The 54124-nt window shown below is 63.6% G+C and carries 60 protein-coding genes and 1 pseudogene (1 of these 61 cut by a window edge); 29 read left to right on the top strand and 32 right to left on the bottom strand.

What is annotated here, in order from left to right; genetic code table 11:
- Positions 1 to 112: 112 nt before the first annotated feature.
- From CAG33_RS06940 to CAG33_RS06960, 5 genes are all read right to left on the bottom strand, one after another.
- Positions 113 to 1477, bottom strand: a complete 1365-nt coding sequence (locus tag CAG33_RS06940) for an MFS transporter (protein ID WP_085586434.1) — start codon at positions 1475 to 1477, stop codon at positions 113 to 115.
- A gap of 230 nt (positions 1478 to 1707) precedes the next feature.
- The gene (locus CAG33_RS06945; protein ID WP_085637457.1) at positions 1708 to 3141 is read right to left on the bottom strand and encodes an NAD-dependent succinate-semialdehyde dehydrogenase; all 1434 of its coding nucleotides are present in this window, start codon (positions 3139 to 3141) and stop codon (positions 1708 to 1710) included.
- On the bottom strand, positions 3138 to 4172 hold the full coding sequence (locus tag CAG33_RS06950; protein ID WP_085637460.1) for an aldo/keto reductase: 1035 nt from the start codon (positions 4170 to 4172) through the stop codon (positions 3138 to 3140). The genes CAG33_RS06945 and CAG33_RS06950 overlap by 4 nt, the downstream gene beginning before the upstream one ends.
- 10 nt (positions 4173 to 4182) lie before the next feature.
- A complete protein-coding gene (fae, locus tag CAG33_RS06955) occupies positions 4183 to 4695 on the bottom strand; it encodes a formaldehyde-activating enzyme (RefSeq protein ID WP_085586428.1) in 513 nt (170 codons plus the stop codon).
- Positions 4696 to 4953: 258 nt separating this feature from the next.
- The gene (locus tag CAG33_RS06960) at positions 4954 to 6159 is read right to left on the bottom strand and encodes an NAD(P)/FAD-dependent oxidoreductase (protein WP_085633252.1); all 1206 of its coding nucleotides are present in this window, start codon (positions 6157 to 6159) and stop codon (positions 4954 to 4956) included.
- Between the two features lie 337 nt (positions 6160 to 6496).
- On the opposite strand from CAG33_RS06960, the gene CAG33_RS06965 reads away from it, so the two are divergent.
- Positions 6497 to 7045, top strand: coding sequence for an Rrf2 family transcriptional regulator (locus CAG33_RS06965; protein WP_085586424.1), 549 nt, complete (start codon positions 6497 to 6499; stop codon positions 7043 to 7045).
- A 75-nt stretch (positions 7046 to 7120) separates the two neighbouring features.
- Here the strand turns inward: CAG33_RS06965 and CAG33_RS06970 are convergent, their stop codons facing one another.
- Complete coding sequence (locus tag CAG33_RS06970; RefSeq protein WP_085586422.1) at positions 7121 to 7456, bottom strand: hypothetical protein; 336 nt, start codon at positions 7454 to 7456, stop codon at positions 7121 to 7123.
- Between the two features lie 199 nt (positions 7457 to 7655).
- Between CAG33_RS06970 and CAG33_RS06975 the strand changes: the two genes are divergently transcribed.
- The gene (locus CAG33_RS06975; protein WP_085586420.1) at positions 7656 to 7895 is read left to right on the top strand and encodes a hypothetical protein; all 240 of its coding nucleotides are present in this window, start codon (positions 7656 to 7658) and stop codon (positions 7893 to 7895) included.
- 94 nt (positions 7896 to 7989) lie between these two features.
- Here the strand turns inward: CAG33_RS06975 and CAG33_RS06980 are convergent, their stop codons facing one another.
- Positions 7990 to 8178 (bottom strand): DUF2188 domain-containing protein, encoded by a 189-nt coding sequence (locus CAG33_RS06980; RefSeq protein ID WP_085633250.1) that lies wholly within the window; start codon positions 8176 to 8178, stop codon positions 7990 to 7992.
- Between the two features lie 209 nt (positions 8179 to 8387).
- Here CAG33_RS06980 and CAG33_RS06985 point away from each other — a divergent pair, with 209 nt between their 5' ends.
- Positions 8388 to 8750 (top strand): NUDIX hydrolase, encoded by a 363-nt coding sequence (locus CAG33_RS06985; RefSeq protein WP_085633248.1) that lies wholly within the window; start codon positions 8388 to 8390, stop codon positions 8748 to 8750.
- A gap of 4 nt (positions 8751 to 8754) precedes the next feature.
- Here the strand turns inward: CAG33_RS06985 and CAG33_RS06990 are convergent, their stop codons facing one another.
- Positions 8755 to 8997 carry a DUF1652 domain-containing protein gene (locus tag CAG33_RS06990; RefSeq protein WP_085586414.1) on the bottom strand — a complete coding sequence of 81 codons (243 nt, stop codon included), beginning with the start codon at positions 8995 to 8997 and terminating at the stop codon, positions 8755 to 8757.
- A gap of 111 nt (positions 8998 to 9108) precedes the next feature.
- Positions 9109 to 10008, bottom strand: a complete 900-nt coding sequence (locus CAG33_RS06995; RefSeq protein WP_085637464.1) for a polysaccharide deacetylase family protein — start codon at positions 10006 to 10008, stop codon at positions 9109 to 9111.
- 223 nt (positions 10009 to 10231) lie between these two features.
- Between CAG33_RS06995 and CAG33_RS07000 the strand changes: the two genes are divergently transcribed.
- Complete coding sequence (locus CAG33_RS07000) at positions 10232 to 10912, top strand: SOS response-associated peptidase (protein ID WP_085586410.1); 681 nt, start codon at positions 10232 to 10234, stop codon at positions 10910 to 10912.
- Positions 10913 to 11178: 266 nt separating this feature from the next.
- Positions 11179 to 11451 carry a hypothetical protein gene (locus CAG33_RS07005; RefSeq protein ID WP_085586504.1) on the top strand — a complete coding sequence of 91 codons (273 nt, stop codon included), beginning with the start codon at positions 11179 to 11181 and terminating at the stop codon, positions 11449 to 11451.
- Between the two features lie 47 nt (positions 11452 to 11498).
- Here CAG33_RS07005 and CAG33_RS28480 read toward each other — a convergent pair whose 3' ends face one another.
- Genes CAG33_RS28480 through CAG33_RS07015 form a run of 3 tightly spaced genes read right to left on the bottom strand, consistent with a single transcriptional unit; the run spans position 11499 to position 12718 of the window.
- On the bottom strand, positions 11499 to 11651 hold the full coding sequence (locus tag CAG33_RS28480) for a hypothetical protein (RefSeq protein ID WP_170930063.1): 153 nt from the start codon (positions 11649 to 11651) through the stop codon (positions 11499 to 11501).
- Between the two features lie 57 nt (positions 11652 to 11708).
- Complete coding sequence (locus tag CAG33_RS07010; RefSeq protein ID WP_170930064.1) at positions 11709 to 12020, bottom strand: AzlD domain-containing protein; 312 nt, start codon at positions 12018 to 12020, stop codon at positions 11709 to 11711.
- On the bottom strand, positions 12020 to 12718 hold the full coding sequence (locus tag CAG33_RS07015) for an AzlC family ABC transporter permease (RefSeq protein WP_085637470.1): 699 nt from the start codon (positions 12716 to 12718) through the stop codon (positions 12020 to 12022). The genes CAG33_RS07010 and CAG33_RS07015 overlap by 1 nt, the downstream gene beginning before the upstream one ends.
- Before the next feature lie 293 nt (positions 12719 to 13011).
- Here CAG33_RS07015 and CAG33_RS07020 point away from each other — a divergent pair, with 293 nt between their 5' ends.
- Positions 13012 to 13398: a DUF2784 domain-containing protein gene (locus CAG33_RS07020; protein ID WP_085633244.1), complete on the top strand. Its 387-nt coding sequence runs from the start codon at positions 13012 to 13014 to the stop codon at positions 13396 to 13398.
- Here the strand turns inward: CAG33_RS07020 and CAG33_RS07025 are convergent.
- Positions 13395 to 13922 (bottom strand): DUF3087 domain-containing protein, encoded by a 528-nt coding sequence (locus tag CAG33_RS07025; RefSeq protein ID WP_085633242.1) that lies wholly within the window; start codon positions 13920 to 13922, stop codon positions 13395 to 13397. The two genes, CAG33_RS07020 and CAG33_RS07025, sit on opposite strands and share 4 nt — an antisense overlap.
- A 214-nt stretch (positions 13923 to 14136) precedes the next feature.
- Here CAG33_RS07025 and ppnN point away from each other — a divergent pair, with 214 nt between their 5' ends.
- From ppnN to CAG33_RS07040, 3 genes are all read left to right on the top strand, one after another.
- On the top strand, positions 14137 to 15510 hold the full coding sequence (gene ppnN, locus CAG33_RS07030; protein ID WP_085637473.1) for a nucleotide 5'-monophosphate nucleosidase PpnN: 1374 nt from the start codon (positions 14137 to 14139) through the stop codon (positions 15508 to 15510).
- A 223-nt stretch (positions 15511 to 15733) separates the two neighbouring features.
- Complete coding sequence (locus tag CAG33_RS07035) at positions 15734 to 16471, top strand: response regulator (RefSeq protein ID WP_085586398.1); 738 nt, start codon at positions 15734 to 15736, stop codon at positions 16469 to 16471.
- Positions 16472 to 16621: 150 nt separating this feature from the next.
- Complete coding sequence (locus CAG33_RS07040) at positions 16622 to 17356, top strand: ABC transporter substrate-binding protein (protein ID WP_085586396.1); 735 nt, start codon at positions 16622 to 16624, stop codon at positions 17354 to 17356.
- A 162-nt stretch (positions 17357 to 17518) separates the two neighbouring features.
- Here the strand turns inward: CAG33_RS07040 and CAG33_RS07045 are convergent, their stop codons facing one another.
- Together CAG33_RS07045 and CAG33_RS07050 are read right to left on the bottom strand one after the other, a co-directional pair.
- Entirely contained in the window at positions 17519 to 18949 is a 1431-nt protein-coding gene (locus CAG33_RS07045) for an FAD/NAD(P)-binding protein (RefSeq protein ID WP_085637476.1), read from the bottom strand.
- Between the two features lie 66 nt (positions 18950 to 19015).
- On the bottom strand, positions 19016 to 19579 hold the full coding sequence (locus CAG33_RS07050; RefSeq protein WP_085586392.1) for a helix-turn-helix domain-containing protein: 564 nt from the start codon (positions 19577 to 19579) through the stop codon (positions 19016 to 19018).
- Between the two features lie 85 nt (positions 19580 to 19664).
- On the opposite strand from CAG33_RS07050, the gene CAG33_RS07055 reads away from it, so the two are divergent.
- The 7 genes from CAG33_RS07055 (at position 19665) to CAG33_RS07085 (ending at position 26983) form a co-directional block, all read left to right on the top strand.
- Positions 19665 to 20600, top strand: a complete 936-nt coding sequence (locus CAG33_RS07055; protein WP_085586390.1) for a DMT family transporter — start codon at positions 19665 to 19667, stop codon at positions 20598 to 20600.
- 343 nt (positions 20601 to 20943) lie between these two features.
- Positions 20944 to 23844, top strand: a complete 2901-nt coding sequence (locus CAG33_RS07060; RefSeq protein ID WP_085637479.1) for a monovalent cation/H+ antiporter subunit A — start codon at positions 20944 to 20946, stop codon at positions 23842 to 23844.
- The gene (locus tag CAG33_RS07065) at positions 23844 to 24188 is read left to right on the top strand and encodes a Na+/H+ antiporter subunit C (RefSeq protein ID WP_007986256.1); all 345 of its coding nucleotides are present in this window, start codon (positions 23844 to 23846) and stop codon (positions 24186 to 24188) included. The genes CAG33_RS07060 and CAG33_RS07065 overlap by 1 nt, the downstream gene beginning before the upstream one ends.
- The gene (locus CAG33_RS07070) at positions 24185 to 25864 is read left to right on the top strand and encodes a monovalent cation/H+ antiporter subunit D (RefSeq protein ID WP_085633236.1); all 1680 of its coding nucleotides are present in this window, start codon (positions 24185 to 24187) and stop codon (positions 25862 to 25864) included. The genes CAG33_RS07065 and CAG33_RS07070 overlap by 4 nt, the downstream gene beginning before the upstream one ends.
- Positions 25861 to 26349, top strand: coding sequence for a Na+/H+ antiporter subunit E (locus CAG33_RS07075; RefSeq protein ID WP_085586384.1), 489 nt, complete (start codon positions 25861 to 25863; stop codon positions 26347 to 26349). Before CAG33_RS07070 ends, CAG33_RS07075 begins: the two co-directional genes overlap by 4 nt.
- Positions 26346 to 26624 (top strand): K+/H+ antiporter subunit F, encoded by a 279-nt coding sequence (locus tag CAG33_RS07080; protein ID WP_085586382.1) that lies wholly within the window; start codon positions 26346 to 26348, stop codon positions 26622 to 26624. The genes CAG33_RS07075 and CAG33_RS07080 overlap by 4 nt, the downstream gene beginning before the upstream one ends.
- Positions 26621 to 26983 carry a Na+/H+ antiporter subunit G gene (locus CAG33_RS07085; RefSeq protein WP_085586380.1) on the top strand — a complete coding sequence of 121 codons (363 nt, stop codon included), beginning with the start codon at positions 26621 to 26623 and terminating at the stop codon, positions 26981 to 26983. Before CAG33_RS07080 ends, CAG33_RS07085 begins: the two co-directional genes overlap by 4 nt.
- A 30-nt stretch (positions 26984 to 27013) precedes the next feature.
- Here CAG33_RS07085 and CAG33_RS07090 read toward each other — a convergent pair.
- A pseudogene (locus CAG33_RS07090) lies at positions 27014 to 27442 on the bottom strand (DUF3995 domain-containing protein); the annotation flags it as partial.
- A 93-nt stretch (positions 27443 to 27535) separates the two neighbouring features.
- Between CAG33_RS07090 and CAG33_RS07095 the strand changes: the two are divergent.
- Both CAG33_RS07095 and CAG33_RS07100 read left to right on the top strand, forming a co-directional pair.
- Positions 27536 to 27922 (top strand): DUF2946 domain-containing protein, encoded by a 387-nt coding sequence (locus tag CAG33_RS07095; RefSeq protein WP_085586377.1) that lies wholly within the window; start codon positions 27536 to 27538, stop codon positions 27920 to 27922.
- A 92-nt stretch (positions 27923 to 28014) separates the two neighbouring features.
- Complete coding sequence (locus tag CAG33_RS07100) at positions 28015 to 30147, top strand: TonB-dependent siderophore receptor (protein ID WP_085637482.1); 2133 nt, start codon at positions 28015 to 28017, stop codon at positions 30145 to 30147.
- A 43-nt stretch (positions 30148 to 30190) separates the two neighbouring features.
- On the opposite strand, the gene CAG33_RS07105 is transcribed toward CAG33_RS07100, so the two are convergent.
- The 3 genes from CAG33_RS07105 to CAG33_RS07115 form a co-directional block, all read right to left on the bottom strand.
- Positions 30191 to 31201 carry an ABC transporter substrate-binding protein gene (locus CAG33_RS07105; RefSeq protein WP_085586373.1) on the bottom strand — a complete coding sequence of 337 codons (1011 nt, stop codon included), beginning with the start codon at positions 31199 to 31201 and terminating at the stop codon, positions 30191 to 30193.
- A 127-nt stretch (positions 31202 to 31328) separates the two neighbouring features.
- The gene (locus CAG33_RS07110; protein ID WP_085586371.1) at positions 31329 to 31526 is read right to left on the bottom strand and encodes a hypothetical protein; all 198 of its coding nucleotides are present in this window, start codon (positions 31524 to 31526) and stop codon (positions 31329 to 31331) included.
- A complete protein-coding gene (locus tag CAG33_RS07115; protein WP_170930065.1) occupies positions 31523 to 31972 on the bottom strand; it encodes a hypothetical protein in 450 nt (149 codons plus the stop codon). Before CAG33_RS07115 ends, CAG33_RS07110 begins: the two co-directional genes overlap by 4 nt.
- A 432-nt stretch (positions 31973 to 32404) precedes the next feature.
- Between CAG33_RS07115 and CAG33_RS07120 the strand changes: the two genes are divergently transcribed.
- Positions 32405 to 32659, top strand: coding sequence for a hypothetical protein (locus CAG33_RS07120; protein ID WP_085637485.1), 255 nt, complete (start codon positions 32405 to 32407; stop codon positions 32657 to 32659).
- A gap of 5 nt (positions 32660 to 32664) precedes the next feature.
- On the opposite strand, the gene CAG33_RS07125 is transcribed toward CAG33_RS07120, so the two are convergent.
- From CAG33_RS07125 to CAG33_RS07135, 3 genes are all read right to left on the bottom strand, one after another.
- Positions 32665 to 32868 (bottom strand): hypothetical protein, encoded by a 204-nt coding sequence (locus CAG33_RS07125; RefSeq protein WP_085637488.1) that lies wholly within the window; start codon positions 32866 to 32868, stop codon positions 32665 to 32667.
- 112 nt (positions 32869 to 32980) lie between these two features.
- A complete protein-coding gene (locus CAG33_RS07130) occupies positions 32981 to 34585 on the bottom strand; it encodes a methyl-accepting chemotaxis protein (RefSeq protein WP_085586363.1) in 1605 nt (534 codons plus the stop codon).
- A gap of 223 nt (positions 34586 to 34808) precedes the next feature.
- Positions 34809 to 35213: a TraR/DksA family transcriptional regulator gene (locus CAG33_RS07135; RefSeq protein WP_065260998.1), complete on the bottom strand. Its 405-nt coding sequence runs from the start codon at positions 35211 to 35213 to the stop codon at positions 34809 to 34811.
- A gap of 464 nt (positions 35214 to 35677) precedes the next feature.
- Here CAG33_RS07135 and CAG33_RS07140 point away from each other — a divergent pair, with 464 nt between their 5' ends.
- Complete coding sequence (locus CAG33_RS07140; RefSeq protein ID WP_085633222.1) at positions 35678 to 36553, top strand: MurR/RpiR family transcriptional regulator; 876 nt, start codon at positions 35678 to 35680, stop codon at positions 36551 to 36553.
- A gap of 53 nt (positions 36554 to 36606) precedes the next feature.
- Here the strand turns inward: CAG33_RS07140 and CAG33_RS07145 are convergent, their stop codons facing one another.
- On the bottom strand, positions 36607 to 37899 hold the full coding sequence (locus CAG33_RS07145; protein ID WP_139833038.1) for a hypothetical protein: 1293 nt from the start codon (positions 37897 to 37899) through the stop codon (positions 36607 to 36609).
- A gap of 313 nt (positions 37900 to 38212) precedes the next feature.
- Here CAG33_RS07145 and CAG33_RS07150 point away from each other — a divergent pair, with 313 nt between their 5' ends.
- The 3 genes from CAG33_RS07150 (at position 38213) to CAG33_RS07160 (ending at position 42222) form a co-directional block, all read left to right on the top strand.
- The gene (locus tag CAG33_RS07150) at positions 38213 to 38818 is read left to right on the top strand and encodes a glutathione S-transferase (RefSeq protein WP_085637494.1); all 606 of its coding nucleotides are present in this window, start codon (positions 38213 to 38215) and stop codon (positions 38816 to 38818) included.
- A gap of 2 nt (positions 38819 to 38820) precedes the next feature.
- The gene (locus tag CAG33_RS07155; protein ID WP_085637498.1) at positions 38821 to 39924 is read left to right on the top strand and encodes a DNA alkylation repair protein; all 1104 of its coding nucleotides are present in this window, start codon (positions 38821 to 38823) and stop codon (positions 39922 to 39924) included.
- A gap of 144 nt (positions 39925 to 40068) precedes the next feature.
- Complete coding sequence (locus tag CAG33_RS07160; protein ID WP_085637501.1) at positions 40069 to 42222, top strand: KAP family NTPase; 2154 nt, start codon at positions 40069 to 40071, stop codon at positions 42220 to 42222.
- 147 nt (positions 42223 to 42369) lie between these two features.
- Here the strand turns inward: CAG33_RS07160 and CAG33_RS28185 are convergent, their stop codons facing one another.
- Positions 42370 to 42984, bottom strand: coding sequence for a hypothetical protein (locus tag CAG33_RS28185; RefSeq protein WP_139833039.1), 615 nt, complete (start codon positions 42982 to 42984; stop codon positions 42370 to 42372).
- A 3-nt stretch (positions 42985 to 42987) separates the two neighbouring features.
- Positions 42988 to 43329: a hypothetical protein gene (locus tag CAG33_RS07165; protein ID WP_256576719.1), complete on the bottom strand. Its 342-nt coding sequence runs from the start codon at positions 43327 to 43329 to the stop codon at positions 42988 to 42990.
- Between the two features lie 168 nt (positions 43330 to 43497).
- Here CAG33_RS07165 and CAG33_RS07170 point away from each other — a divergent pair, with 168 nt between their 5' ends.
- Both CAG33_RS07170 and CAG33_RS07175 read left to right on the top strand, forming a co-directional pair.
- A complete protein-coding gene (locus CAG33_RS07170; protein ID WP_139833040.1) occupies positions 43498 to 44856 on the top strand; it encodes a hypothetical protein in 1359 nt (452 codons plus the stop codon).
- Positions 44857 to 44892: 36 nt separating this feature from the next.
- Entirely contained in the window at positions 44893 to 45261 is a 369-nt protein-coding gene (locus CAG33_RS07175; RefSeq protein WP_085580069.1) for a hypothetical protein, read from the top strand.
- A 28-nt stretch (positions 45262 to 45289) separates the two neighbouring features.
- Here the strand turns inward: CAG33_RS07175 and CAG33_RS07180 are convergent, their stop codons facing one another.
- The 6 genes from CAG33_RS07180 to CAG33_RS07205 form a co-directional block, all read right to left on the bottom strand.
- Complete coding sequence (locus tag CAG33_RS07180) at positions 45290 to 46363, bottom strand: NAD(P)/FAD-dependent oxidoreductase (RefSeq protein ID WP_371857691.1); 1074 nt, start codon at positions 46361 to 46363, stop codon at positions 45290 to 45292.
- Between the two features lie 79 nt (positions 46364 to 46442).
- Entirely contained in the window at positions 46443 to 46805 is a 363-nt protein-coding gene (locus CAG33_RS07185; RefSeq protein WP_085637513.1) for a DUF6124 family protein, read from the bottom strand.
- 454 nt (positions 46806 to 47259) lie between these two features.
- Positions 47260 to 47676, bottom strand: a complete 417-nt coding sequence (locus CAG33_RS07190) for a hypothetical protein (RefSeq protein WP_085637516.1) — start codon at positions 47674 to 47676, stop codon at positions 47260 to 47262.
- Between the two features lie 360 nt (positions 47677 to 48036).
- On the bottom strand, positions 48037 to 48465 hold the full coding sequence (locus tag CAG33_RS07195) for a hypothetical protein (protein ID WP_139831332.1): 429 nt from the start codon (positions 48463 to 48465) through the stop codon (positions 48037 to 48039).
- A gap of 94 nt (positions 48466 to 48559) precedes the next feature.
- Positions 48560 to 48868: a cupredoxin family copper-binding protein gene (locus CAG33_RS07200; protein ID WP_085633924.1), complete on the bottom strand. Its 309-nt coding sequence runs from the start codon at positions 48866 to 48868 to the stop codon at positions 48560 to 48562.
- A gap of 14 nt (positions 48869 to 48882) precedes the next feature.
- A complete protein-coding gene (locus CAG33_RS07205) occupies positions 48883 to 49851 on the bottom strand; it encodes a metallophosphoesterase (RefSeq protein WP_085637520.1) in 969 nt (322 codons plus the stop codon).
- A gap of 153 nt (positions 49852 to 50004) precedes the next feature.
- Between CAG33_RS07205 and CAG33_RS07210 the strand changes: the two genes are divergently transcribed.
- The 3 genes from CAG33_RS07210 to gcvH all read left to right on the top strand — a co-directional run bounded on the left by CAG33_RS07210 (position 50005) and on the right by gcvH (position 52003).
- Positions 50005 to 50517, top strand: coding sequence for a sigma-70 family RNA polymerase sigma factor (locus tag CAG33_RS07210; RefSeq protein ID WP_085580054.1), 513 nt, complete (start codon positions 50005 to 50007; stop codon positions 50515 to 50517).
- Positions 50510 to 51253: an anti-sigma factor gene (locus tag CAG33_RS07215; protein WP_085637524.1), complete on the top strand. Its 744-nt coding sequence runs from the start codon at positions 50510 to 50512 to the stop codon at positions 51251 to 51253. Before CAG33_RS07210 ends, CAG33_RS07215 begins: the two co-directional genes overlap by 8 nt.
- Before the next feature lie 381 nt (positions 51254 to 51634).
- Positions 51635 to 52003 (top strand): glycine cleavage system protein GcvH, encoded by a 369-nt coding sequence (gene gcvH / locus CAG33_RS07220; protein ID WP_085633932.1) that lies wholly within the window; start codon positions 51635 to 51637, stop codon positions 52001 to 52003.
- Positions 52004 to 52125: 122 nt separating this feature from the next.
- Here the strand turns inward: gcvH and CAG33_RS07225 are convergent, their stop codons facing one another.
- Positions 52126 to 53010 (bottom strand): LysR family transcriptional regulator, encoded by an 885-nt coding sequence (locus CAG33_RS07225; protein ID WP_085637527.1) that lies wholly within the window; start codon positions 53008 to 53010, stop codon positions 52126 to 52128.
- A 133-nt stretch (positions 53011 to 53143) separates the two neighbouring features.
- On the opposite strand from CAG33_RS07225, the gene CAG33_RS07230 reads away from it, so the two are divergent.
- Positions 53144 to 54124, top strand: the 5' portion of a protein-coding gene (locus CAG33_RS07230) for a GMC family oxidoreductase (protein WP_085633937.1). Its footprint extends 666 nt past the window's final position; the window shows 981 of its 1647 coding nt (coding positions 1-981); it begins with the start codon at positions 53144 to 53146; the stop codon falls past the right edge of the window.

The following is a 54124-nucleotide window of genomic DNA, read 5'->3' on the forward strand; positions in this document are numbered from 1 at the left end:
GCAAACTGGCCCGGATCGTATTCGCCCTGCTCAAAGGGCAAAGCGAATATGAACCAAAAGCAGGCTGAGGGCTTTGCCTCAACCATAGAATCTCCCACAAGGGGCAAGCAGCCTAGACCGGGGCAACCGCCTTGGCGCCGGCCGGCAGCGTGCCTTCCACCGGGCTCTGGGCCTTGCACGCCTGGCTCAGTGTCAGCGACTTGGTCTCTGGCGCCCAGGCCCAGGACAGCAGCGCGCCGATGGCCAGGATCGCCGCCAGGATGCCCATGGTCGGGCTCAGGCCGATGCCCGCCACGCTCACCGGCAGCAGGAAGGTGCTGACAGCCGAGCCGAGTCGGCTGACCGCCGTCGCCAGGCCGATGCCGCTGGCGCGCACCTCCGTCGGGAAGCTCTCCGCCGGGAACACACCGACCAGGTTGCTCACCGCCGACAGCACCAGGGTGAACAGCCCGAACACCAGCACCATCAGCCACGCCGCGCTGCCCGGCAGCACCGCCAGCAGGAACAGCGCCACCGCCAGGATGACGAACGAGTTGATCAGGAACCCGCGCCGGGTGAACTTGATGGTGCACCAGATGCCGATCAGCGCGCCGAGGATCAGCAGCAAGTTGAGCATCAGCTCCGTGCCGAAACCTTCGGCCAGGCCCATCTTCTGCAGGATCGACGGCAGGAAGGTGTAAATGGCGAAGTACGGCATGACGATGCAGACGAAGAACAGGCAGTTGAACGCCGTGCGCTTGCGGTACTCGCGGCTGAACAGCACCGCGTAGCCCGAACGCTGTTCCGTGGAACGGGTTTCGTCCAGCTCGACGTTGTCGCCCAGGTAGCGTTTCACAATGGCCCGGGCTTCGGCCACACGGCCCTGGTTGACCAGCCAGCGCGGCGACTCCGGCGTGCCGATCCGCGCAATCAGGATCAACGCCGCCGGGATCGCCGACGAGGCCAGCATCCAGCGCCAGGCGTCGTCGCCCAGACTGAGCATGGCGGTGCCGACGAAGGTCGCGGCCACGTAGCCGAAGGTCCAGATCACGCTGAACGAACCGAGCAGCACGCCCCGGTGCCGCTTCGGCGCGAACTCGGCGAGCATCGCGTGGCCGACGCTGAAGTCGCCGCCCAAACCGATGCCGATCAGCACCCGGCACAGGAACAGGCCCATGGCGGTCTCGACATAGAACTGCATCACCGACGCCAGGGTGATCAGCACGAAGCTGACCAGGAAGATCTTCTGCCGGCCGACCTTGTCCGAGATCCAGCCGAAGAACAGGCTGCCGAGAAACAGCCCGATCAGCGCCGAGGAACCGATCAGCCCCTGCCAGAACGCATCCAGGTGCATCTGCGGGCTGAGCAAGGTGAAGGCGATACCGATCAGGCCGAGGATGTAGCCGTCGGTGAAGTGCGCGCCGAAGGTCAGGCCGGCGATCTTGAGGTGAAAGCGCCCGATGGGCAGGTCATCGATCTTTACGGGTTGAGCGGACATGTTCGTCTCCAATTGTTGTTATTGACGGAGAAACCGATTGCGCTTGCTTCATGATTCGCGGTGGAGGCGGTGTGTCAGCGAACTGGGCGTTGCCCGACACACCGTCTTCGCGGGCGAGCCTGCTCCCCCATGGTTTGGCAGCGACCACAGACCCTGTGGGAGCGGGCTGGCCTGCGAAGGCGTCAGCCCAGGCACCGCAGGCATTCGCCCCCGCAGACGGACCGAGCGGGCTAGAGCCCGCCCATCAGCAGGTACTTGATCTCCAGGTAGTCCTCCAGACCGTACTTCGAGCCCTCGCGCCCCAGGCCCGATTCCTTGATGCCGCCGAACGGCGCGACCTCCGTGGAGATGATCCCTTCGTTGATCCCGACCATCCCCGCCTCCAGGCCTTCGGCCATGCGCCAGACCCGGCCGATGTCGCGGCTGTAGAAGTACGCCGACAGACCGAACGGCGTGTCGTTGGCCGCCGCCAGCACCTGGGCCTCATCCTTGAAGCGGAAGCAGGCAGCCACCGGGCCGAAGGTTTCGTCCTGGGCGATGAGCATGTCGCCCGTGGCGTCGGTGAGGATGGTCGGCTCGTAGAACGTGCCGCCGAGGGCATGCCGGCGACCGCCGCACAACAGCGTGGCGCCCTTGTCCAGCGCATCGCTGACGTGGGCCTCGACCTTGGCCAGGGCAGCGGCGTTGATCAGCGGGCCCTGTTCGGTGTCGCCCTCCAGCGCAGGGCCGACCCGCATGGCGGCGACCGACTCGGCGAGCTTGCCGGTGAAGGCTTCGAAGACGCCGTCCTGAATGAAGAAGCGGTTCACGCAGACGCAGGTCTGCCCGGTGTTGCGGAACTTGGAAGCCATGGCGCCTTTGACGGCCGCGTCGAGGTCGGCGTCGTCGAACACAATGAACGGCGCGTTGCCGCCCAGTTCCAGCGAGACCTTCTTCAAGGTGTCGGCGGCCTGGCGCATCAGCAGCTTGCCGGTGCGGGTGGAGCCGGTGAACGACAGCTTGCGCACCACAGCGGACGCCTGCAGCGCGCCGCCGATGGCCACCGCATCGCCGGAGACGATGTTGAACACCCCGGCCGGAATCCCCGCCTGCTCGGCCAGCACCGCCAGGGCGAAGGCCGACAGCGGGGTCTCCTCCGACGGCTTGAGAATCATCGTGCAGCCGGCCGCCAGCGCCGGGCCGACCTTGCGGGTGACCATCGCCAACGGGAAGTTCCATGGGGTGATCGCAGCGACCACGCCGATGGCCTCCTTGGTCACGATGATGCGGGCGTCGGCCTTGTGGCTCGGGATCACATCGCCGTAGGCGCGCTTGGCCTCTTCGCCGAACCACTCCAGGAAACTCGCGGCGTAGACCACCTCGCCCTTGGCTTCGGCCAACGGCTTGCCCTGCTCGCGGCTGAGCAAGGTCGCCAGTTCCTGCTGGTGGGCGAGCATCAGTTCGCTCCAGCGCTTGAGACGCTGGCTGCGCTCCTTGGCGGTGAACGCGCGCCAGGCCGGCAACGCGCGGTCGGCGGCTTCGATGGCCAGGCGGGTTTCTTCGGCGCCGGCCTTTTGCACCTCGGCGATCGGCTCACCGTTGGCCGGGTTGAGCACCGGGTACGTCGCCCCGCCCTGCCCCCACTGGCCGTCGATAAAATTGCCGTGACGGATCAGCCCGCTCATGCCACCGCCTCCTGCAAGGTGAAGCGCTCATGGCCCGGACGCGGCGTGCGCAGGATGCGCTTGCCGGCGGTGTAGTCGTTGATCACGTCGCACGGGGTGTAATTGCGTTCCAACTCATGCAGCTCTTCGGCGTCGAGCCGGGTGTCCAGCGCCGCCAAGGCGCTGTCGAACTGCGCCGTGGTGTCGGCGCCGACCAGCATGCAATCCACACCCGGGTGGTGGGCGACCCAGGCCTGGGCGATCTGCGCGTTCGATACGCCGCGGGCACGAGCCACGCGCTGCACCGAACGGGCGATCTCGAACGAGGCCTCGTCGCTGTACATCTGTTGGGTGAAGAAGTCGGTCTGGTTGCGGGTCGACTGCACGTCGCCGGTCAAAAGGCCCCGGGCCAGCGGGCTGAACACCGACACGCCGATGCCCTGGTCGCGGCAGAACGGGATCATCTCGCGCTCTTCCTCGCGGTAGGCGCAGTTCAGCTGCAGCTGCATGTTGATCGGCTTGACCCAGCCGTTGCGCTCGCAGGCCATGAGGAGTTTGGCCAACTGGCCGGTGAGCATGGTGGACACGCCGATGTAGCGCGCCTTGCCCGAACGCACGATGTCGTTCAGCGCGCCCATGGTCTCTTCGACCGGGGTGTTGACGTCGTAGTAATGCAGCATGAACACGTCGACGTAATCCATGTCCAGGCGCTTCAGCGAAGCGTCGATGCTGTCCATGATGTGCTTGCGCGAATGGCCGCTGGCATTGAGGCCGGTGCGGGTGCCGTAGCCGACCTTGGTGGTGATCACTAGATCCTCGCGCCGGGCCAGGCGCTTGACGATGCGCCCCACCACTTCCTCGCCGACGCCGGCGGAATAGAAGTCCGCCAGGTCAATGAAGTTCACGCCGTTGGCCAGGGCGTGGGCCACGATCGGCTCGCTCTGCTTTTCATTGAAGATCCACGGTTTCCAGTCCGGGGTGCCCATGTTCATGGTGCCCAGGCACAGGCGGGAGACTTGCAGGCCGGAGTTGCCCAAACGGATGTATTGCATGGCGCGGACCTCAGGCTTTGGGGGTGTAGAAAGGGTTGCCGATGTGGTTGACCACATCCTTGAGCTGCGCGGTTTCCGGCTTGCCGGTCAGGGCGGCGCGGATCGCGGTGCGGCAGGCGTTGTAGTTGTTCAGGTACACCGCATCGAGGTCGTCGCAGGCCGGGTTGACCCAGTTGGCAGTGACGATCGCCCACTCATCCTCGGCTTCCGGCGGCAGCGTGCCGTCGAGCAGCGCTTCGAGCACGGCCTTGGCGATCCCGGCCTGGGACGCGCCCCAGGTGGCGTTGCCGTGCAGGTCGCCGACGATGGCGGCCTTGTTCACGTAGAGGGTCATCGGCTTGACCGGGATGTTCGGCTGGGCGATCACCATGAACGGGCAATGGCCCTGGCTCGGCGAGGCCAGGCTGTTGGCGAACGCCTGCCCCGCCGGACCGTTGCGCGGGCCGATCAGGATGTTGATGTGCGCGGCGTTCACGCCCGGGCCTTCGAAACCTTCACCGATGTAGAGGTCGAGTTCTTTCATCTGTCATTACTCTGGGTGGCGCGGAGGGATCAACAACGGACGCAGGGAGACGTGGCGGGGCAATCGGGACATGGCTGCAAACGCTCTCTGGTTGTTATTGATGAGCTGTGTTTGCGATTTTTTAGCATCGGGTGCCGAGCGGGCCGTAACCATTAAAAATCATGGGGCAATGACTTTTGGTCATAGCCTGGGCGCGGGCAAAAAAAATCCCGCCCTTGCACTCAGTCAAGGGCGGGATCCTGTGGCTTTACGGGGTGATCAGGCGACCACGGGGATCATCGGATCCGCCGCCGCCAGCGCCACGGCGCGGTCAGCCGCCGGCGGGTAGATCCACTGGGTGTTGATCTGGGTCTTGAGCGACTTGCCCTCTTCCTTCTCCAGCTTCACCTGGCGATCCCAGCCTTCGGTGTACACCGCGCCCCACGCGCCCAGGTCCAGGCAGGTGACGTACTTGGGCTGGCTGTACGGCGTCGGCTCGACCCCGAGGATCTGCGCGGCCACGTTGTTGCCCGCATGCCGGCCCAGCGAAATGGCGTGTTGGCAGGTCATCAGGGCGAAGTTGCCGATGTCGTCGGTGGCGGCGTAGGCCACATCGCCGGTGGCGAAGATGTCGTCCTGGCCGATCACTTTCAGGTGCGCATCGACGTGCAGGCGTCCCTGACGGTCGCGCTCGGCGGGAATCTGCTCGGTCAGGGAACTGGCGCGCACGCCGGTGGTCCAGACCACGGTGTTCGCCTCGATGCGCTGACCGTCGGACAGGGTCACGCCGTTTTCATCGACCGACAGCACCGACACACCCAGTCGCCATTCGACGCCCAGCTCTTCACTCGCCTCGGCGATCTTCACGCTGATGGCCTCGCCCATGGACACGCCGATCTTCTGGCCGCGATCCACGACGATCACCCGGATGTCCGCTTGCTCGCCCAGCACTTCGCGAAGGCGTGCCGGCATTTCGGTCGCCGTCTCGATCCCGGTGAAGCCGCCGCCGGCCACCACCACGGTGTTGCGCGCCGGGCTCTGAGGGCGGTCGGCCAGGGCCTTGAGATGGTTCTCCAGGCGGATCGCCGATTCGATCTGGTCGACATCGAACGCATGCTGCGCCACGCCCGGGGTGTCCGGCAGGGCCAGGCCGCTGCCCGAGGCCAGCACCAGCTTGTCGTAGTGGAAGACCTGCCCGGCGCCGGCGGCGTCGGTGTAGCCCACGGTCTTGGCCTGCACGTCGATGCTGTGCGCCGCGCCCTTGATGAAGTGAACGCCGACCGCTTCGAACAGTTCGCCGAGCGGCGCGGCCAGTTGATGGGCGTTCGGTTCGTAGAAACGCGGACGCACGCGCAGCTCGGCCTGCGGCGCAAGGACGGTCACGTCGATGTTGTCCCGGTTGTGGATGTCCACCAGGCGCGTGGCGCTCAACGCGCTCCACATGCCACCGAAACCTGCGCCGATCACCAGAATGTGCTGTTTCATCGTTGTCTCCCGGCACGTGGCCAAGTCATGGAAAAAGGTTGGGCGGGATTGCCCGCCGGGGTGCCGACCTAGGCGTTGAGGATTCAGGCGCAGCGGGCATCCCTGTCGACAACGGCGACTCTATTGGTCGCCTTTAGAATCGACAAGTCAGATTTTACGATCATTGAAATCGAAAATTTCGATAGCTATTCGTAGAAAACGGCCTGGCAACGACGCTGCATTTCTAGGGAATAGGCCGAAAAGCCCTACTCCAGAACCAGAAAACCCTGGCGTCCCCACATTTGCCGCCCCCTCCAAGGCCTGATAACATCGGCGACAACTGAAGTCGGAGATAGCTATGTCGCTTTACAGTGCGGGGGTCGAATACGGCATCCACTGCCTGATCTTTCTGGTGGGCAACGGCGGCGACAGCCGCGAAGCGAGCGTGCGCGACCTGGCGGACCTGCAAGGCGTGCCGCTGGACTACCTGGCCAAGATCTTCACCAAACTGGCCAAGGGCAAACTGGTGACCGCCACCGGCGGCGTGCGCGGCGGTTTCACGCTGGCGCGGCCGGCGGACGAGATCACCCTGCTCGACATCGTCAACGCCATCGACGGGCGCAAGAACATTTTCGAATGCCGCGACATCCGCGGCCGCTGCGCCTTGTTCGAGGGTTCGCCGCCGGACTGGGCGGTGGAAGGCACCTGCTCGATCCACGCGGCGATGCTGACCGCGCAAAAGCGCATGGAAGAAGCGCTCGCCCAGCAGACCATCCTCGACATCGCCAGGAGGGTCGGCCGCAAGGCACCGCCGCAGTTCGGCAGCCAAGTGGAAGACTGGATGCAGGAGCGGCGCGACAAAAAGGCCGGCGGCGCTTCGATCCCCCTCATCGACCTTTCCGACTGATCCCTCGGCGCACAGGCAAAAAAAAGCGGAAACCGTCACCCGGTTTCCGCTTTTTTCACACAGGTTGGATCGCCCTCAGAGGCAATCGCGCACGGCCTTGCGCAACGACCCGGACTTGGCCCACGGCGGCCCCTGGTACAGGGACACCCGGCTGCCGTCCTTGTACTTGACGATGTCCAGGATCTCGTCCGCCGTGACGATGCTCGGCGCGGTGATGCGGTAGCCGTTGGAGATGGCGGTCTGGGTGGTCTTGGGGATGTCCTGCTGCCACAGCGGCAGCACGCAGGCGGCGTAATCCTTGGGGGCCTTCGCGCTGGTCTTGTTGACATTCGGTTCGCCCGGCACCAACGAGGCCGGCAACGAACAACCGGCCAACGCCGCCAACAGCATGCCCCCGATCAACATCCGCATGGTGAATCCTTCATCGTCAAAAAACGCGAATGTACCCTGTAACTGTGCGGACATCCATCGTGGCGCACTGCCTTCAGCGACCCGCCGCCACGGCGCCGAAGCCTGATCGGCATCCGTTCAGCCCGCCGACAGGCGACCCTTGCCCCGCCTCCCGAAAATGCGGCTACTCTTCTGTACCGAGAATGTTCCGGAGGTGATCATGCGGCTCAACGAATACGAACACGAACTACAGCGCGACCTTCAGAGCGTCGCGTCGGATCTCAGGTGGTCGGCGGTCGACCTCAAGCGCATCGCCGAGCAATTGCGCAAGTCCGGCAACGAAGCGGACGCCCAGGCGGTGCTCAGGTCCTGCGAAGTGCTGCAAAGCGATGAGGAACGCCTGCAACTCTACGCCAAGGAGGTGAAGGCCCGGGCCATCAGCCGGGTCAAGGTGCACTGAGCCCCGCCGCCCAACCATTCACCCAATCAGACACCCAACAAAAAGCCCCGGACATCCGGGGCTTTTGCGTCTTGGCCCTGAGAGCCTCAGACCCTCAGCCCGACCGGCGGGCGCGGGTGCGGCTCTTGTAGCCCGGCAGCGCGGCGGCATACGCCAGCGCCTCTTCCCGGCTGGCGAACGACGCCAGCCGGTCGCCCTCGGTGCAGACCCGCCAAGGGCCGTTGTTGACGCTGAGCACGTCATAACCGTTCATGTGCATCTTGTTCAACATCGCAATGCTCATAGGCACCTCCTGTCCGCTCGCGATGAAACAGTTTCACGCTTGCACCTTACACCCCCACCGCGGCACTGTGCCGACCGGACGTCGCACCGGCCCACGTCAACTCTGCGGCACTTTTGTGACCTGTCGGCCCTCAGAACCTCTAAGCCCTTGCGCGGCGCGGATATTGCAGATTCGTGACAGTTTTATGACAAACGGCAATCGGGTAACAAATGAAAGTACGTGCAACCGTGATCTGCGAACAGAACCGGCACATTCTCCTGGTGCGCAAGGCCCATTGCCGCTGGACGCTGCCGGGCGGCAAGGTCGAGCCCGGCGAGACGCGGGCGCAGGCCGCCGTGCGGGAACTGTTGGAGGAAACCGGCCTGATCGCCGAGGACATGCTGTGCCTGATGGAACTGCAGAGCGGCAGCACCCGCCACCACGTCTATGAGGCGTCTGCGCCGGATCCGGCCCTGGCCAGGCCGCAGAACGAGATTGTCGATTGCCTGTGGCAGCCGCTGGACGAGGTGCACGCCCTGAACGTCAGCGAGGCGACCTTGCGCATTGTCCGCGCCTTCCGGCGCAGGCTCTGAGCGCTCAGCCGGCGAACGCCCGGCGGCCGGCGCTCATTTCGGTGCGCAATTCACCGATGAAATTGGAAATGTCACGAATGGTGACCAGATGCTCCGGCGAAACGCCGTTGAGCAGCAGATCGACGCGCCCGCTTTCAGGCTCGTACACCTTGATCTGCAACAGACCCTGGGCATTTTCGGTGCAGTCGCAGTACAAGGGCCGGAACCCGGACTCCACGATGCGGCAAATATCGGCGATGGCAAGCATGGGCGCAGCCTCACAGGCGTCTGATCCTTCGACCGGTTGAGCATAGATGAGCCCTGCGCACTTTGCTGCGTCAGCAAATGCCAACCGTTTCACATCCCTGGCATACGCCCGTCAGTGGGCGTTGCGGTCCCAGATCCAGTTCCAGATCCCCGGCAGGCGCACCGGATCCGAACTCTGGCGGACGGTGCGGGCCAGCGCCGCTTTCTCCAGTGCCGCATGATCGTCGTAGAACGGCTTGTCCGCCAGCCGCACACCGGTGGCGGCGGCGCTGTCGAGCAGGATCTGCAGGTACTCGCGGGCATGGCGCGCGGTGTAGCGGTTCAGGTCATGGAACGTCACCACCACCGGTATCACCCCGTCGACCGTCGGCAATTCGCCGAGGGCGATTCGCTCGCGGACTTCCGACAACTGGCGCAGCATGTTCGCCCGGCGCCTGGGGCTGGCGTTGAAGCCCCAGATCTTGCCGTCGTTGGCGCTGAGGTCGGTCAGCAGCACGCTCAGGCCGTGCCGCTGATAGGCGGCGAACGTGCGCTTGTCGTAGTTCCAGAACGGCGGACGCAGCAGCACCGGCGGCGCGCCGGTGATGGCGGCGATGTCCGCGGTGCCGTTGGTCAGCGCCTCTTCGAGCTCCGCAGGCTCCAGCGAACGGTGGTTGGTGTGCCAAGGGGTCGCGGTGTGGAAGCCCAGCACATGCCCTTCGGCGTGCTCCCGGCGCATGAGGCTGCGGCCGATGTCGCTGTTGCCGGCCCGCGGGGCGCGGGTCTGGACGAAGAACACCGCCTTCAGGTCCGGCTGCACCGGGTTGGTCTTGAGGCTGTCGAGCACGGTGGCGGTCGGGTTCCAGAAACTGGAGGCGCTGGGGCCGTCATCGAAGGTCAGCAGAAAACGCACCGGCGCCTGGGCCTTGAGCCGGGTCTCGATCTGCGGGGTCATCTCGATGGGTGCGGCGATGCACCCGGCCAGCCCGAGGGCGACGGCCACTACGCTGAACAGCCTGAACCAATGCTTCATGTCTTGCCTTGCGCCCGACCGTGACGGTCATGTTGTCGATTGGCAAAACTCCCTCGCCGCCGTCGCCTCCCTGCGCCCCGCCAGAGCGGGCCGGAGTTGGATCGAGGCCGTCGTCTTTGGTTCCGGCGCCCGTTCGAGGCCCCTGCGCCTCTGTTCCCCTGGCTGCATTTATACGCGCAACTAAGCTCAAGGCTGTAGATCTCGTTTGCCGGAGGTTCGGCGGATGTGCGGACGACTGTCGCAGTACCGGGGCATCCACGATTTCGTGGCGGTCCTGAGCATTCCCGATGCACTGATCAATCACGTCGGCGACGCGCCGCTGGCCCGCTACAACGCCGCGCCCACCACCTCGCTGGCCATCCTCCATCAGCACGAACATCGCCTGCACGCCGACAACCTGCGCTGGGGCTGGCGCCCGCACTGGGCCAAGGACCGCGCAGCGCCGATCAACGCGCGGGTGGAAAAAGTCGCCCACGGCCCGTTCTTCCGGGCGATCTGGCGACACCGGCTGATCGTGCCCGTGGACAACTGGTTCGAATGGGTGGACGGCCCCGACAAAAGCCGACAGCCCTGGCTGATCCGTCGTGCCGACCATGGCGCGATTTTCTGCGCGGCCATCGGTCAGTTTCCGACACCCGGCACGCCGCCAAAGGAAGACGACGGCTTTGTCATCATCACCGCCGACAGCGAAGGCGGCCTGCTCGACATCCATGACCGGCGCCCGCTGGTGCTGCCCGCCGAGCGGGTGAACGAATGGCTGGATCCCGCCACGCCCGCCGAACGGGCTGAGCAGATGCTGCTGTTCGACACCGAACCGGCTTCCGTCTTCCAATGGCACAAGGTCGATAAGGCCGTCGGTAACGCCCGCAATCAGGGTGCACAATTGATTCAGCCGACGGATTAAATAAACCCCGGGGCGGAACGTCATTCAGAGGAGAGATTCGCGTGCTGTCCCCCTGCGTTACAGGGGGGTGTATCAACCGCGAGACAACACCGTGAAACAATCGTTCGAGCGAACTAACCGCCTGTCTGACATTTCAATCGTCATACATACATTTAGATGCACTACGGATAGCATGCGCGCCGCATTTCCAATTGGCACTTTAGTTGACCGAAGAGTCAACAGACCAGGAATCCCCGACAAACTCAACATCCTTGCAGAGAACCAAGTTGCGCGACGATTTTGCAATCAAACAGGCCCGCGGCCTGGAGTGTATTCACCTGTCCATGACAGAGCGCTTTCAACTCGACTGTTTTATCGGCCACTACATAAAGACCCGAAACCTGCGTGACGTACCCGATATCGACCGCATCCTGCGCACCACGCTCGAAAGCTATCCCTGCCACCCGCCGGTGATGGTCAACGAGCTCAACGCCTGGATCGACAAGACGTTGGGCTATCGGGCTTCCCACCCCGATTTCACACAGCTGGACGATCTCTGAACCCACGAAAAAGCCCCGCGCATGCGGGGCTTTTTCGTTTCAGCAGTTCAGGGTTTCAAAGGACGTTCCTGATCGCGGTCGGACAACTCACGGCTGTCGTCATGTTTCCAGGTCTGTTCTTTGTGCTTTTCCCGTTCGATCTCTTCTTCGCTCGGTTCATCGTCATCGATGGGTGCCGGAGGTCTTTGCTCGTTCGCCATGTTCGCCTCGCTTTCGCCAATCATCCTTAAAGCGTAGAACACTTTGTGACGTGCAACTTACAGCCACCAGCGCAACAAAAAGAAGAACGCCATGCTCAACAGCATGCTCAGCAACGTATTGCGCGTGTAGATCACCAGCCCCACCGCCACCAGCGAACTGAGCAGGTAGGGGTTGTCCCAGTGCAGGTTCAGTTGCTTGTCCGGCATGAACACGATCGGCCCGCAGATGGCGGTCAGCATGCCCGGCACCGCGAACCCGAGAAACTGCCGTGCGTTGCTGCTCAGGCGCACCGGCAAGCGTGGCTCCAGGAACACGTAGCGGTTGAGGAACACCAACAGGCCCATGCCGAAGATCATTGCCCAGACCATCACGTGCGCTCCCGATACAGTTTATTGCAGACAAACCCCGCCGCCATCCCGACCAGCCCCGACAGAACCAACGCCGAGCCCCACTGCCAGTAACTGAACAGCACCGAGCAGAACAGCGACACCGCCACGCAGACCACGGTCGGCACATCGCGCACCACCGGGGTGATCAGCGCGATGAAGGTCGCGGCGATGGAGAAGTCCAGGCCCAGGTGCTCCAGCCCCGGAATGCTGCTGCCCAGCACGATCCCGGCGAGGGTGAAGAGGTTCCAGGCGACGTAGAACGTCAGACCCACGCCCAGGGCGTACCAACGGTTGAACTGCTGGCGGTCATGTTGGCTGGTGAGGGCGAACAGCTCGTCGGTGAGCAGAAAGCCCAGGCCCAGGCGCCAGCGGCCGGGCAGCGGAGAAATCACCGAACGCATGCTCATGCCGTACAGCAGGTGCTGAGAGGTCAGCAGCGCCGTGGTCAGCAGAATGGAAAACAGCCCGGCACCGCCCTTGAGCATGCCGATGGCCACCAACTGGGCGGCGCCGGCGAACACGATGGTCGACAGCCCCTGCCCTTGCAGCGGGGTGAGGTTGGCCTCGATCGCCATGGAGCCGGCCAACAGGCCCCACGGCGCGGTCGCCAGGGATAACGGCATGATCGCCGCCGCACCGCGAAGGAACGCACGGCGCGGCATGAGTGAGTCAGACATAACGCTCTTCAACCGGGAAACAGGGCCGCCGACTCTGCCATTGAACGCCCGTTCGTGGCTTGAACAATCTTGCGCACTTGGGGCCGCCATCGCCAGCAGGCTGGCGATGACGTCAGTCCGGACACCACAGGCCCAAGGCCGTTTGCGGTGTACGCAACACTTGCGAACGACAGAGATCACTGTGGGAGCGGCGGTGCGACGATTCGACTTGCCCGCGATGACGGCGGCACAGACACCCTCCCTCCGGACTGGCGTACCATGAGCCCCATCCACCACCGCGTCAGGGAGACGATATGCTGTACCGAATCGCCGCCGACGGCCTCGTGCTGTTCCATCTGCTGTTCATTCTGTTCGTGCTGTTCGGCGGCCTGCTGGCGCTCAAGTGGCGGCCCGTGGCTTGGCTGCACCTGCCGGCGGCCACCTGGGGCGTGCTGGTGGAAGTGCTGCACCTGACCTGCCCGCTGACCTACTGGGAAAACCTGATGCGCCACGCCGCCGGCCAGACCGAATACGCCGGCGGCTTCATCGAGCATTACGTCTGGCCGATCATCTATCCGGCGGGCCTGACCCCGCAGATCCAACTGGCGCTGGGCAGCGTGGTGCTGGCGGTCAACCTGCTGGTGTACGGGCGCCTGATCCGCCGGTGGCAGCGGCGGCGCGCCGCACGCATTCCGTTCTAGCGGGCGGCGGGCTTCAACGCTTGCAGCCAGGCCGGGTCGAGGCGCGTCTGACCGGGGTCGATCCCCAACGCCTCCATCCGCGCCTGGTGCTGCTCGGCTTCACGCCGCAACTGCCCATGATCGCTGGAGTTGCCGTCCAGTTCATGCATCTGGCCCAAACCCAGGTGATAGAAGCGCAGCACCTTCATCGCCGTCGGATCATCCCGCTCCACCGCCGCCGTCACCTGATGCATCACATTGGTGACGCTCATCAGGCTGCGCTTGAGCCGCCAGCCGTACACCGCCGGCGCCATCCAGGCCTGATGCCAGAAACGAGCGCGCAGCAGCGCCGCGGTCAGCAGAAAACCGACCACCACCCCGCCGACGTTGAACCGCAGGTTGTCGCCGCCCGGCTCGCCGAACAGCGCGACCGCCGCCGTGGACAACGACATCGCCAGCACCAGGAACAGCGCCGCGATGGCCAGCGTGCTGCGCCGGGTCTGCCGGCGGTAGGTGACAGGATCGATCGGCTGGATTTCGAACATCGCGACAGGCTTCCAAGTCTTGGGTTAAAAAGAGGCTGACGCATTATCGCCAACGGGGCGGATTTAGCTATGCTGGAGCGCCCTTTCATCTTTTCACCGTCCGACGGGGACATGGCGACACCACGCAATCCGTGCCACATTCATTCATGGATACACACCATTCGGATGCCGTTGGCCCGCTTCACCGCAACGGCATCGTTTTAAGGATCACCGCATGACCCAACGACACGTCATCAATGCCTCGGTCAGCCCCAAAGGCAGCCTGGAAACCCTTTCCCAACGTGAAGTCCAGCAACTGAGCCAAGCCGGATCCGGCAGCACCTACACCCTCTTCCGCCAGTGCGCCCTGGCCATCCTCAACACCGGCGCCCATGTCGACAACGCCAAGACCATCCTGGAAGCCTACAAGGACTTCGAGATCCGCATTCACCAGCAAGACCGCGGCGTGCGCCTGGAACTGCTGAACGCTCCCGCCGACGCCTTCGTCGACGGCGAAATGATCGCCAGCACCCGCGAGATGCTGTTCAGCGCCCTGCGCGACATCGTCTACACGGAAAACGAACTCGATGCCCTGAGCATCGACCTGAGCACTTCTCAGGGCATCAGCGACTACGTCTTCCACCTGCTGCGCAACGCGCGCACCCTGCGGCCGGGCGTCGAGCCGAAAATCGTCGTGTGCTGGGGCGGCCACTCGATCAACACCGACGAATACAAGTACACCAAGAAGGTCGGCCATGAGCTGGGCCTGCGCAGCCTCGACATCTGCACCGGCTGCGGCCCGGGCGTGATGAAAGGCCCGATGAAGGGCGCGACCATCGCCCACGCCAAGCAGCGCATCCACGGCGGCCGCTACCTGGGCCTGACCGAGCCCGGCATCATCGCCGCCGAGGCGCCGAACCCGATCGTCAACGAACTGGTGATCCTGCCGGACATCGAAAAGCGCCTCGAAGCCTTCGTGCGCGTCGGCCACGGCATCATCATCTTCCCCGGCGGCGCCGGCACCGCCGAAGAGTTCCTGTACCTGCTGGGCATCCTGATGCACCCGGACAACGAAGGCCTGCCGTTCCCGGTCATCCTCACAGGCCCCAAGCACGCCGCGCCGTACCTGCAGCAACTGGACGCCTTCGTCACCGCCACCCTGGGCGAAGCGGCCAAGGGGCATTACCAGATCATCATCGACGACCCGGCCGAAGTCGCCCGGCAGATGACCCAGGGCCTCAAGGCCGTGAAGCAGTTCCGCCGCGAGCGCAACGACGCGTTCCACTTCAACTGGCTGCTGAAGATCGACGAGGGCTTCCAGCGCCCGTTCGACCCGACCCATGAAAACATGGCCAACCTCAAGCTCCACCGCGACCAGCCGCCCCACGAACTGGCGGCCAACCTGCGCCGGGCGTTTTCCGGGATCGTCGCCGGCAACGTCAAGGACAAGGGCATCCGCCTGATCGAGGAACACGGGCCGTACCGGATCCACGGCGACGCCGCGATCATGCAGCCGCTGGACCTGCTGCTCAAAGCCTTCGTCGCCCAGCACCGGATGAAACTGCCGAGCGGCGCCGCGTACGTGCCGTGCTACCAGGTCGTGTCCTGACAGGCTGAACCTGTGGGAGCGAGCCGTGTCAGTCACCCTTGCGGGTGGCTGGCCCACCGTCATCGCGGGCAGGCTCGCCCCCACACCGTTCTGCAGCGACCACCGATTGCGCATTCGCCGCCGTTCCCCTGCGGGAGCCAGCCTGCTGGTGAAAGCATCAGCTTAGACACCGCCGGATCAGGGCAATGAAGATCCGGACAAACCAACAACAAGAGCGCCAGCCATGGACCACATCAACCACATCCTGATCGTCGACGACGACCGCGAGATCCGCGAGCTGGTCGGCAATTACCTGACCAAGAACGGCCTGCGCACCACCGTGGTCGCCGACGGCCGGCAGATGCGCAGCTTTCTGGCCGCCAACACCGCCGACCTGATCGTGCTCGACCTCATGCTGCCCGGCGACGACGGCCTGGTGCTGTGCCGCGAACTGCGCGCCGGCAAGCACAAGGCCACGCCGATCCTGATGCTCACCGCCCGGGACGACCAGACCGACCGCATCCTGGGCCTTGAAATGGGCGCCGACGACTACCTGACCAAACCCTTCGCCGCCCGCGAACTGCTGGCGCGGATCAACGCCGTGCTGCGCCGCACGCGGATGCTGCCGCCCAACCTGCTGATCACCGAAACCGGCCGCCTGCTGGCGTTCGGCCGCTGGCGCCTGGACACCACCGCCCGCCACCTGCTCGACGAGGACGACACCCTGGTCGCCCTGAGCGGCGCCGAATACCGCCTGCTGCGGGTGTTCCTCGACCACCCGCAACGGGTGCTCAGCCGCGACCAGTTGCTCAACCTGACCCAGGGCCGGGAAGCCGATCTGTTCGACCGTTCCATCGATCTGCTGGTCAGCCGGCTGCGCCAGCGCCTGCTGGACGACTCCCGCGAGCCGACCTACATCAAGACCGTGCGCAACGAAGGCTACGTGTTCTCCTACGCGGTGGAGATGCTCGCCGAATCCTGATCCCCGCCGGCGATGGCGTCGGCCAGGACGCCATAGCAACCCGCCACTACCGATAAGCCTTGCTCTCTGACGCAAAAGCCCCGCTGATTGCGCGGGACAGGCAGCCCGCGCCCGTACTAAGCTGCGCGTTTGATTTTTCAGGGACGATCCATGAAACGCCTCGCCGCCTGTCTGCTGTCATTGCTGGCCCTGACGGCCCACGCGGCGGAGCTGCGCCTGCTCACCGACAACCATCCGCCTCTGCACTTTCAGGAAGGCGACCGCCTGGTGGGCTTCGGCGTGGACGTGGTGCAGGCCCTCGCGCAGCAGACCGGCGACCACATCCACCTGCAGCAGGTGCCGCTGCTGCGGGCATTGCGCATGGCCAGCGACTCGCCGGACACCGGTGTGTTCACCGTATTGCGCACCAACGAGCGCGACGACCGTTACCAATGGGTGGGGCCGCTGGTGGAGGTCGAGACCGCGCTCTATGCCCACGAAAACCTGCAGAAACCGGTGCGCAGCCTGCGCGAAGCCGACCACTTGGGGCGGATCACCGTGCCGCGCAAATGGCTGGCCTACAGCTATCTGCAAAAGCAGGACCTGAACAACCTCTACGGCGTGGAGACCCCGGAGCAGATGATGCGCCTGTTCAGCCTGGGGCGAACCGACTTCGTGGTCTCCGACACCCTGTCCAGCGCCACGCTGGCCCGCGAGCAGGGCATGGAGCCAGGCCGCCTGCAGTACCAGATGCCGCTGATGAAGCAGGACACCTACATCGCCTTCTCCCGCCAGACCGACCCCCGCCAGGTCGCCCGCTGGCAACAGGCGCTCGACGCCTTGCGCGCCGATGGCCGACTGGAGGAAATGCGCCAGCGTTGGCTGGTGGACAGCTTGCCGCGCTGAACCGAGCTTGCTTTTGCAGTGGCCTGTGGGGCCTCATCGCCGGATCACCGCCCGGGGCAAGCCCGCTCCCACACGTTGCGTAGCGTATGCAAGATTCGAGAACGACTGGATACCTGTGGGAGCGGGCTTGCCCGCGATGAGGCAGGCCAGAACGACTCCAGGCTAAAGTCCTGCCAACCTCGCCGCCAACGCCTTGGCCTGCGCCGCCACATCGGTGACCGCCGTGCTCTCCCACCACATCCCGCGCAACGGCGGCCCCATGGCGAACAGCCGCGCTGACGCTTGCCCCTGCGCATCCACCACCGCGCCATCCGCCGCCGCAGCGATCCCCAGCGCCAACGGTCCCGGCCGCACCAGCCCGCGCGCCAGCAGTTGCTTGGGCAGCGGACGCGCCACCCGGCGCCAGTCGTACTCGATGCCGCTGGAGTTGATCAGCGCCTGCCCCGCCACCCAACACGTGTCCGCCTCGCCCCGGCGACGCAGGCAGATGCTCACCCCGCCCTCGGACATCGCCTCCAGCCCTTTATAGGAGGCGGCCTGAATGCTCAGCCGCCCTTCACGCTGCAGGCGCTCGACCACCTCGGCGCTCAACGGCGGCGAACGGTGGTGATGGCTTTCCCACCACGGCCGCACGTGGCGCACGAACTGTCGGCGCTGCCCGTCGGTGGCCTGGCTCCACAAGCGGCCGATGTGCGCCCGCACCATATCCAGCGGCGCCTGCCAGTCGACGCCTTGGGCGATAGCATCGCGGCACTGCCGGCGCACCGCCCGCAGCAATTGGCGAGGGCTGCGGATACCGGAGTCTTCGGCAAGAAAGTCCGCCCAGGCCGGCGGCTGGCGGCGGACATGGGGCAGAAGGCCGTGGCGCGAGAACACCTTGATCGGCCCACGGTGCCCGGCCTGCTCCAGAGACACCACCGCGTCGACCATGGTCAGGCCGGAACCAATGATCAGCACCGTGGCGTGGGGATCGAGCCGGCGCATCGCCGCGACGTCCCAGGGGTCGAGCGCTGCGGCGTTCAGCCCGCTGGAGTGGGCCTGCGGTGTACGGGCGGCGGGGAACAGGCCGGTGGCGATGACGGCGCGGGCACCTTGCAGGCATTGGCCATCGCTCAAGGCGACACGCACCGAGCCGGCCTCGACCTGCACGTCCACCGCCTCCGCCCGCACATGCTCGACGGTCGAGCCGTGCGACGCGCCCGCCTGTTGCGCTTCGGCCAGACGTTGCTGCACGTACACGCCGAACAGGCCCCGTGGCGGAAACAGCTCGCTGACCGGCACCGATTGCCGCCCCGACTCCGGCCAGCCGCCGTCGGCGATGTGAGTGGTGAGCCATTGGGTCAGGTCATCGGCGTTGTCCGGATCCACGCTCATGCGCGCCGCGTTGCCGTTGAGCGTGTGCCCCAACTCCACCGCGCTGTAGGCCTCGCCGCGACCGAGTTCAGGCCGAGGCTCGACCACCAGGATCCGCCGCCGGCCCGGCAGGCGCAGCAGCTGCGCCGCCAGCAGCGCGCCGCTGAGGCCGCCGCCGATGATCACGATGTCAGCCTGACGGGTCGGGGAAGTCGCCTGTCCGTGTTCGGGGTGTGTCATCCGCTTCGCCGCTCCGTCGTTGAGGTCATGCCACCTTAAGGGATCGGCCGGGGAATGTCCTGCCGCTCAGATCACCACGTTGCGCACGAAGCGCGCCGCCACCTCGCCGTCATTACGGTAGCCGTGGGGCTGGTTGCTGGCGAACATGAAGAACTCGCCGGCGGCGATCCGCTGCGGGCGGTCGCCCAGCATCAGGGTCAGGCAGCCTTCGAAGACGAAGATCTGCTCGCTCCAGCCCTCGGCGTCCGGTTGCGAGGGGTACACCTCGCCCGGTTGCAGGCACCACTCCCATTGCTCCACCGCGCGGGTGGCGGTGGCCTTGGACAGCAGCACGGCCTTGCTGCCGGGAATGTTGCCGGCCCAGGCCAGTTCGTTGATGCGGCCCGGGTCGCGGTTGTCCGGCGCCTGGATCAGGTCGCTGAACGCCACGTCGAGGGCTTCGGCGATGCGGTCCAGGGTGGTCAGGCTGACATTGTTCTCGCCGGCCTCGATGGCCACCAGCATGCGCCGGCTGACCCCGGACTGCTCCGCCAGGGTGGCCTGGCTCATGTCGATGGCATGACGCAGGCGCCGCACGTTCTGGCTGACATGCTGGAGGACGGACGTCCGCGGAGGGGAATCTTTGTGCACTATATTGCTCACTCGGTGGGGTTGGGCAGTATACTGCGCAACGTTGGGCGCATTGTGCGTTCCCCTCCTCCTAGCGTGCAAGGTCATGATGTCGCTCAATTCCCCCCACACTTCCCCGCGTCTCCCCCGGTTCAGCAAGGCCGAAGCCGTGCTGGTGCTGATCACCATGCTCTGGGGCGGCACGTTCCTGCTGGTGCAGCATGCGATGACCGTCAGCGGCCCGATGTTCTTCGTCGGCCTGCGCTTCGCGGCGGCGGCCAGCATCGTGGCGCTGTTTTCGTGGAAGCACCTGCGCGACCTGACCTTGTTCGAACTGCGCGCCGGCGCCTTCATCGGCGTGGCGATCATGCTCGGCTACGGCTTGCAGACCGTGGGCCTGCAAAGCATCCCCAGCAGTCAGTCGGCGTTCATCACGGCGCTCTACGTGCCGTTCGTGCCACTGCTGCAATGGCTGGTGCTGGGCCGCCGGCCCGGGCTGATGCCGAGCATCGGGATCATGCTCGCGTTCACCGGCCTGATGCTGCTGTCGGGGCCGTCCGGGGCGTCGCTGAACTTCAGCCCCGGCGAAATCGCCACGCTGATCAGCGCCATCGCGATCGCGGCGGAAATCATCCTCATCAGCACCTATGCCGGCCAGGTCGACGTGCGCCGAGTGACGGTGGTGCAACTGGCGGTGACGTCGGTGCTGGCGTTCCTGATGGTGGTGCCGACCGGTGAGGCGATTCCTTCTTTCTCGTGGCTGCTGGTGTCCACCGCCCTGGGGCTGGGGGCGATGAGCGCGGCGATCCAGGTGGCGATGAACTGGGCGCAGAAGAGCGTGTCGCCGACCCGCGCCACCCTGATCTATGCCGGCGAGCCGGTGTGGGCCGGCATCGCCGGGCGGATCGCCGGGGAGCGCCTGCCGGCGATTGCCCTGGTGGGCGCGGGGCTGATCGTGGCGGCGGTGATCGTCAGCGAACTGAAGACCAAGGCCAAGGGCGCCGAGGCCGACGCCGCCCTGGAGCGTGAGATCCAGGGTTGAATCATCGAGGGCGGCGGCGCCTGACCCGGCGCCATCGCCAGCAGGCTGGCTCCCACAGGTATCCCGGGTGTCCACAAGATCCACGTACGCCACCAAAACCTGTGGGAGCTGGCTTGCCAGCGATGAGGCCGGCACAGCCGACATCTCTGTTGCCTGACTTGACTTGCCAGCGATGAGGCCAGCGATCCGACGCAGAGGCCATCACCGGCGCCATCACGCTCCCTGAAACCATGTAAAGGAGGAAATTTCCGACTACCTTGTAGGATTCTGAGACATCCTGGCGTTTGGTGATCGGGGAACTGGCACGTATGATGCTTCACAAACTTCCGCAGATTAGAAGCCTATGTCCCTGATAGTTCTACTGCTTCTGCCTTTTCTGGGCAGCTGTCTGGCCGCGGTGCTGCCGCACAACGCACGAAACGCCGAATCCCTGCTGGCCGGTCTGATCGCCCTGATCGGCACCGTTCAGGTGGCGCTGCTGTACCCGCAGATCGCCGACGGCGGCGTGATCCGCGAGGAGTTCATGTGGCTGCCCAGCCTGGGCCTGAACTTCGTCCTGCGCCTGGACGGTTTCGCCTGGCTCTTCTCGCTGCTGGTGCTGGGCATCGGCACGCTGGTCTCCCTGTATGCCCGCTACTACATGTCGCCGGACGACCCGGTGCCGCGCTTCTTCGCGTTTTTCCTGGCGTTCATGGGCGCGATGCTCGGGCTGGTGATCTCCGGCAACCTGATCCAGATCGTGTTCTTCTGGGAACTGACCAGCCTGTTCTCGTTCCTGCTGATCGGCTACTGGCACCACCGCCACGACGCCCGGCGCGGCGCGTACATGGCGCTGATGGTCACCGGTGCAGGCGGATTGTGCCTGCTGGCGGGGGTGCTCATCCTCGGCCATGTCGTGGGCAGCTATGACCTGGACAAGGTCCTGGCCGCCGGCGACCTGATCCGCGCACATGCCCTCTACCCCGTTTTGCTTCCCCTGATCCTCATCGGCGCCCTGAGCAAGAGCGCCCAGTTCCCCTTCCACTTCTGGCTGCCCCACGCCATGGCGGCGCCCACACCGGTTTCGGCCTACCTGCACTCGGCGACCATGGTCAAGGCCGGGGTGTTCTTGCTGGCGCGGCTGTGGCCGTCGTTGTCCGGCAGCGAAGAATGGTTCTACATCGTCAGCGGCGCCGGCGCCGCCACGCTGCTGCTGGGCGCGTACTGCGCCATGTTCCAGAACGACCTCAAGGGCCTGCTGGCCTACTCGACCATCAGCCACCTGGGCCTGATCACCCTGCTGCTGGGCCTCAACAGTCCGCTGGCCGCCGTGGCCGCGGTGTTCCACATCCTCAACCACGCCACGTTCAAGGCCTCGCTGTTCATGGCCGCCGGGATCATCGACCACGAAAGCGGCACCCGCGACATCCGCAAGCTCAACGGCCTGTTCAGACTGATCCCGTTCACCGCCACCCTGGCGATGGTGGCCAGCGCGTCGATGGCCGGCGTGCCGCTGCTCAACGGCTTCCTGTCCAAGGAAATGTTCTTCGCCGAAACGGTGTTCATCAACGCCACCGCCTGGGTCGAAGCCACGCTGCCGGTCGTCGCGACCATCGCCGGCACCTTCAGCGTCGCCTATTCCCTGCGCTTCACCGTGGACGTGTTCTTCGGCCCGACCGCCACCGACCTGCCGCACACCCCGCACGAGCCGCCACGCTGGATGCGTGCGCCGGTGGAGCTGCTGGTGCTGACCTGCCTGGTGGTGGGGATTTTCCCGGCCCAGGTGGTCGGCCCGCTGCTGGCTGCGGCGGCCACACCCGTGGTCGGCGGCACGCTCCCTCAATACAGCCTGGCGATCTGGCACGGCCTCAACGCGCCGATGATCATGAGCCTGATCGCCATGTCCGGCGGCATCGTGGTGTACCTGCTGCTGCGCAACCAGCTCAAGCGCGGGCGCTTCAGCTTCCCGCCGCTGGTGGGCCGCTTCAACGGCAAGCGCCTGTTCGAGCGCAGCCTGGTGGCGATGATGCGCCTGGCCCGGCGGCTGGAGCGGCGGATCGGCACCAAGCGCCTGCAGGCGCAATTGTTCGTGATGGTGCTGGCGGCGGTGCTGGCCGGCCTGATCCCGATGCTGCACAGCAGCCTGAGCTGGGGCGACCGGCCGAAGATCCCGGGCTCCATCGTGTTCGTCACCCTGTGGCTGCTGGCGATCGCCTGCGCCCTGGGCGCCGCGTGGCAGGCCAAGTATCACCGTCTCGCGGCCCTGACCATGGTCAGCGTCTGCGGCCTGATGACCTGCGTGACCTTCGTCTGGTTCTCCGCGCCGGATCTGGCCTTGACGCAACTGGTGGTGGAAGTGGTGACCACCGTGCTGATCCTGCTCGGTCTGCGCTGGCTGCCCCGGCGGATCGAAGAGGTCTCGCCGCTGCCCAACAGCCTGCGCAAGGCGCGGGTGCGGCGGGTGCGCGACCTGTTGCTGTCGGTGGCCGTCGGCGGCGGCATGGCGCTGCTGGCCTACGCGATGCTGACCCGCCAGACCCCCAACGACATCTCGTCGTTCTACCTCAGCCGCGCCCTGCCCGAGGGCGGCGGCAGCAACGTGGTCAACGTGATGCTGGTGGACTTCCGCGGCTTCGACACCCTGGGCGAAATCACCGTGCTGGTGGCCGTGGCCCTGACCGTGTACGCCCTGCTGCGCCGGTTCCGCCCGCCGAAGGAAAGCCTGCAATTGCCGGCCCAGCAGCGCCTGCTGGCGCCGGACGTGGTCACCGACCTGGTCAACCCGCGCTCGGCCAGCGACACCGCGCTGGGCTTCATGATGGTGCCGGCGGTGCTGGTGCGCCTGCTGCTGCCGATCGCGCTGGTGGTGTCGTTTTACCTGTTCATGCGCGGGCACAACCAGCCGGGCGGCGGTTTCGTCGCCGGGCTGGTGATGTCGGTGGCGTTCATCCTGCAATACATGGTCGCCGGCACCCAGTGGGTCGAGGCGCAGATGAGCCTGCGGCCGCTGCGCTGGATGGGCACCGGGCTGCTGTTCGCCACGGTCACGGGGCTGGGGGCGATGGCCGCCGGCTATCCGTTCATGACCACCCACACCTGGCATTTCAATGTGCCGTTGCTGGGCGACCTGCATATCGCCAGCGCGCTGTTCTTCGACATCGGCGTGTATGCGGTGGTGGTCGGCTCGACCCTGCTGATCCTCACCGCCCTCGCCCACCAATCGGTGCGGGGCCATAAAACCGCCGCCGCCAAAGGAGCCGTCTGATGGAAGAAGTCATCGCAATCGCCATCGGTGTGCTCGCCGCCTCCGGCGTCTGGCTGATCCTGCGTCCGCGCACGTTCCAGGTGGTCATGGGCCTGTGCCTGCTGTCCTACGGCGTCAACCTGTTCATCTTCAGCATGGGCAGCCTGTTCATCGGCAAGGAGCCGATCATCAAGGACGGTGTGCCCCAGGATCTTCTGCACTACACCGACCCGCTGCCCCAGGCGCTGGTGCTGACGGCGATCGTCATCAGTTTCGCCATGACCGCGCTGTTCCTCGTTGTACTGCTGGCGTCCCGGGGCCTCACCGGCACCGACCACGTGGACGGCCGGGAGCCTAAGGAATGATGGCGATGACTCATCTGATCGCCGCGCCGATCCTGCTGCCGCTCTTGACCGCCGCCATCATGCTGATGCTGGGCGAGCGGCACCGGCCGCTGAAGGCCAAGCTCAACCTGGCCTCCAGCCTCGCCGGCCTGGGGATCGCCCTGGCGCTGCTGGCCTGGACCCAGACCACCGGCGTGCCCGGCTCCATCGGCGTGTACCTGCCGGGCAACTGGCAGGTGCCGTTCGGCCTGGTGCTGGTGGTGGACCGGTTGTCGGCGCTGATGCTGGTGCTCACCGGGATCATCGGCGTCAGCGCCCTGCTCTACGCCATGGCCCGCTGGGACGGCGCCGGGTCGAGCTTCCACGCCCTGTTCCAGATCCAGCTTATGGGCCTGTACGGCGCGTTCCTGACCGCCGACCTGTTCAACCTGTTCGTGTTCTTCGAGGTGCTGCTCGCCGCCTCCTACGGCCTGATGCTGCACGGTTCCGGCCGGGCGCGGGTGTCGTCGGGGCTGCATTACATCTCGATCAACCTGCTGGCCTCGTCGCTGTTCCTGATCGGCGCGGCGCTGATCTACGGCGTCACCGGCACGCTGAACATGGCTGACCTGGCGCTGAAGATTCCGCTGGTGCCGGAGGCCGACCGTGGCCTGCTGCATGCCGGCGCGGGCATCCTGGCGGTGGCGTTCCTGGCCAAGGCCGGCATGTGGCCTTTGAACTTCTGGCTGGTGCCGGCCTACTCCTCGGCCAGCGCGCCGGTGGCGGCGATGTTCGCGATCATGACCAAGGTCGGCGTCTACACCCTGCTGCGCCTGTGGACGCTGCTGTTCTCCGGCCAGGCCGGGGCGTCGGCGTACTTTGCCGGCGACTGGCTGATCTACGGCGGCATGGCCACCATCGTCTGCGCCGGGATCGCGATCATCGCCGCCCAGCGCCTGGAGCGCATGGCCAGCCTGAGCATCCTGGTGTCGGCGGGGATCCTGCTGTCCGCCACCGGTTTCGCCCAGCCGAACCTGGTGGCGGCGGCGCTGTTCTATCTGGTCAGCTCGACCCTGGCGCTGAGCGCGCTGTTCCTGCTGGCCGAGCTGATCGAGCGTTCGCGCACCGCCAGCGAAGTGCCGCTGGAAGACGAAAACGAACTGCTGCCGCGTCCGCAGGAGGCCGCCGCGCCGGTCAAGGGCACCAACCTGGACGACGACCAGCAGGCCGTGGTCGGCCAGGTGATTCCCTGGACCATGGCGTTCCTGGGCCTGAGCTTCATCGCCTGCGCGTTGCTGATCGTCGGCATGCCGCCGCTGTCCGGGTTCATCGGCAAGCTCAGCCTGATCGGCGCCCTGCTCAACCCGTTGGGCCTGGGTGCCGGCGAGCCGGTGTCGCCGGCCGCGTGGTCGTTGCTGGCGCTGCTGATCCTGTCGGGGCTGGCTTCGCTGATGGCCTTCTCGCGGCTGGGCATCCAGCGCTTCTGGTCGCCTGAGGAGCGCCCGTCGCCGGTGCTGCGCAAGCTCGAATGCACACCGATCCTCTTGCTGCTGGGCCTGAGCATCGCCCTGACCTTCAAGGCCGAGCCGCTGCTGCGCTACACCGAAGCCGCCGCCGATGCCCTGAACAACCCGCAGCAATACGTGATGGCCGTGCTCGGCACCCGCGCCGTGCCGAGCCCCGAAGCCAAGGCCGCACTGCAGGAGGCCCACCCATGAAGCGTCTGTTCCCTGCCCCCTGGCTGTCGCTGGCGCTGTGGCTGCTGTGGCTTTCGCTGAACCAGTCGGCCAGCCCCGGCAACCTGCTGCTCGGCGCCGTGCTGGGGTTCGCCGCGCCGCTGATGATGCGCAAGCTGCGCCCGCAGCGGATCCGCATCCGCCGTCCGGGCACCATCCTGCGCCTGTTCCTGCTGGTCGGGCGGGACGTGATCCACTCCAACCTGGCTGTGGCCTGGGGCGTGCTCAACGCCGGCCGCCGGCCGCCCCGCTCGCGCTTCGTCAAGGTGCCGCTGGACTTGCGCGACGCCAACGGCCTGGCGGCGCTGTCGATGATCACCACGGTGGTGCCCGGCACGGTGTGGTCGGAGCTGGCGCTGGACCGCAGCATTTTGCTGATGCACGTCTGGGACCTGGACGACGAAGCGCAGTTCATCCAGCACTTCAAGACCACTTACGAGCGGCCGCTGATGGAGATTTTCGAATGAGCCCGTTGCTGTCGAACGCGATCCTGCTCACGCTGTTCCTGTTTTCCCTGGCGATGGTGCTGACCCTGGTGCGCCTGTTCAGGGGGCCGTCGGCCCAGGACCGGGTCCTGGCGCTGGATTACCTGTACATCGTCGCCATGCTGATGATGCTGACCCTGGGCATCCGCTACTCCAGCGACACGTACTTCGAGGCGGCGCTGCTGATCGCGCTGTTCGGCTTCGTCGGCTCGTTCGCGCTGGCCAAATTCCTGCTGCGGGGCGAGGTGATCGAATGAACGCGCCATTGTCTTTGTGGGTGGAAATCCCGGTGGCGATCCTGCTGGTGCTGGGCGGCACCTTTGCGTTGATCGGGGCCTTGGGGCTGCTGCGCATGAAGGATTACTTCCAGCGCATGCACCCGCCGGCCCTGGCCTCGACGCTGGGGTCGTGGTGCGTGGCGCTGGCGTCGATCCTGTGTTTTTCCGCGTTCAGCGAAGGGCCGGTGGTGCACGCCTGGCTGATTCCGATCCTGCTGGCGATCACCGTGCCGGTGACGACCTTGCTGCTGGCACGGGCGGCGCTGTTCCGCAAGCGCATGGCCGGGGACGATGTGCCGGCGGAGGTGAGCAGCCGGCGGGGTGAGAGCGAGGGCTGACCTCGGGAGACGGGGTGTCTTCGCCGGCCCCATCGCCAGCAACCCCGCCCCCAACACCGTGCACAGCGGCGAGTAGAACCAGGTGTCGAGCCAGGCGAACCGCGAGGCCTTCACCTCCTTGAAGAAGCCCACCAGCTCCGAGTCGCCGATGGCCCGGGCGAACATCAGCAGCGCAATCGCGCTGATCACCCATTGCAGCGACCAGTGCTGCACCGTCGGCAACCACCACCCCACCCGCAGGCACACCAGCGCGGCCACCGACAGCAGCGCCGCCGCCACCAGCAACGTCAGCCAGCCCGACGGCTTGAACGCCGGCCGCAACGTCGCCGCGCCTTCGGCCACGGGCACGTGCGGAACCACCGCAGCCGCCGCCCACTGCCCGCCCAGGGCCCAATACACATGCACCAGGCTGATCACCGCGAACACCGTGACCAACCCTCGAGCCAAGACAAACGTCATGGTCGCGGTTCCTTGTTTTCGATTTGAACAAAATCATCCTAGACGGCATTTTTCCATGTGCACGACCGTTCGACCTTGGGTAAAGTGCCGCCCATGAAATTCACCCGTTCCGATCGCTCACTGCTGGCCTGGATGCTCTATTGCTGCGTCCTGTTCAACGTGTTCGCCTGCAGCATCGGTCACGGGCAAATGGTCGGGATGCAGCTCAACGGCCTCGGCGGCCAGTTCTGCGCGGTCGATCCGGCCACCCAGGCGCCGCTCGCCGCCACCCCTTCCGAAGAAAAACTGCCGACCCTGGCCAAGGCCTTCGGCTGCCCGCTGTGCTCCACCGGCGGCATGGGGCCGGCGTTCAACTCCAGCCTGACCCTGGCGATCCTGCCGGAACAGCACAGCCCGCCGCGGCCGGCCATCGTCAGCGCCGACCTCCCCGCCCGCTTCACCTGGCCTTCGGCCAACCCCCGCGCCCCGCCGCTCGCCTGAGTGCCCTTGCCTTTTTGATTCGTCAGCCCACTGCGCCAACGCGCGGCGTTCGCCTGTGCGCTGATTCCTAGACAAGCATTCAGGATTCAACGATGAAACAACTCACTTTGCTGGCGAGCCTGTGCGGCTGCCTGTCCGTCAACGCCTGGGCGCAATCGGCCGTGGACCTGGCGCCGATCACCATCGACGGCGAATCCGCCGCCGAACCGGGCCTGAGCCTGGACGGCTCCAGCGGCATGGCCTCGCGCCTGGGCCTGAGCGTGCGCGACACGCCGGCCTCGGTGGCGGTGGCGAACCGCAATGACATCGAACGCCACGGCGCGCAGAACTTCCAGGACGCCGCCAACACCCTGCCCGGCGTCAACGCCAGCGCCCCGCCGGGCTTCGGCGGGTTCGTGTCCTACCGCGGCTTCACCAGCAGCCAGATCACCCAGATGTTCAACGGCGTCAACGTCTCCGGCGGGCTGGCGCGGCCGGTCGATGCGTGGATCTACGACCGGGTCGAACTGGTCGGCGGCCCGTCGTCGCTGATCAACGGCTCCGGTTCGGTCGGCGGCTCGCTCAACTACGTGACCAAGCTCGCCACCCGCGACGAGCAGGCCGTCGAAGGCCGGGTCAGCTACGGCACCTTCGACGCCGTCGAAACCGCCTTCGGCCTCAACCATGCCCTGACCGAACCCGGCGCCGACGTGCAGCACTACGCGCGGCTGGACGTCAGCCACAACACCGGCAACGGCTACATCGACCGCCAGGAGCGGGACGCCTGGAGCGTGGCGTTCTCCCTGCTCAGCGACCTGACGCCCGACCTGTCGCACACCCTGGCCCTGGAATACCAGGACGAGCACGAAGACAGCCCGTACTGGGGCACGCCGGTGCTCAATCCCAAGGCGGGCGAGCTGAAGATCGACAAGCACAACCGCTTCAACAACTACAACGTCGAGGACGGCCGCTACGAACAGCGCACGATCTGGGTGCGCTCGATCATCGACTACCGGATCAACGACAGCACCACCCTGCGCAACACCCTCTACCACCTGGACAGCCAGCGCGACTACCGCAACCTGGAGACCTACCAGTACAACGCCGACAACAGCGCGGTGAACCGCTCCACCGCGTATCAGGTGCGGCACCAGGGCGAACAGAACGGCAACCAGTTCGAACTGCGCCACGACAACACCCTGTTCGGCCTCGACACCACGTGGTCCGGCGGCTTCGAGTACAAGGTCAACCAGACCACCAACTCGCCGCTCAACGTCAAGGGCGCGAGCACGGTCGACCCCGACAACTACCGGCCCGGGCACTTCTACGACATTCCCGGCACCAAGCCAGGCTTCGTCAGCGACAAGACCAACGAGGTCACCACCAAGGCCCTGTTCGCCGAAAACCGTCTGGCGCTGACCGACAAGCTGGCGTTGCTCACCGGGCTGCGCTACGACGACATCGACCTGGACGTGACCAACCACCGCACCGTGACCGCCAGCAACCCCAAGCACCTCAAACGCAGTTGGGAACCGGTCACCGGCCGCGTCGGGCTGACGTATCAGTTCATTCCGTCGGCCAACGTCTACGTGCAGTACAGCACCGCCGCCGAACAGCCGAACGGCACCCAGGACTTTGATGTCTCGACGGGCAAGCAGTGGGAGATCGGCAGCAAGTTCGACTACCTGAACGGACGTGGCTCGGCGACGGTGGCGGCCTACACGATCGAGCGCAAGGACTTCGCCGTGACCGATCCGCTGAACCCGACCCTAAGCATCCCGGTGGGCCAGCAGACCTCCAAAGGCATCGAGGTCGCCAGTTCGCTGCGCATCACCGACCGGTTGCTGGCCGAGGGCAACTTCGCCTGGGTCGATGCCCAATACGACGACTTCACGGAGAAGAACGCCGCCGGCGTGGTGGTCTCGCGCAAGGGCAACACGCCGACCAACGTGCCGGACCGCGTGGGCAACCTGTGGCTGACCTATGACTTCTCGCCGCAATGGCAAGGCGGGGTCGATGCGCGGTACGTGGCGTCGGTGTACGCCGACACGGCCAACACCATGACCGTGCCGTCGTACACGCTGTTCGGCAGTTTCCTGAGCTACAAGGTCGATGCGCATACCACCGTCACCGGCCGGGTGCGCAACCTGACCAACGAGGTGTACGCCGAGTTCGCCCATGTGTCGCCCGCGTACTACCTGGGCACGCCGCGCACCTTCGAGCTGGCGGTGCAGACGCGGTTCTGAGGGCGCGACCAGAGCGGTTGACCATTGAGGGCGCCGGCCTTGGTCACAGGCCGGCGGCCACTTTGTCCGCCACGTCCTTGGGCAACCAGGCCTGCCACACCTGCGGGTGATCCTTCATGAACGCCACCGCCGCCTCCCGCGGCGGTGTGTGTTTCTCGCTCATGCCGGCCAGGGCCTTGTTCAGTGCGTCGATGGGGAAATCGACCTTGGCGAAGAACGCCGCGATCTCCGGGTATTCCTTCTGGAACGGCGCCGACACGCCGATCGACAGCTTCGAGGCCAGCGAACGGGTCGGTTTCGGGTTGGGGTTGTCGGCGTCGGTCAGGGTTTTCCAGGCCTCGGCGTCGAAGGGTGGCTCTTGCAACTGGATCAGCTTGAATTTGCCGAGCAGCGGCGTCGGCGACCAGTAATAGAACAGCACCGGCTTGCCCCGGCGGATCGATGAACTGATTTCCGCATCCAGGGCCGCACCGGAGCCACTGCGAAAGTTGGTGTAGGCATCCTGCAATCCGTAGGCGATCAGCTTCTGCTTGTTCACCACCTCCGAAGTCCAGCCGATCGGGCTGTTGAGGAAGCGCCCCTTGGCCGGGTTCTCCGGATCCTTGAACACATCCTTGTACTTGATCAGGTCGCTGACGCTGCGCAGGTCCGGCGCCAGCGGCTTGATGCCTTTGGCCGGGTCGCCCTTGACCACGTACTCCGGCACCCACCAGCCCTCAGTGGCGCCCTTGACCGTGTCGCCGAGGCTGGCGACCTTGCCTTCGGCCTCGGCCTTGACCCACACCGGGCTGCGGCCGGCCCACTCTTCGCCGATGACCTGGATGTCGTTGTTGGCCAGCGCCGTCTCCAGGGTGATGGTGGTGCCCGGCAAGGTGTCGGTGGGTAGGCCGTAGCCCTTCTCGACGATGATCCGCAGCACGTCGGTGATCAGGCTGCCGCTCTCCCAGTTAAGGTCGGCGAAATGGATGGGCTTTTGCGCAGCGTTCGCCGCCGGCGTCGCCAGCAGGGCCCATGCGCTCAGGCAGGCGAAAAACCACTGTCGTAATCCGTTCATGCGTTGCACCTCGTGCTGTTCGCAGCAATAGCAGGACGGCCTGACAGAAGACCGCAAGCCTCTGAATACTCAGTCAACTGACTGTAGACGAGGTTCCTGCTTTTTCAGGGCATGACACGGACGAAGATCAGTTTTCAGACATTTCCTGCAAGCGCTGCAGCTCGCGTCTGACCATGCTGGCGTATTCCGCCGGGCGCAGGCCGTAGATCTGCGAGGCCACCCAACCGAGCCAGGCGCCTTTCAGCTCGGCCTTCGCGGCGTAGAGCCTGCGGGCCTCCTCACGGGCGCGGTCGAGGTGCTGCCCATGAAAGTCGGCACGGCTCACTCGCTGGCCTTGAACGTCACCAGCTCGCCCTTGCGCCACTTGGCGGCCTTGGCGGTGACGGCCTTGAGGGTCTTGGTCAGGCCTTCGGTCAACTGCGCGTGTGCGGCGAACACCGTCACCACGTTGTGGCCTTCCTTGAACACGATGGCATGGCCGTCGGCGGTGGTGACGAAGGCGTAGTCGCCCAGGCCGTAGACCACCAGCTTGATGTCACGAAAGCGGATGTCGAACTTGCCGCCTTCGCGGCTGGGCAGCACCGACGCGCTGAAATGGTCGCCGACCTTGAGCTTGAGCCCCGGCTTGTCGTCCACCACCAAGGCGCTTTCGGTGTCGATCTCCGCCACGTAAATGCCTTCGGCGTTCTGTTCGGTGACATACACGAAACGCGATTGGAACTGCTTGACCAGCTTTGCCCGCAAATCGCCCAACACGAACAAGGCATGCATATCGAGGTTACTGACTGCCAAAGAAACATCCCCACACTGGAAAAGAGTGCCGCACGCCGGAAAACGCGCACGGCAAAAAAGTGACGGCCGGGCCGACGGTATTGCCGAATGAATCAGGTGAAAGCCTGAGCGGGGCAGCGGCCCCTTCATCGCGAGGTTCGGTAAGACTAACGGAATGCCGCTCGCGGAATCTGCCCTGAAGTTCGCCGGACGTTGAAGGAAAACGCCTCGTCATGGGCCGGACAAAACCGACTACGAACTTTAGGGAAAAAACTTACTAAAAAAAGCATTTTTCCGACATATCGCCGGTAAAAAATTGCTTTAGATAAACAACGTTCGCCAACAGGCACTGGCGATTCTAGAGCACCGATGCTCGATACGACTACCCGCAACGGTAAACCAATGCCGATCCGACCACGAAAAGGACTTCACATGTGCAACCTGACCCACTTCGCCTTGCCCGCTCAGGCCCGTCCCGACGCCCTCCCATTCCCGCCGACGGCGGACGGCTACGGCCTGCAACGCAATGAACCCGTTACCGACGGGCCGCGCTATCGCGTGGTGCCGGCCGGTAACGGGTTCTTTCACATCAAGGAAACGTCTACAGGACGTGTGAGAGGATTCCGCAAGGATCACAACCAGGCCTGCGCCCTCGCCCGGTCACTGGAAACGCAAGCGGGCCTCTGAGCCGGTCAGTGCAGGTGGCCTTCAAGCCCGGCACTCAACTGCGCCAGCCAAGCGGCCCTGCACTCTTCCGCCTCGTCGCGGCTGGCGAACGCCGCCCCCCGGGGCTCGCCGTTGAGCAGCACCACCCAGCACACGCGCTGCCCCCGCGCCCGCAAGCCAGCGGGCACGGCACTGCCGATCACCGCCGCCACATCGACCCTGCATTGCATGCTGACCTCCCGAGACCATTAGCTACCTAACTATGCAGGCAGAGTAATGACTCAGGCCCCAGGGAAACAGCCGCCGGGATGCACAGCTTCATTGCAGGTGCGGCAACAATCCTCAGCGCGGCGCCTCAGGCTTGTAGCCCAGGCGCAATCCGCCCCAATGCCGGCCCTTGACGGTGATCGGCACCGACAGGTCGTGCATCAGCTCGCCGGTGTCGCGGGTGTAGGTCTGCAGCAGCACCGGCTGCTGGTGGCTGCCGCAGCGGATGCCGGTGCGGTCGGCGAACTTGCGTTTGGTGCGGTTGTTGACCGTGTCCGCCTGCTCGTCGCCGGTCAGCGGCTGGCTGAACACTTGGTTGTGGGTCGGCACGTAGCCCTGCTGGGTGCAGGCGATGGCGAACACCAAACCTTCGTGGCGCGGCAGCAAGGGTTCCTGGATCGCCGGCAGCACCTGGTCGGTGTAGCGGTCGAACCGGGTCTGATACTTCTCCGGCCGCGTGCCGGGGATCGGCTGGTAGTGACGGTCGAACAGGTCGTCGAGGCTGATCCGGCCTTGATCGACATCGGCCTCGAAGCGCGCGGCGATCTGCTCGGCCCCTTCGCGGGCCAGGTCGTAGATGCGCTGGTGGTAGTCATCCAGCCCGACCTCGGCCAGCCGTTCGCTGATGGTCTCGGCCTGGCCTTCCATCTGCACGGCGGCTTCGGCGAGGCGGCGGGTCTGCTGGTCGCTGATGGCCAGGTCGGCGCGCATCTGCTCGATGGCGGTGAACAGGCTGTCGAGCTGCTCGCGGTTGGTCTCGGCGCCCTGGGCGATCTCGCCCACTTGGGTTTCCACCCCGGCGGCCAGCCGGGCGATGTTTTCCAGGTGCTGGCCGGTGAGCTCGACCTGCTCCACGCCTGTGTGCAGGTCATCGGAGAGCTGGCGGATCTGCTCCACCACCTGTGCGGTGCGTTGCTGGATGTCGGCGACCATTTCGCCGACCTCGTCGGTGGCCGACGCCGTGCGCGCCGCAAGACCGCGCACCTCGTCCGCCACCACCGCAAACCCGCGCCCGTGCTCGCCGGCGCGGGCCGCCTCGATGGCGGCGTTGAGCGCCAGCAGGTTGGTCTGGCTGGCGATGGACTGGATCACCAGCGTGACGCGCTGAATGTCGTCGCTGCGCTGGCTCAGGGCTTCGATCAGCTCGCGGCTGTCGTTGGCGCGCTGGCTGAGCTGATGCATGCGCGAAATGGAATCGACCAGCACGGTATGCCCCGCCGCGCTGCTGTGGTGCGCCTCGCTGGCGGCGCCCAACGCCTGCCGGCTGAGCTGCGACGTGGCCTGTTCGGTGGCGATCATCACCTCGGCGTTGCTGACGATCTGCTGCGCCGCATCGAGCTGGGATTGCAGCTTGCCGGCCAGTGCCTTGACCGAAAACGCCACGCCGGCGGCGGACAGCGCGTTATGGCTGGTGGTGTAGGAAAGGTCGCGGGTCAGTTCGGCCATCGCGCTGCCGGTGTCGACAGGCCGGGCCTCAGGGGTGGCGCGGGAACGCAGTCGCGGCAGCCATACGATCAGCACCGCCAGCGGCATGCCCGCGTACAGCGGCCAGCCCCCCAGCGCCATGCCCGCCAGCAACAGCATCAGGGCGATGCTCTGCAGCGTCGGCGACAGCCAGCGGTTCTTCGGCAAAACAACTGGTGCAGGCAGAGCCTCAACCAGAGATCCATCTCTCGTCATTTCGTAACCCCACGCGTGTTCTCATTGTTGTGGCCGCATTAAACGCCACTACAACGCCATTATCCATGGTCCGTTAGTCGTGGGGTCTGTGGCAGGTCAATGGAACGGCGGGATTGTTACGGACGGCAAAACGCTTCGCGGGCAAGCCCGCTCCCACAAAGGTCCGGGTATCACCGTAAACCTTGTGGAGGCGGACTTGCCCGCGATGACCGCGTCGGCGCAATCAGGCCTGGCGCTGGTGCTTGTCGATCTGCTCGTGGCGCTCTTGGGCTTCGATGCAGTATTTGGTGGTCGGGCTGATCAGCAGGCGCTTGAGGCCGATCGGCTCGCCGCTGTCGTCGCACCAGCCGAAGCTGTCTTCCTTGATGCGCTCAAGGGCTTGTTCCAGTTGCGGCAGCATGCGCTGGTCGCGGTCGATCGCGTTCACCAGCCAGGTGCGCTCTTCTTCCACCGAGGCGGCGTCCGCCGGGTCAGCCGGGGTGTCCAGGCTTTCGATGGCAATACGGTTCTGCTCAATGCGCTCGTGGGTTTCGACTTTCATGTTCTGCAGCAGCTCAGTGAAGAAAGCGTGCTGCTCGGCATTCATGTAGTCATCTGCCGGCATGGCCAGCAACTTGTCCTTTGTCATTGATATCTCTAATAAAAAACGTGCATTAAGGCGAATTAGGGAGCGTTCCGGCGAACCGCCTGCGGTCATCGGAAAGGCATCGTTTATTGCAAACGCCACCCGGCACTCAATTTACGAAGGGGCGGCAGTCTAAGGCCCGATTGAGGCCTCAGCAACTGGAAATACAGGGAATTTGTCCGACAAAGCCCGGAAACCGCCCGCAGACGGGGTTCGCAGCGGCCATCGGAGTGCGTTTATAGCAAGAAATTCAGTCCAGCGGCTGTATATAGAAGACAAACGGCGATTGGGCGTGGCGCTTTGTCGCACCCCACCCTGAACGCGCAGGCCGGCGCGGTGCATCGATTCAGCAGCAAAACCATGGACTTAGGCTTCACAAAACGCCGCCCGGACTGGCTATCCTCAAGGCCGGCGACTCCTCGCCGCAGCCGCGTGCCCTTATAAAAGAACAGCCAGAAGGATTGCCCATGCCGTCCACCGATCAGCCGGTCAACGCCGAGCGCCTGCTGCAGCGGATCACCGACGAACACGACTCCCTGCCGCGCCAGCTCAAGCGCATCGCCGCCTACATGAGCCAGCAAAGCGAGCGGATCATGCTCGACCGCATCAGCGACATCGCCCATGAGTGCGAAGTGCACCCGTCGGCCATCGTACGCTTCTGCCAGCGCTTCGGCTTCAGCGGCTTCAGCGAGATGCAGGCGCTGTTCCGCGAGGCCTACACCCACAAGACCACGCCGGTGCAGAGCCACCAGAAACGCATCCGCACGCTGATCGCCGACAAGTCCCGGCCCACCACCGACAGCGACCTGGTCCGCGAATGCATCGCCGCCACCCTCTCCGGCATCGAACGGCTGGGCCTGGAACTGGACGACGCCGCGTTCGAAAAGGCCGTGGATCTGCTGGCCGGCGCCGACCACATCCATGTCATCGGCGTGCGCCGCTCCTTCGCCGCGGCCGACTACCTGGCCTACAACCTGCGCCACACCCAAAAGCGCATCCAGCTCATCTCCGGCCTGGGCGGCAGCTACCGCGAACAGATGCGCAGCGTGCGCGCCAACGACCTGGTGGTCGCCATCAGCTACACCCCCTACGCCAAGGAAACCCAGCACTGCCTGCGCCTGGCCCGGCAACAGCAGGCCAACACCCTGGTCATCACCGACAGCCACCTCTCGCCGCTGACCAAAGGCGCCGGTGCGGTGCTGCTGGTCAACGAGGGGCGTTCGTTCGCGTTCCGCTCGTTGAGCGCGACGTTGTGCCTGTGCCAGGCGTTGTTCATTGCGCTGGCGTACCGGTTGGGGTTGAAGGTGGAGGAGATGCAGGAGCAGGTGGGGTTTGAGGACTAGTGAGCAGGTGGCGAGTGCGGTGCACTCGCCGGTACACGAGCCCAGACCCGATGTCAGCGGTCTGTACCCATGATTTTGATGCCGGGAAGCATTAATGGCCCTGGGTCACCGCCGGGATCTGGCTCAAGCGGTTTGCCAGCTGCACCAGAAGGCTTGAGCGCCGCAATTTTGAAATGGATGCCTCGATATCCGATGGCGACAGGTTCCGCAAAGGCTTGCCGCAACGTGATGCCCAACGCCGATGACCGGACCACCGATCCGGTGACCCCGGGCAAGTCCGGCACGATCTGGCTGACCTTCTCCCTCAACTGATCGTTAACCTGTGCCAACTCGGACTTGACCCGATCGATCTCGGCTTGCTTGGCCGGCGGTTTAGGCGGCGTTGAACCTTCTTTGGGGGGCTTGTCTTCCTTCGGCTTCTCGCCTGCGACAGCGGGTTTGGGATCCTCCGGCTTGGGCTTGGGCGCCTCCGCAGGTGCTTGAGGCTTCGTTGCCGCTTCCCCGGTCAACTTGCCCAGTTGTGCCTCAAGGGATTTTTTCTTGTCGCTTAAATCGACCATCGCCAAGGTCACAGCCTTGAACGTGCTGCTCATACCCTCCTCTGAGGTCACCACCACATCAAGGGCACGGGCCAAATAGACATCCGTGACAAACACCAGTATCGGGGCAGCGGCGTTTGCCGTTTTCATCTGAGTTGCCTGCAGTTGATCAGCCGCCTCGCGCATTCTGCGAAGATCATCTTCCGTGTAACGGGTGGACGTCTCTTCGTCGAATCGCTTTCTCGCCAGCAGATACCTGGCCCCATACGTTTCAGCGCTGGGAACCGAATACGAAACGCTGTATTGAGAACGGCGCCCAAACCCCAGGGCGGACGCGATGGCGCTGCTGGTAACGTTGACCCCGATGTCGCTCTCGGCCAGTGAGGCAAAGGTAAACCCAGGAAACGCCACCAGACTGTTGACCTGTGTGCCATCGATTTCCATGGGTATGAGCGCCCGGGCCTGCACCGATCCGCTTCCCGAACCGTCGTCATAGGTGGCCAACGACGTGAACGTGTGTTTGCGCGCGGATTCGACAATCTGCGCATCGATATCGATGTAATCGAATTTCGTCGAAGCGAGGACGTAGTCGCCGGTGGAAAGTTTCTCGCCCGCCTTTGCCGCACGCGCAATAAACAGGTCACCCACTTCAACATTGCTACGGGGCGGATAGATCGCCTTGATACCCAGTTGCTCCGTATTGAGTGTCCAATTCTCGGCAACAACGCCCGGCTCGGGCTTTGAACTGCCACATCCGGTCAGTCCTATGCCCACAAGACACAACACCGTGAATCTATAACCGTACATGTCCCGCCCCCCTTGCTGTCCGTAAAGCACGACCTGATGCGTTCGCACCTTCCAAGGCCTCCACGTTCGCAAGGCCTTGGACTGCAAGGGACACATACCGACAAGTACTGAATCAGTGGGTCTGAACTTGTCTGCTTTTACCATCCCTGGTCGATGCTGGCACTTTGACTATAGAACCGGAACCACCCCCGGCAAGGCCCGCAAAGCCCTTTATTTTCGGGTGTTTCATCCCCGTTACGGCATGCGGGTGTAGTCAACCGCCAGACCGAACCGCTACATTCGACTCCCATAACAAACACCCAGGGAGCTGCACATGAAACTGATCGGAATGCTCGACTCACCCTATGTCCGCCGCGTGGCCATCTCCGCCCAGTGCCTGGGCATCGAGCTTGCGCACGAACCGGTGTCGGTGTTCCGCCATTTCGAGCGCTTCCAACAGATCAACCCGGTGGTCAAGGCCCCTACCCTGATCCTCGATGACGGCCAGACGTTGATCGACTCGACCCTGATCATCGACTACCTCGAAACCCTCTCCGGCCAATCCCTGCTGCCCGCCCACCCCGCCGCGCGCGTACGCGCCCTGCACCTCATCGGCCTGGGCCTGGCCGCGTGCGAAAAAGCCGTGCAGCTCTACTACGAGCGCAACCTGCGCCCGGCGGAGATCCAGTTCCAACCGTGGGTCGAGCGGGTCGAAGGCCAACTCGCCGCCGCCTTCACCGCCCTTGAACTCGAACTGCAACGGCAACCGCTGCCCACCGACGGCGCACTGATGCAGGACGGCATCACCCTGGCCGTCGCCTGGAGCTTCACCGGCCTGGTGGTCCCCGACCAGATCGACGCCGCCCGCTTCCCGCACATCGCCCACTACACCGCGTACGCCGAAGGCCTCGACGCCTTCGCCCGCACGCCGATGAACTGACCATGAGCACCCCCGCCACCGCCGCCCCCGCGCTCAAGGAAATCTTCAACGCCGAACGCCTGCGGCACATCGCCGACGAGATGAGCGCCGTGTACCCGGCGTTCAAGGCCAAGGCCTTTCTTAAACAAGCCAACGACGGCCTCGCAGAGCTCTCGGTGATGCAACGCATGGCCCGCGTCAGCGAATGCCTGCACGCCGTGCTGCCGCTGAGCTACGAAGACTCGCTCGCTGTCCTGCGCGACCTCGCGCCCCGGCTCAACAGCGCCTTCGTCAGCATGACCCTGCCGCACTACGTCGCGAGCTACGGCGGCCACGCGTTCGACACCTCGCTGGACGCGCTCCACTACTTCACCGCGTTCGGCTCCTCCGAATTCGCCATCCGCCACTTCCTGCGCAGCGACCTGTCCCGCACCCTGGAACGCATGCACGACTGGGCCCGCGACGACAACCACCACGTCCGCCGCCTCGCCAGCGAAGGCAGCCGCCCGCGCCTGCCCTGGTCGTTCCGCCTCGAACCGGTGCAGGCCGACCCGCAACTGGCGGCCGGCATCCTCGACCGGCTCAAGGCCGACGACAGCCTCTACGTGCGCAAATCCGTGGCCAACCACCTCAACGACATCACCAAGGAACACCCGCACTGGGTGCTCGACACCGTAGAGGGCTGGTCGCTGGACAACAAACACACCGCCTGGATCGCCAAACACGCCCTGCGCAACCTGATCAAACAAGGCAACCCCCGCGCCCTGAGCCTCATCGGCGCCGGCGCGAAGGCCGAGGTCGAGTTGCTGGACGTGAAGGTGGAACCGGCAGTGGTACGGCTGGGGGACACGATCACACTGTCGTTCACCGTAAAGTCCACCGTGCCCGAGGCACAGCGGTTGGTGATCGATTACGCGATCGACTACGTGAAGGCGAACGGCGGGACATCGCGCAAGGTGTTCAAGTTGAAGGGGTTGGATTTGGCGGGATTTGGGGAGGTTGAGGTGGTGCGGCGGCAGCAGATCAGGGATTTCACGACACGCAAGCATTATGCGGGGTGGCATGGGGTGGAGGTGATGGTGAATGGGGAGCGGTTGGGGGGTGGGGGGTTTGAGGTTGAAGTATGAACAAGGCGAGTATCTGGTCGACCGTTTGACCGGAAAGAGTTTGCATTCTGCCGAAGGCGGTCTCTATGCATCTATTTACAGACGTGCGCTAAATTTATATACCAAAATAATTGTATCCCAAATACGGAAGTGAAGAACTGAACTATGGAAAGCAATGATCATCTCGCGCGTCAAGATCGCCCCATCAACAACGCTGAAGCAGATGCATTGGATCGTGGCCCATTCATCGCCAGCCTTATCAAAGCGCTAGTTCACACAGAATGGAACGCCGAGGGAGAAGTCACTCGCCGCGCAACAGGTTTTGTAATAGGCCTTACCGGTGAATGGGGACTTGGAAAATCGAGCATCCTTAACTTGCTTAGCACAGAATTAAAGAAGCTCGATGGCGTTGTAGTTGCAACTTTGAACCCATGGCTTTTCAAAGGACGCGACGAATTGCTACAAGCATATTTCAGCAGCTTACGTGAAGCACTCGGCCGCAGCAACAGCGAAAGAATAAGAGAGGTACAGATACAGCTAGAACGATACAAGGCTTCCATTGAGTTTGCAGGCACTTCAGTTGCCGCCATAATTGATATTTTTGGCAGTGGTGGCGCTACTACTCTTTGGGGAAAATGCATCGCCAAAATCCTTAAGACGCTGCCCAAACCAAAAGATCTATCAGCGAATCAAGAAAGAAAAAAACTCGAAGCAAAACTTGCCAAGGCAAACGTACCGGTCGTTGTATTAATAGATGAACTAGACAGAGTTGAGGATGACGAAGTTCGCGCAGTGGCTCAACTTGTGAAAGCCGTAGGTGATATCAGAGGTATCTCATATCTGGTCGCCTACGATCCTGATCGTGTGGCACAAGCGCTCGGAAGAGGAAACGATCCCACGGAGCGAAAGCAAACTGGAGAAAGCTACATAGAGAAAATTATCCAGTTTCCGATCTCACTACGACCGCTTTTCGCAGATGATGTCAAGGCGCTGATAAATAATTCTTTACGAATCAATCGCATTAAACTGCCAGACATCAAAGAGCCATACCAAGAGGAAATCATTCAACAAATTATCCAGGCCGCTCGCACTCCCCGTGAAATCAAACGACTGGTCGGCGCATTCGCTGTACTGGAAGAAATAGTACGTGGCGAGATATGTCCCTATGATGTCTTAGGATACAGTTGGCTTATCACAAAAGCTCCTGCAGTACGAGACCTTATCGTCAACAACCTTGAGGCCGTGATTGATGACCCCAACCTTAATGAACTTTTGAAAAGAAACGTCTTACGCGAAAACAACAATAACAAAGAAGTCTCTGTTACTGACATATTAGGTTCTGGCGCAGATGCCTATCGCGAGATTCTTCAAGTACTTTTTCCTCGTTTCAGCAAAAAAAACATAGCTCCCAACGGAAAAAGGATCGCTAAACGTCGAAACCTGATACGCATGCTCTACCTCGGCAATCCACCAGGCATGATGCCTAGGACTGAAATTGAAAAAATCTGGAGCATCGATAACATCGAAAAAATGGAGAAAATCATTGTAAATCTCCAGCGGAGCGAAAAATTTCCTGCGTTGTTTGATCGACTTGGCGACTTACTTCTAGAACTTCCTCATAGCGGAGACAAGATTTTCTGGGTTGCGTTGGCCCGTACTCTTATTCGGCAGCAAGACTGGATCAAGAGCGAAGAATCCCTTGGCTCTTTGGTGGAGGATGTAGGGTTCACTTTGTGGCAGCATGTGAGATCCGGCTCTGAAGGCACGATACGTGTTAAATCAACCGTTGAGGCTTTGATAGCGGATGGCGATCTTCTCGTAGTGCCATGGCTTTTACGGAAGCATCTTCACGCCCACAACCTTACACACCACTCACGCCCGAATGATGGCGAGGTTATTTACAACAAGAACGAAACATCAAAACTACTGGAGCAAGAATTACCTCGCTATCGCCGCGCCATCATGGATGAAACTGCACTGCGTCGACTCCCTAACATGGAGGCAATTTATTGCATCGCCAATAGCGAACGGTGGGACAACGAACTCAGGAGCAACCTAACAAAGCAACTAAGCAACATGAACGCTATCACAACCTTTGCGGCCCTAACAGTTCGACCAGGCTATGTTAGCGACCGAAAAAGCATGAATGAATTGATTGATGTCGACACAGTTCTAGACACCGCCGACAAACTAGAAGAAGAACTTGGGCTTCCAGAAAACCTCTGGCTTACCGCCTCATTCAAGCGCCTTCAATCCACATTGCGCGGCCTGGATCCTTCTCATATTGAAAGTTTCAACGCCCCCAATGACGACGCCTGATAAAAGATTCTAGCTATACATGTGCCTTTAACCAAGCATAAAGAACCATGGCGATCACGGCTATTCCTCTCACCAACAATAAACCACACACCAGACTCTAGCACCCTTAAGAAAACTGGGGCGCGCTTTTAACAAAACTCGCCCCCTTCAAGACTCCAACATCAACTCCAAACTAGAAATCCAAATCTCAGAAGCTGAATACCTCGCATAATAGCTAGCCCTCTCCACCCGGTTCAAACTCAAAAAAAACATAGAAAAATATGTATCATTATAGTACCCCTGTGCTCCTTGCATATCGCCGCCCCACCAAGACGCATTGTAGTTCTCAAACACAACCCACGGCGGAGGAACTGCAAACCTCTTCTCACCAAGACTTTCTAAAAAACCAATATCGTTGGTAATCAACCGAACCGTTGCGACTTTAAATTCCCTTTTTGATACAGAAACAACTAACCGACTATTTTTGATTTCATCCAGATAGCACCGCACCACCAAACCATTCACATCAATTTCATCGCAAGCAGCAAAACGCTCACCAACCAGAGCCTGAAACTCACCAACCTCAGCCACATCCATAACAAAATCCGAATAGAACGCCTGCACCCCCAAACCAACTAACGAGGCAAAAACAGGATAGCAGCACTCCCCACGAGGAAACTCTTGCAGTTCGGCCCTAAAAATCGCCTTAAGCTCTGAAATCGAATACCCAAGAACGCTCTCTTCGGAGGCAGGTTGAAAAACCCGTTTTATAAATCCAAACAACACTCACTCCTTCTCAAGACACTTAAACACCCAAGCGTAAACCTTCATTCCCTTAACCTCCTCCCCAACAGCCCCCACACCAAGACACACCCCATCCTTGATGTAATTGAAACTGCAATACCTAACCCCCTCCGTACAAGACTCAATCTCCGAGTAGCCCTTCCTCATAAGGATGCTCTCCACCCCAAACTCACCCGCGTAGGTAGGGTTCGGCTTCCACCCACTGTTGATCAACGCCTTTCTGGCACTGACAAACGGCATCCCTTCTTTGATAGGAACATCGACCGCCTGAGCACAGAAGCTGACCACACAAACGAGGCCGACTAGCCGTTTTCTAAGTTCCAATTAGCAGTCCACCAAATCCCTTATGTGTTTTTTCCACTTCATCGCACTCAGTGCAGGGCTGACCCGACGGTTTCCAGCGAGCCGTTCCAAATCCCCCCCTGAACAGGCATGCTACCCCCACGCCACCGTTCAAACTCAGGGATATTCAGCTTCATGTGGAAAAGTTGGTTGCAACGATTCATCGGCAAAACACCCGCCACAGCAGACACCCTACGCCACACAGCCGCAGATGCAGCCGCCGCAACCCCAGTCACCACAGCCACGCCACTAGATCCCTCCCCCCTCCGTGACTGGACGTTGCTTATCACCTCGTGGAGCGGATTCGACCGGGAGGCTGGCCTGCAGGCGGTTCGGTCTTCTCTGTCGGCGGAACGGTTGGCGGCGATCATCGTGCGGCTCAATGATTGGGTGCCTCAGGTTCGCGCAGTCGCGCGCGAGGCTTTCGAAGACTACCTGACGCCGCAGCATGCCGGTTGGCTGGTCGCTCAGATGCCCGCCATTCTGGCGCTTGAGCATCGCCATCGCGACGACCACCGTTCGACGATCAACAAGCTTGAAGCATTGCTGGCAACGCCTGAATGCGTCGAGCGCTGCGCGGCGGGTTTCGACGCCAGCCGAGGCTCGTGCGCGCGGTTGCTGTTTCGGGTGCTCGTTCAGACGAAGGTTGAGGATGAACGGGAGGCGTTTCTGGTGTCGTGCCTTCACCATGTCGACTTCAGCGTGCGCCGCTTGGCGCTCGGCAAGGCGATGGAGCTTGAGCCGGCGTCGGCCCAGCGGGCCATCGCGTTCGGGCTCGCCAGCAAGAGCAGCATCCTCAGGAGGCAGTCGTTCCTGGAAGCGATCCGCTTGCAGGCCGGCCGCACCCAATTGATCGAAGCGTTTTTGCTGGATCCGTCGCCAGCGGCACGGTCCACTGCGCTGTGGGCCGCCGGAAAGTACGGCGTCGACCCGCTGCAGATGCTGCAGGCCCAGTTGGCGGGCAAGTTGCCTGCCACAAAGGCCCGCTGGCTCGGCCTCCTCGGGTTGGCGCAGGACCTGAAGCTGCGTATTCCTGAACACTGGATGACCGCGGCCTTGAGCCAAAGCAGCGGCGCGGTGCGTTCGCTCGTGTTGATGCTCGAAGGGGAAGACAACCCTGAGAGGCTGATCGCCGCGGTCGCAGAGCCGGCCCGGGCCGTTTTTGAGGCCGGCGTCCTGGGTTTACGCACTCAGCCTTGGAGCGTCATCGGCTCGCCGCTCACCCATCAGCTCGACACGATTTGGGCAACGCTGTCACCCACCCGGCGCCTGGCGCTCCTTGAACTGATGCCCAAGTGGAGCCAGGCAGGGTATCTGCTCAAGCAGCTTGACCACAGCCCTTGCGAGCCGTCGGCGCTTGAGCAGCTCAGCATTTGGGTCGACACCCAGCCCTACGCCATCAACGACCGAGAGACGCCAAAGGACGAGCGTGACCGGATCGTTGAACAGCTGAAGGCAATGGAGGCCGCTCGGACATTGCCTGCGGGCTCCGTGGCCAGGCTGATTTGAAAGGGCGTTAGCCCAGAACGGGAAGAAGGAACACTCATGCAGATCATCACCCTCGATCGAGACAGCGTGCATGCTGGGGATGACCTGCACAGCCACAGGACTTCGATCAGGATCGATCCCACCGCCACGCTGGACGGCTTGTTCGAAGCGATACAAGGCACCGGCTACCTTCCCGGCATCAGTGGCGGACTGGCGACCTGGATCATCTGTTCATCCGGCAAGCCCATCGGTGTTTTTGCTCAGCAATGGCCCACGCCTAAGTGGCTTGTCCCGGCCGAGCGCACTGTCGGTCAATTTTTTGCGGGGGCCGAACCTTCGCTGCTGTTCCGGTATTGGTGCCAGGCGAATCCAGACGCTGTCTTTTCCCACATCAACGCCGGAGATGAGCCGCCGTCCCGGTTCTAGGATTTGTCCGAGACCTGCTAGCACCCCACTAAGCCCGGAAAAACCGATCCGGCCGACAAGGATCAAGCTCTCCTGCCACCCTTCCGTCGATGATCTCCTCACTGACAAGCCGCCCCACCACCGCCGCCAACACAACCCCAGGGTGCATGGCGCACACATAGACACCGCCCACATTGGGCAGATAACCAATGACGGGAACGCCATCGGCCGGCATGGGCCTGAGGCCGACGCAGGCCCACTCCGGTTCAAGGGACTCAGCCACATGGAGTTCGTTCTGAATGGCCTGGGCCGTCCGGCGTGCGATCGCTGCCGGTTGGTTTTCTGCGGTGTCGTCCAGGTAATCCTCTGCCGCCAGCAACGCGCCGTCCGCGCTTTGCCGCACTTCCATGTCGGGGCTGGAGATGAGGGTATGGACGAGGTTGGGCGGTGCGCTGTAGCGGATGAAAATGGCGGGCGAGGCGTTGATGGGCAGGGGCGCGCCCAGCCTCTCTGTCAGCTTCGCGGTGCCTGTGCCGGCGGCCAATACGACGACATCGGCATGGAGGGTGCCTCGGGTGGTTTCGACGGCGGTCACCCTTTCGGCCTGCGTCACGAAACCGAGCACTCGCGTCTGGGTGAGCGTTTTCGCTCCGTGTGCCTCGGCGCCCGCGATCAGCGCATGCGAGGCGGCCACGGCGTCCAGCGCGCCTTCTTGCGCCGCGTACCCGGCGGATTGAGGCGGGTTCTTGAGGTTGGGTTCGAGGTCGAGGATCTGCGAACGGGTCACCCGGTTGGCCGGCGGTACGTCACCCGCCGTCACGCCGTAGGTCAAGGCGCCTGTCCAGCGAATCTTCAGGTCGGGCACCTGGGTTTCGAGCCGGTGGTATTCCTCGATGGCAACCCCGCGCAGTGGCGCAATCGGGTCGGGTTCGGGGTGCGAGGTGTTGAGCCAGGCGAATGAGCGGCCGGTCACGCCCGATGCGATCTCTTCGGCCTCGACCACGGTGACCTGCGCACCGTGCCGGGCCAAGTGATACGCCAGCGATGCACCGACGATGCCTGCGCCCACGATGATGATTCGTTTGTCCTGACCACCTTCCATATCAACCTCCGTTCTGTCGATGTGCCGATGGTAGGACAGAGGGGCCTGCAACCCAAGCCATCAGATGCAGGCCCCGCCGTCGTCGCAAAACGCCTCGGCCCTACCCCTTCGGCTCGACGTTATCCAACGCCTGCCCCACCGCCACTTCCCCCAGCATCACCAACTGCGCGATGCCGATCGCGGTGCGGCGGTGGCCGGTGTCGAGGACGGCGGCGAAGTTGTTGAGCATTTCGGAGGCGGCGCCGAGGTTTTCGCAGGCGTTGGCCAGCAGGGATTCGGTGTCGTAGGCCGGGTTGGGCAGGTACATGGGTTCGGCCGCGTTGGCGCTGGCCATGATGGAGGGGGCCGGGTTGAGGTAGTGGTCGAGGGCGCGTTCGGCGGCTTCGTTGAGTTTTCTGGAATCGATGGATTCGTAGGGGGATGCCGGATCGAGGATGGGCGGATTGGGTGTGGGTTTGATCATGGTGAAACTCCCGACGCAAGAACGGTTAGGAGCCAGCACCCTCGCTACCAAACGATGGGTGGAGGCCATACGCAGGTTGGTAGACCGGTCGTCAGGAACCCCGGCGCACCCGAGGGTGCCCCGCGCATGACCACCATAAAACAGAGACGATGAAGTCCCCGCAAGACAGTAGTCTTGTGCTTCTGACGGAAGACGGGCTACCAAACCCGATCACTGTTTCCCAGTGACCCGAAAACGATAAAACCCGCACCCCAGCCGCACAAGCCGGCGGATTCTGGCCCACGCGTAGGCCATGGCGCAAGGCATCGTGGGCATTGACCCATGACCGGATGCGTCACTTAAACAGCAACGCCGACAGCTGTTGAAACGGCCCGCCACCGAACCGCTTCAGAAAAAGGGGACTGGTGTATTTGAGCAATACATCAGTCCCCATTTGCCCCCATTCACAAGCTCGTTACTGACCCGCGTCGCCGCCATTGGGTTCGGCAGGCGCCTGCGGGCATTCATCGGCCCATCGCGTCACCGTCATGTCTTTGAGTTGCTCACCGATGGTGTCGACGCGCAAGCAGGCGCCTTTCTTTGAATAGAACAGGATGCAGCGCGAGCTATCAAAGGAGCAGGTATCAAGTTCCAAAAATTTGCGTGCAGCCAGCTCGCGCTCGACACCGCTGTACTCATAGCCATCGCCGGTGTGCATCGGGGTTGGCTTCCATCCTTGTTTGATCAACTTGGACCTGGCCGCCACCAAAGATTCACCGACGGCGATGCCTGCTGGCCCCTGTTTGTCGTTTATCGCCTGTGAACCACCGGCAAATGCCAAGCTGGTTCCCGCGCCATACATTGCGAGGAGCAAGAGGATCGGGGCCTTCATTTCGCAGTGCCTCCAGCTGACTTGTAGCTCGCCAAGAACTTGGGATACTCGGCGTAGGGTTGGGGTGGATAGTGGTTCTTCTTGCCAGGCCCTTCCGGGACCCAGTGACCCGAAAACGATAAAACCCGCACCCCAAGGCGCACAAAGCGCACAAAGCGCACAAAGCGCACAAAGCGGCGGATTCTGGCCCACGCGTAGGCCATGGCGCAAGGCATCGTGGGCACTGACCCATGACCGGATGCGTCACTTAAACAGCAGCGCCGACAGCTGTTGAAACAACCCGCCACCGAACCGCTTCAACATGAAACCTGGCCCCCTCCGGGCGAAGGGGGTCAGGCAAACAGGAGGGTGTCGCAGAACTCAGACAGGGTCACCGGCAGGCCCCACCGGCACGACAGCGGCAACCGCTGCCACCGGTGCGATCACTGGCGCCTCCTGGGCCTTCTTCACCGCGACTTTCTTCAGTTCCTTGGCCTGGGTGGCGTACGTCAGGGCGGTGTTCCAGAAGCCGGAGCCGCCGCTGGCCAACAGGCCCAGGCAGACGACGCCGAAGTCGCTTCTCAAGAACGGGATGTCCGCCGGAATCGCTTCCCGGGACAACAGCACCGTCACCACGCCGCCGACCACGGCCAGTATCTGCAGGTAGGATCGGCGCCGCGCCTCGACCTTCGCATCGTCGCTGGTCTGATTCAGCATCGGGATGAAGCCTTTGACGATCTCGACCAGCCGTTCGGTGGCGATGCTCATGCCCAGTACAAAACCAATCAATGAAATCAGAGTGTTGTCCATAACGGTCTCTTCGCGCGCAGGGTTCATGGGGGGTGGCCCCGCAGGACCACTCCTTCACTATAGGCCGCGGCACGGGGCACGCTTGGGCGGGTGATCATTGGGTCACCACGATCTTGCCGATCATCTGCGGGTGCAGCACGCAGAAGTAGTCGAACTCGCCGGGCGTATCGAACACCCAGGAGAACGTGTCATCGGTGTCCAGCGCCCCCGAGCGGAACGCCTTGTGGGTTTCCGCCACGGTGTGGGGGATCTGGTCGTCGTTCACCCACGTCACTTTGGTGCCCACGGCCACGGTCAGGTCCTTGGGGCCGAACATGAATTCCTTGATGTCGATCTTCACGTCCTGCGCCCACGCCGGCACCGACAGCATCAGGCCGACCACGGCCAACAGTCGCGTTTTCATTTGCCTGCCCTCCCCTAGACCAGTGTCGAGTCGATCAGCGCCAACGGGTGCTCGCCCTGGGTCGCCCGCACGTCGGTGAGGCCCAGGTAGTTGCGCAACTGGTCGGCGGCGACGGTCATCGGCCCCGGCGACGGCGCCGCCCCCGGTGCCGGCTGCGGGTACGCCGTGCCGCGGGCCGTGTGGAAGGTGATGTTGCCTTCGACCTTCTGGATGACCTGGTGGATGTGCCCGTTGAGCACCGTGACCGAGCCGTACTTGCGCAGCATCGCGATGGCCTGGTCGCCGTCCTCGGTGCCCCAGCCCCAGGGCTGGTAGATCGTCCACAGCGGAATGTGGGTGAACACCACGACGGGCGTGCTGGTGGCCACGGCCCGCAGGTCGTCGGCCAGCCAGGCCAGTTGCTCGGCGCCGAGGTTGGCTTCGTGGCCGGCCTGGAAGTTGAACACGTTGACCAGCGCGATGAAGTGCACGCCGTGGTCGTCGAAGCTGTACCAGCCGTTGCCCTTGGTGCCCTTGCCGTAGCGTTCCAGGTAAAGCTTGCCGCCGCCCTCGTCGAGGGTGTCGTGCTCGCCCGGCACGTAGTGCACGGGGGACGGCAGGCCTTGGAGCAATTGCGCGGCGGTGTCGAACTCTTCGGCCTTGGACAGGTGCGTGATGTCGCCGGTGTGCAGGATCAGCGCAGGCCGCTTGGGCAGCGCGACGACTTTGTCGATGGCCGCTTGCAGGGTCTTGGCCGGCTCCGGGTTGGCTTCCTTGTTGAAGCCGATGTGCGAGTCGCTGATCTGCACGAAGTGGAAGGTGCTGTCCAGGGCCTTGGGGTCGCTGACGTTGCCCGCCGCGTCCAGCGCGAACGCCCGGGGAACGCCGCCGCTCAGGGCCCAGAGCACCCCGGCGCCGGCCCACGCCGAACATTTGAGCAGTGTGCGGCGGTCAGGGTTGGCCGGGCCGTCGGTGCGCCGGGGGTGTTTTGATCGAATGTCCATCGGTGTGTCCTCGCTGGCGGGCTACAGTGATGTAGCCGACAGGGAATGAACCTTTCGGGGCGCGGGTTTATTCCGCGCCGAAAAACAAATTCTTTTCAGGGAATAAAAGGCGAAGCATCACGGTTATAGGGGTGTGACGGTGCGGGAATCACTATGACGCGATTCGAGGAACTGATTGCGCCCCATCTGGACGCCGCCTATAACCTCGCGCGCTGGCTCACCGGCAACGACAGCGCCGCGCGCGACGTCGTGCAGGAAAGCGCCTTGCGCGCCTTTCGGTTCTTGCAGCGTTTCGCCGAGGGCAATGCCAAGGCGTGGTTCCTGACCATCGTGCGCAACGAAAGCTACACCTGGCTCAAGGCGTCGGCCGGGCACCGCTGGGTGGCCATCGATGACGACCTGAGCGTCGACGAAACGGCGCCCGCCCACCAGCAGGGCCCGGAGCTTTCGGCCATCCACACGGAAAACGCGGCGTTGCTCCAGCAGGCGCTGTGTGCCCTGCCGCCGGCCTTTCGCGAGGTGATTGTGCTGAAGGAGCTGGAAGACATGCCCTACAAGGACATCGCCCTGGTGGTGGACATTCCCATCGGCACCGTCATGTCGCGGCTCGCCCGGGCCCGCGCCCTGCTCAAGCTCGAACTGCTGAAGTTGCACGACCATGAATGAATTCGACTGCACGGTTTGCCGCACCCAGCTGCATGGTTACCTGGATCAGGCACTCGACCCGGCGGCAGCGGCACAGGTCGCGGCGCACCTGGCCACGTGCGTCGGGTGTGCGCAATTGCATGACGAGTACCGATCGCTGAAGGCCGCCGTGAAGCAGCACGCGGCGTATTACCCGGCGCCGCCCGGGTTGGCGGCCAGTGTGTTGGCGGCGGTCGAACCGGCCCCGCGCACCGTCGGGCGCTGGCGTGCATGGTTCGCGCCGGCGTTCTCCGCCGCCGCGTTGGCCCTGGCGATGGTGCTTTACGTGGCGACGCCGGGCGGCGAACAGCCGCTGATGGATGAGGCGGTCTCCAGCCACGTGCGCTCGCTGATGGGCGGGCACCTGAACGATGTGGTGTCCTCCGACCGCCACACCGTCAAGCCCTGGTTCACCGGCAAGCTCGACTTCTCGCCACCGGTGGCCGACTACGCGGCGCACGGCTTCCCGCTGCTGGGTGGGCGGCTGGACTACCTGCAGCACCAGACGGCGGCGGCCCTGACCTATGGCCGGGCCAAACACGTGATCAATGTGTTCATCCTGCCCACGCCGGGGGCCGATCAGCCGCAGCAGGTGCAGACGATACGCGGCTTCAACGTGGTGTCGTGGCAGGCGGATCACATGCGTTTCGTGCTGGTGTCCGATGTGGAGAAAGGTGAGCTGGAGGCGTTGAGCCGGTTGTTGGGCAACGGGGCTTGAGCGGCAGCGTTGGCGCGTGCGCCGCAATGCCGTTTGCCCGACGTTACTTTTTTTCGATGGACGGGAAGTACGAGGCCGGGCCCTTGGGTTTGGTGTCATCGGTCATGGGGCGGGCTCCTGGGTTTGATGACGGATTGAAGTCCAGAACGCCCGGGGCGTCCAGCGGACGACGCTTTTTTCGATCTATCCGTGATTGAGGGAATCGCCAAACGCTCTAACGGACTGTCATTTCTGTCAGGTCACTTTTGGCCGGGTTCTGATTACGCTGGCCCCATTCACGGAATGGCTGGATGGCGAAGCGAGCCAAAAAAGCGTGACCTGCTGCGCAGGAACGAGCTCCCTCGCCACAGGGATAATTCAATCGACCTGGAGTGGATCGAGATGGGGAAAATGTATACGACGGAACATGAGTGGCTGTTGTTCGACAGGGATATCGTGACGGTGGGCATTACGGTTCATGCCCAGGATGCGTTGGGCGATATTGTCTACGTTGGTTTACCGAACATCGGCACAAACGCCAGTCAGGGTGAATACATAGCTGAAGTAGAGTCGGTGAAGTCAAAATCCGAAATATTGGCTCCCGTCTCCGGAGAAGTGATTGCGATCAATGAGGCGCTGAATGACTCCCCCGAACTCGTCAATGAAAGCCCGGAGGACAAGGGATGGTTGTTCAAGATCAGAACCTCTGAAAGAAGCAATCCGGCCTGGATGAGCAAATCGGCCTACGACGAGTACGTGAAGAACCGCTAGGACACCGCACCTGTGGTGAGGGGGCTTGTCGAATCGTCGCACCCCAGCGGGACGGTGCGACGATTCGACAAGCCCCTTTACCACAGAAACAATGCTTCAACCCAGCAACGTTCTGCGCCACTTCACCCCTGCAACAACCCCCGCTCCGCCTCGCACAGGCTCACCACATAATCCCAGACCACCCGCAGCCGCACCGACTTGTGCAGTTCCCGCCGGGTGCTGATCCAGTAGCTGCGCTCGATGCTTTCGTCGGGCAGCAGCGGCACCAGCTCCGGGTCGGACGCGGCCATGTAGCACGGCAGCACGGCGATCCCCAGCCCCGAGCGCGCCGCCTGTTGCTGGGCGATCACGCTGGTGCTGTGGAACACCACGCGGGGGTTGCGGCAGAAGCTGTTGAGGAACATCAGTTCCTGGCTGAACAGCAAGTCGTCGACGTAGCCGATCCAGGCGTGGCGGCCGAGGTCTTCGCGGCTGCGCAGCGGCGGCGCGCCGTCGAGGTAGGCGCGGCTGGCATAGAGCGCCAGGCGGTAGTCGGTGAGTTTGCGGGTGACGAGCATGTCGGCCGCCGGGCGTTCGAGGTGGATGCTGATTTCCGCCTCGCGGTTGAGGATGCTGACGAAGCGCGGCACGGCCACCAGTTCCACCTCCAGCCCCGGATACCGCTCGAACAGCCCGCCCATGCGGCTGGCCAGGAACATGATGCCCAACCCCTCGGTGACGCCGACGCGGATCTTGCCCAGCGGCGCGGTGGATTGGGTGATCTCCTCCTGGGCCAGCAGCGCGACGTTTTCCATGGCTTCGGCGTGCTTGAGCAGCGCCTCCCCCGCCGGGGTCATTTCGTAGCCCTGGGCGTGCTGGACGAACAGCGCGGTGCCCAGGCTCTTCTCGATGGCCTCGATGTGCCGGGCGACGGTGGCGTGGGTGGTGTTGAGCCGGCGGGCGGCGGTGAGCAGGCGGCCGCTGCGTTGCAGTTCCAGAAAGAAGCGCAGGTCATTCCAGTCGAACATCGCTTGTCCTTGTTGGCTACGCGGGAGGGGCGCTGTTTGAAAACGCACAGCGGCTGCGCAAAAACTAACATTCTTTTGACGAAAGCTAACAACTAGGATGACCGACAACAAAAACAAGAAGCGAGGTCAGGGAATGCAGACTTCCCTTGATGAATACGACTACATCGTGGTCGGCGCCGGTCCCGCCGGCTGCCTGCTGGCCAATCGGCTGTCGGCCGATGCCCGGCACCGCGTCCTGCTGCTGGAGGCCGGCGGGCGCGACAACTATCCCTGGATCCACATCCCCGTGGGTTACCTGTTCTGCATCGGCAACCCGCGCACCGACTGGTGCTTCAAGACCGAGGCGCAACCCGGCCTCAACGGCCGCGCGCTGAGCTACCCGCGCGGCAAGGTGCTGGGCGGCTGTTCCTCGATCAACGGCATGATCTATATGCGCGGCCAGGCCGGCGACTACGACGGCTGGGCCGCCGAGGGCAATCCCGGCTGGGCGTGGCGCAACGTGCTGCCGCTGTTCAAGCAGAGCGAAAACCACTTTGCCGGCGCCGCCGAGTTCCATGGCGACCAAGGCGAATGGCGGGTCGAGCAGCAGCGCCTGTCGTGGCCGATCCTGGATGCGTTCCGCGAGGCCGCCGAGCAAAGCGGCATTGCCCGCACCGACGATTTCAACCTGGGCGACAACGAGGGCTGCGGCTACTTTCAGGTCAACCAGAAGGCCGGGGTGCGCTGGAATGCGGCCAAGGCGTTTCTCAAGCCGATCCGCGACCGGGCCAACCTGACCGTGCTGACCGGGGCCGAAGTGGACCGGGTGCTGTTCGAGGGCGGCCGGGCCAATACGGTCCGTGCACGCTGGCAAGGCCAAGCGAAGGCGTTCAAGGCGCGCAAGGAGATCGTGCTGTGCGCCGGCTCCGTGGGGTCGCCGAGCATTCTGCAGCGCTCCGGGATCGGCCCGCGGCCGTTGCTGGAGCGCCTCGGCATCGGTGTCGTCCATGAACTGCCGGGTGTGGGCGGCAATCTGCAGGACCACCTGCAACTGCGGCTGATCTACAAGCTGGAGAACGCCCGCACCCTCAACCAGATCGCCGCCAGCCCATGGGGCAAGATGGGCATGGGCCTG

This window comes from Pseudomonas sp. B3(2017), from assembly GCF_002113595.1.
GTDB lineage: Bacteria > Pseudomonadota > Gammaproteobacteria > Pseudomonadales > Pseudomonadaceae > Aquipseudomonas > Aquipseudomonas ekonensis.

Excerpts from the sequence above, each read along its gene's own strand:
- CAG33_RS06940 (WP_085586434.1), bottom strand. The coding sequence starts at position 1,477 with ATGTCCGCTCAACCCGTAAAGATCGATGACCTGCCCATCGGGCGCTTT.
- CAG33_RS06945 (WP_085637457.1), bottom strand. The coding sequence starts at position 3,141 with ATGAGCGGGCTGATCCGTCACGGCAATTTTATCGACGGCCAGTGGGGG.
- CAG33_RS06950 (WP_085637460.1), bottom strand. The coding sequence starts at position 4,172 with ATGCAATACATCCGTTTGGGCAACTCCGGCCTGCAAGTCTCCCGCCTG.
- fae (WP_085586428.1), bottom strand. The coding sequence starts at position 4,695 with ATGAAAGAACTCGACCTCTACATCGGTGAAGGTTTCGAAGGCCCGGGC.
- CAG33_RS06960 (WP_085633252.1), bottom strand. The coding sequence starts at position 6,159 with ATGAAACAGCACATTCTGGTGATCGGCGCAGGTTTCGGTGGCATGTGG.
- CAG33_RS06965 (WP_085586424.1), top strand. The coding sequence starts at position 6,497 with ATGTCGCTTTACAGTGCGGGGGTCGAATACGGCATCCACTGCCTGATC.
- CAG33_RS06970 (WP_085586422.1), bottom strand. The coding sequence starts at position 7,456 with ATGCGGATGTTGATCGGGGGCATGCTGTTGGCGGCGTTGGCCGGTTGT.
- CAG33_RS06975 (WP_085586420.1), top strand. The coding sequence starts at position 7,656 with ATGCGGCTCAACGAATACGAACACGAACTACAGCGCGACCTTCAGAGC.
- CAG33_RS06980 (WP_085633250.1), bottom strand. The coding sequence starts at position 8,178 with ATGAGCATTGCGATGTTGAACAAGATGCACATGAACGGTTATGACGTG.
- CAG33_RS06985 (WP_085633248.1), top strand. The coding sequence starts at position 8,388 with ATGAAAGTACGTGCAACCGTGATCTGCGAACAGAACCGGCACATTCTC.
- CAG33_RS06990 (WP_085586414.1), bottom strand. The coding sequence starts at position 8,997 with ATGCTTGCCATCGCCGATATTTGCCGCATCGTGGAGTCCGGGTTCCGG.
- CAG33_RS06995 (WP_085637464.1), bottom strand. The coding sequence starts at position 10,008 with ATGAAGCATTGGTTCAGGCTGTTCAGCGTAGTGGCCGTCGCCCTCGGG.
- CAG33_RS07000 (WP_085586410.1), top strand. The coding sequence starts at position 10,232 with ATGTGCGGACGACTGTCGCAGTACCGGGGCATCCACGATTTCGTGGCG.
- CAG33_RS28480 (WP_170930063.1), bottom strand. The coding sequence starts at position 11,651 with ATGGCGAACGAGCAAAGACCTCCGGCACCCATCGATGACGATGAACCG.
- CAG33_RS07010 (WP_170930064.1), bottom strand. The coding sequence starts at position 12,020 with ATGGTCTGGGCAATGATCTTCGGCATGGGCCTGTTGGTGTTCCTCAAC.
- CAG33_RS07015 (WP_085637470.1), bottom strand. The coding sequence starts at position 12,718 with ATGTCTGACTCACTCATGCCGCGCCGTGCGTTCCTTCGCGGTGCGGCG.
- CAG33_RS07020 (WP_085633244.1), top strand. The coding sequence starts at position 13,012 with ATGCTGTACCGAATCGCCGCCGACGGCCTCGTGCTGTTCCATCTGCTG.
- CAG33_RS07025 (WP_085633242.1), bottom strand. The coding sequence starts at position 13,922 with ATGTTCGAAATCCAGCCGATCGATCCTGTCACCTACCGCCGGCAGACC.
- ppnN (WP_085637473.1), top strand. The coding sequence starts at position 14,137 with ATGACCCAACGACACGTCATCAATGCCTCGGTCAGCCCCAAAGGCAGC.
- CAG33_RS07035 (WP_085586398.1), top strand. The coding sequence starts at position 15,734 with ATGGACCACATCAACCACATCCTGATCGTCGACGACGACCGCGAGATC.
- CAG33_RS07040 (WP_085586396.1), top strand. The coding sequence starts at position 16,622 with ATGAAACGCCTCGCCGCCTGTCTGCTGTCATTGCTGGCCCTGACGGCC.
- CAG33_RS07045 (WP_085637476.1), bottom strand. The coding sequence starts at position 18,949 with ATGACACACCCCGAACACGGACAGGCGACTTCCCCGACCCGTCAGGCT.
- CAG33_RS07055 (WP_085586390.1), top strand. The coding sequence starts at position 19,665 with ATGATGTCGCTCAATTCCCCCCACACTTCCCCGCGTCTCCCCCGGTTC.
- CAG33_RS07060 (WP_085637479.1), top strand. The coding sequence starts at position 20,944 with ATGTCCCTGATAGTTCTACTGCTTCTGCCTTTTCTGGGCAGCTGTCTG.
- CAG33_RS07065 (WP_007986256.1), top strand. The coding sequence starts at position 23,844 with ATGGAAGAAGTCATCGCAATCGCCATCGGTGTGCTCGCCGCCTCCGGC.
- CAG33_RS07070 (WP_085633236.1), top strand. The coding sequence starts at position 24,185 with ATGATGGCGATGACTCATCTGATCGCCGCGCCGATCCTGCTGCCGCTC.
- CAG33_RS07075 (WP_085586384.1), top strand. The coding sequence starts at position 25,861 with ATGAAGCGTCTGTTCCCTGCCCCCTGGCTGTCGCTGGCGCTGTGGCTG.
- CAG33_RS07080 (WP_085586382.1), top strand. The coding sequence starts at position 26,346 with ATGAGCCCGTTGCTGTCGAACGCGATCCTGCTCACGCTGTTCCTGTTT.
- CAG33_RS07085 (WP_085586380.1), top strand. The coding sequence starts at position 26,621 with ATGAACGCGCCATTGTCTTTGTGGGTGGAAATCCCGGTGGCGATCCTG.
- CAG33_RS07095 (WP_085586377.1), top strand. The coding sequence starts at position 27,536 with ATGAAATTCACCCGTTCCGATCGCTCACTGCTGGCCTGGATGCTCTAT.
- CAG33_RS07100 (WP_085637482.1), top strand. The coding sequence starts at position 28,015 with ATGAAACAACTCACTTTGCTGGCGAGCCTGTGCGGCTGCCTGTCCGTC.
- CAG33_RS07105 (WP_085586373.1), bottom strand. The coding sequence starts at position 31,201 with ATGAACGGATTACGACAGTGGTTTTTCGCCTGCCTGAGCGCATGGGCC.
- CAG33_RS07115 (WP_170930065.1), bottom strand. The coding sequence starts at position 31,972 with ATGCATGCCTTGTTCGTGTTGGGCGATTTGCGGGCAAAGCTGGTCAAG.
- CAG33_RS07120 (WP_085637485.1), top strand. The coding sequence starts at position 32,405 with ATGTGCAACCTGACCCACTTCGCCTTGCCCGCTCAGGCCCGTCCCGAC.
- CAG33_RS07125 (WP_085637488.1), bottom strand. The coding sequence starts at position 32,868 with ATGCAATGCAGGGTCGATGTGGCGGCGGTGATCGGCAGTGCCGTGCCC.
- CAG33_RS07130 (WP_085586363.1), bottom strand. The coding sequence starts at position 34,585 with ATGACGAGAGATGGATCTCTGGTTGAGGCTCTGCCTGCACCAGTTGTT.
- CAG33_RS07135 (WP_065260998.1), bottom strand. The coding sequence starts at position 35,213 with ATGACAAAGGACAAGTTGCTGGCCATGCCGGCAGATGACTACATGAAT.
- CAG33_RS07140 (WP_085633222.1), top strand. The coding sequence starts at position 35,678 with ATGCCGTCCACCGATCAGCCGGTCAACGCCGAGCGCCTGCTGCAGCGG.
- CAG33_RS07145 (WP_139833038.1), bottom strand. The coding sequence starts at position 37,899 with ATGTACGGTTATAGATTCACGGTGTTGTGTCTTGTGGGCATAGGACTG.
- CAG33_RS07150 (WP_085637494.1), top strand. The coding sequence starts at position 38,213 with ATGAAACTGATCGGAATGCTCGACTCACCCTATGTCCGCCGCGTGGCC.
- CAG33_RS07155 (WP_085637498.1), top strand. The coding sequence starts at position 38,821 with ATGAGCACCCCCGCCACCGCCGCCCCCGCGCTCAAGGAAATCTTCAAC.
- CAG33_RS07160 (WP_085637501.1), top strand. The coding sequence starts at position 40,069 with ATGGAAAGCAATGATCATCTCGCGCGTCAAGATCGCCCCATCAACAAC.
- CAG33_RS07175 (WP_085580069.1), top strand. The coding sequence starts at position 44,893 with ATGCAGATCATCACCCTCGATCGAGACAGCGTGCATGCTGGGGATGAC.
- CAG33_RS07185 (WP_085637513.1), bottom strand. The coding sequence starts at position 46,805 with ATGATCAAACCCACACCCAATCCGCCCATCCTCGATCCGGCATCCCCC.
- CAG33_RS07190 (WP_085637516.1), bottom strand. The coding sequence starts at position 47,676 with ATGAAGGCCCCGATCCTCTTGCTCCTCGCAATGTATGGCGCGGGAACC.
- CAG33_RS07195 (WP_139831332.1), bottom strand. The coding sequence starts at position 48,465 with ATGGACAACACTCTGATTTCATTGATTGGTTTTGTACTGGGCATGAGC.
- CAG33_RS07200 (WP_085633924.1), bottom strand. The coding sequence starts at position 48,868 with ATGAAAACGCGACTGTTGGCCGTGGTCGGCCTGATGCTGTCGGTGCCG.
- CAG33_RS07205 (WP_085637520.1), bottom strand. The coding sequence starts at position 49,851 with ATGGACATTCGATCAAAACACCCCCGGCGCACCGACGGCCCGGCCAAC.
- CAG33_RS07210 (WP_085580054.1), top strand. The coding sequence starts at position 50,005 with ATGACGCGATTCGAGGAACTGATTGCGCCCCATCTGGACGCCGCCTAT.
- CAG33_RS07215 (WP_085637524.1), top strand. The coding sequence starts at position 50,510 with ATGAATGAATTCGACTGCACGGTTTGCCGCACCCAGCTGCATGGTTAC.
- gcvH (WP_085633932.1), top strand. The coding sequence starts at position 51,635 with ATGGGGAAAATGTATACGACGGAACATGAGTGGCTGTTGTTCGACAGG.
- CAG33_RS07225 (WP_085637527.1), bottom strand. The coding sequence starts at position 53,010 with ATGTTCGACTGGAATGACCTGCGCTTCTTTCTGGAACTGCAACGCAGC.